Origin of the sequence: Blautia sp. AF17-9LB, from assembly GCF_003479185.1 — a bacterium.
Taxonomy (GTDB): Bacteria; Bacillota; Clostridia; order Lachnospirales; family Lachnospiraceae; genus Fusicatenibacter; species Fusicatenibacter saccharivorans.
Map to the genome: position 1 here is coordinate 1 of NZ_QUGU01000019.1, position 57,671 is coordinate 57,671.

Below are 57,671 nucleotides of genomic sequence, written 5' to 3' on the forward strand. Positions count from 1 at the left end.
ACAAGAGGAATTTGAAAAATTTGCTAAGCAAGTCGACAAATCAAAAGTTGCAGAATAAGATACAAAATTTTTATAGGCAAATACAGTCTAACATATTAAAATGATTACAGGGAATTTTGCAATGAAGAATTTGCAGGAGAATTTTATGAAAATATAAAATTAAAAGATACAGTAAACAAGAAGGTACTACCCGGGCAGCCCGTTTCTTGTTTATGTATCTTTAAACTATTTTGATCATAAACGATGAAACCTAATTTGTCAAGCGGGAGGGAATTGTCTTGGATAATAAAATAATCTATCATGGAAGTAATATGAAAGTTGAGATACCCAAAATCATGATAAATGGCTACTACAAAGATTTTGGTTACGGTTTTTACTGCACAAATCTGAAAAAACAAGCCATACGATGGGCTATGACGAAAAAAGGTGATTCCGTTATCAATACGTATTCCTATCAGAGAAATGAGAATCTCCAGATTAAAACATTTGAAGAAATGACAGAAGAGTGGCTGCAATTTGTAGTAGACTGCAGAAGAGGAATAGAACACAATTATGATATCGTAGAAGGTCCAATGGCAGATGATCAGATTTGGAACTATGTGGAGGATTATGTAAGCGGAGAAATATCAAAAGAAGCCTTCTGGGCATTGGTGAAATTTCGGTATCCGACACACCAGATTGTATTCTGTACGGAAACAGCATTGAAAACAATTCATTATGAAGGAAGTGAGAAGGTATGACAAACAAATTTTTCCCGGATGAATTTATTGAGAAGAATGATCTCTATTTCATGTGCTACATGATCGAGCGTGTTGCAAGAAAGCTTCATCAGCACAACAATTATGTTGTAAATGCAATCGGAAAGGACGAGCTTTATCGTCTGATCAGTCTTGCTAATGTACTTCACTGTGAAAATCCAGAGGCATTAGAAGACCGATGGATCGAAGAGTATCAGCTCCAAAATGGTGAATTTGACATCACCAATGTAAATAAAGATTTAGTAGATCATATTCCAAGCGCAACTCAGATCGGAAAAGTATATCAGCGTCTGATTCTTGATACTGCTGATAAAGACGAAGACTATGTAGACGGACTCATCCGAGTTTATAATAATGAGATCTGCAGCATTATCGATAATTACGAATGCAGTGCATATTACGAACCATCTTATGTAATAGCAAGAGCCTATTTTAACGGAGGATTTTAAGAAATCAAAGGGAGGTGCGCATGGTTACGAATTTTGATTATTTGAAAAAAGAACCTAAATTTTCCGCCTTTGCCGACGTTGCCGTGTCCGCAGAAAAGATTATTTTACTCGACCCGGAGGCCAGTATTTTGAACAGCCGACGGGCGATGGAGTTTGCGGTGAAATGGATGTATTCTGTGGATAATGCGCTCGAGATGCCGTACCAGGACAACCTGCAGAGTCTGATGAACAGTGAGGATTATCGCCAGACAATCGGCCCGGATTTGTGGAAGCGGATGGACTATATTCGGCGGAGCGGAAATAATGCGGCACACAGCAGCAGAAAACTGGGACGGGATGAAGCGATGCTTTGCCTGGAAAATCTTTTTATTTATCTCGATTATATTGCATACTGCTATTCCGATCAGTATCAGCGGAGAGTCTTCGACAAAACATTGATCACAGCGCGGATAGAGAAAGCGAAAAAGTCGAAAGAAGATGCGAAAGCAGCAAAAGAAGCTCTGGAGAAAGAACTGGAGAAAGCGGCGCAGCAGGAGCTTGACCTGAAAAAACTAAGTGCAGAAAATGCTTCTCTGCGGGAAGAATTGTCCGCGCGCCGTCAGGAACAGCAGCAGACGTATGTTCCCAAACCGCTGGAACTGTCCGAGTATCAGACGCGAAAACTTTATATCGATTCCATGCTGACAGAAGCAGGCTGGGTGGAAGGCAGAGACTGGATCAATGAGGTGGAAATTCCGGGAATGCCGAATAAATCAGAGGTTGGCTTTGCTGATTATGTCCTTTATGATGATATGCACCGACCGCTCGCGGTAATTGAAGCAAAGCGCACCTGTGTAGATGTTTCCAAGGGAAGACAGCAGGCAAAATTGTATGCGGATCTGCTGGAAAAAACATACAAAAGACGTCCCGTTGTCTTTCTTACAAATGGATTTGACACGCGTATTATTGATGGCCAGTATCCGGAGCGAAAATGTTCTGTGATTTATTCGAAGAGAGATCTGGAAAAGTGGTTTAATTTGCGGTCTATGCGCACAAGTCTGAAGCATATTACCGTGGACAAAAATATTGCGGGACGCTATTACCAGGAAGCTGCCATAAAAGCAGTGTGCCGCAGCTTTGATGAAAAGAACCGCAGGAAAGCACTGCTTGTCATGGCGACCGGTTCTGGCAAGACGCGAACGGTGATTGCACTGTGCGATGTATTATTAAAGGCAGGCTGGGTAAAAAATGTTCTTTTCCTGGCAGACCGAAATTCACTTGTTATGCAGGCAAAACGAAGTTTTGTGAACCTGCTGCCGAATCTGTCCTGTACCAATTTGGTTGAAGAAAAGGATAACTACAATGCGCACTGTGTTTTCTCTACGTACCAGACAATGATCAATTGTATTGATACAGTTCATGACAGCGAGGGAAAACTGTTTACCTGCGGCCATTTTGATCTGGTGATCTGTGATGAGGCGCATCGATCAATTTACAATAAGTATCGGGATATTTTTAATTATTTCGATGCGCCGCTGGTAGGACTCACTGCAACGCCCAAAGATGAAATTGATAAAAATACGTATGAAGTCTTTGAACTGGAAAACGGCGTTCCGACGTATGGATATGATCTGGCGCAGGCGGTAAAAGACGGTTATCTTGTAGATTATGTTTCGGTGGAATCGCGATTGAAATTCATCGAACAGGGAATTGTGTATGATGAATTGTCGGAGGAAGACAAAGAAACGTATGAGGCAACATTCGAAGACGAGAACGGAAATCTGCCGGAATCAATCAGTTCATCCGCGTTAAATACCTGGATTTTTAATGAAGATACCATAAAACAGGTATTGCATATTCTGATGACGAATGGCATCAAGATTGATTATGGGCAGAAGCTTGGAAAAACAATTATTTTCGCGAAAAAGCACAAGCATGCAGAAGAAATACTCAGAGTTTTTCGAAAGGAATATCCGCAGTATCCAGATGACTATGCAAAAGTGATCGATAATAAAATTGAGTATGCGCAAAGTGCAATTGATGAATTTTCAGATGCGAAAAAAATGCCTCAAATTGCAATCTCTGTGGATATGCTGGATACCGGTATTGATGTGCCGGAGGTGCTGAACCTGGTGTTTTTCAAAAAGGTGATGAGTAAGGCGAAATTCTGGCAGATGATTGGACGTGGAACACGACTCTGCCCGGGCTTGCTGGATGGCGAGGATAAGCAGAAGTTTTATATTTTTGACTTTTGTGGAAACTTTGAGTTTTTCCGAATGAATAAAGGGAAAGCAACTGCAAATATGATTGCTTTGCAGGGAGCAATATTTAATTTGAAATTTGATATTGCCTACAAACTGCAGGATATTTCCTATCAGGTGGACAGACTGATTGCGTACCGTGATGCGCTGGTAAAACAGATGACAGAAAAGGTGCGGGAGCTGCCGAGAGATAATTTTGCGGTAAGGCAGCATCTGAAATATGTAGATTTGTACTCGGATGAAAAAAACTATAATGCTCTTACCTATGAAGATACGTTGCTTGTGCGTGAAGAAGTGGCACCGTTAATTCTTCCGGATAAAGATGAGGCAAGTGCAGTTCGTTTTGATGCATTGATGTATGGAATTGAACTGGCATATTTGATTGGAAAAAAATATACACGGGCCCGCAGTGATCTTATGAAAAGAGTAGCTGGTATTGCAAACGTTGCGAATGTTCCGGAAATTCAGGCACAGTCAGATCTGATTGGGCAAATTCTGCATACAGATTATATTGCGAATGCGGGAATCAATGAATTCGAAGAAATCCGGGAAAGATTACGGGATTTGATGAAATATATTCTAAAAACGAAATTGCTTTATAATACCAATTTTGATGATGACTTATTATCCATCGACTGGCGCGAGTCTGAACTGGAAAATGATGAGCTGAAAAATTATAAAGCAAAAGCGGAGTATTATATCCGGCAGCATCAGGACACGATTGCAATTGCGAAACTGAGAACAAATCAGCCGCTGACAGAAATGGATGTTGCCAGCCTGGAAAAAATTCTCTGGAATGAGATTGGTACGAAGCAGGATTACGAGCAGGAATTTGGAACGAAACCTTTGGGAGAATTTGTCCGGGAAATTGTCGGACTCGATATGAATGCAGCCAAAGAAGCGTTTTCAGAGTATCTGACGAATGCCGATCTTGACAGCAGACAAATTTATTTTGTGAATCAGATTATCGAATATATTGTTCATAATGGAATGATGAAAGACCTTTCCGTGCTTCAGGAAGCTCCGTTTACAGATCGGGGAAGTGTTGCGGAAGTCTTTACAGATCTGGCAGTCTGGATGGGCATTCGGAAAGTAATCAATCAGATTAACGAAAATGCGGTAGCGTAAATTCTAAAAAAAACATAAACACCGGCAAATTTCTTGACATGGAAATTTGTCGGTGTTATTATTTAACGCGCGTAAATAAATAACGCTGTTAAGCATTTGCAGCAAAAGGAGGGGGAAACATGAAGGATGCATTTGAAAAACTGTTTCGTGCGGTGCACCAGTTTAAAAAACTGAACGTATCAGACCTGATTCCGGGACTCAGCAGTTCCGAATTTTCCGTTATGGGTGCGATTTTGCAAATGGGAGAAAACGGAAAAATTACAAGCTCAGAGCTGGCGGCGAAGACCAAAACACTTCCGCCGGCTGTGTCGCGCACACTGCGCGGGCTGGAGGAAAAAGGATATGTAGAGCGGAGCGTTGACAAAAAAGACCGCAGAAATACGTATATCAGTCTGACAGAGAAGGGCTGGAAAAAGGGGGAAGAGGTACGGGACAGAATGCAGGACTTTGGCTGCTCTGTGATGTCACAGTTGAAGGAAGAGGATATAGATCAGCTGGTTGCTTATCTGGATCGTATCTATGAGATCGCAGAAAAAGAAATTGACACCCGAAAACGACAGAATTAGTGTGCCGGCAAGCTGGTACACAAAAAAAGACAGAAAGGGGAAAAAATGAGTAAGATTTTCAAGAACATGATCCCGTACTGGAAATCGATTCTCGTGATTCTTATGCTTTTGTTTGTCCAGGCGTGGTGCGACCTGTCGCTCCCGTCGTATACATCCGACATCATCGATGTGGGCATTCAGAACAGCGGCGTCGAGCACGTTACGCCGAAACGGATCACCGAGGAAGAATTTCAGACGGCCGAGTTTATCATGACGGATGATGAGGTGGATTTATGGGAAAGCCTCTATACGAAAAAGGACGGCTATTATGAACGGAACAAAGCTTCTGAAAAAGAACTTGATGAAACAGACGATACACTGACCGTTGCACTGCTGATGAATTACCAGATGGGTGCGATGGAGGAGGATACCTTTAAACAACTCATGGCACAGCAGACCGGTCAGGATGCGTCGGTGTTTGAAAACATGACGATTGAGCAGATCGGCGAGATGATGCATGTGGAGCTGAAGAGCTTCCAGCAGGAAAAAGAGGATGACGATGGAAACAAAGTCGAAGTCACCTGTGTGGATGTCCGTCCAATCTTTGCAGCGATGCTCGAGAGCGGACAGATGGATAAAGACACCGTGCTCTCGATGCGCGACAGCATGGAAAAAACGCTTGATACGATGGGAAGCTCCCTGGTAAAATCGATGGGCATTGCGTATGCAGTTTCCGCAGACAAAGCGGTGGGCCTCGATGTAGACCAGATTCAGAAAACGTACCTTCTGACCGCAGGCCTCAAGATGGTCGGCATGGCACTCCTGATGGGTGTGGTAACTGTTCTCGTCGGACTGTTTGCCTCCCGCGTCGGCGCCGGAATCGGCCGCGATCTGCGCGAAAAAGTATTCAAACGGGTTGTCGGATTCTCCAATGCGGAGATGGATCAGTTCTCCACCGCATCGCTGATTACCCGAAGCACGAACGATATCCAGCAGATCCAGATGGTCTCCGTCATGGTGCTGCGAATGGTTGCCTACGCTCCGATCCTTGGCATCGGCGGTGTGCTGAAAGTCATGAAAACGGGAGCCGGTATGGAATGGATCATTGTTCTTGCGATCATCGTCATTCTCGGATACGTGATGCTGCTTGTCTCCCTTGCGATGCCGAAATTCAAGCTGATGCAGAAACTGGTCGACAACATCAACCTCGTATCGCGTGAAATCCTGACCGGACTCTCTGTCATCCGTGCGTTCGGAAGAGAGGACAAAGAGGAAGAGCGCTTCGACGGTGCGAATAAGGAACTGACCAAAACAACCCTGTTCACCAACCGCGTCATGACCTTTATGATGCCTGGTATGATGATGATTATGAACGTGCTGACCGTCGGAATCGTATGGTTCGGTGCACATAAAATCGATGCCGGCACGATGCAGGTCGGTGCAATGACTGCATTTATTACCTACGCCATGATGATCGTCATGTCTTTCCTGATGCTGACAATGATGTCAATCATGCTGCCGCGTGCCGCTGTTGCCGCCGGCCGTATCGATGAAGTCATTCAGACAGAATCCTCCATTCAGGATGTCAAAAATCCGGAGCAGCTGGAGGTTCATAACGGAGTTGTCCGCTTCGATCACGTCAACTTCCGTTATCCGGGCGCCGAGGAGGATGTGCTGCATGACATCGACTTTGTTGCCGAGCCTGGCAAGACGACGGCGATCATCGGAAGCACCGGCTGCGGTAAATCGACGCTGGTCAACCTGATCCCACGTCTCTATGATGTGACGGGCGGAAAGATTACGCTCGACGGAAAAGATATTCGAAACATTACGATGAAGGATCTGCGCGATGAGATCGGTTTCGTGCCGCAGAAAGGTGTGCTGTTCTCGGGAACGATCGCATCCAACCTGCGCTTCGGAAAAGACGATGCGACGGATGCGGAGATCGAAAAGGCAGCCGCAATTGCGCAGGCAACCGAGTTTATCGAGGCAAAAGATGACAAATACGAAACCGCGATTGCACAGGGCGGAACGAACGTATCCGGCGGACAGAAACAGCGTCTGGCGATTGCGCGTGCGATTGCAAAAGACCCGAAAATCTTTATTTTCGACGACAGTTTTTCTGCACTTGACCTGAAAACGGATGCGGCGCTTCGAAAAGCACTGGCGGAGAATGTCAAAGACAGCACCGTGATCATCGTGGCACAGCGGATCAGCACGATTCTCCATGCGGAGCAGATTCTGGTGCTCGATGACGGAAAGGTAGTCGGAAAAGGTACGCATGAGGAACTGCTGAGAAGCTGCGAGGTTTACCAGGAGATTGCGAAATCCCAGCTGTCAGAGAAAGAGCTTGGACTGAAGGAAAGTGAGGTGGCTGACCATGAGTAATAAAATGAACCAGCAGCCGCGCAAAAGAGGACCGATGGGACGGATGGGCCGCGGCATGCAGCCGGGCGAGAAGCCGAAAGATCTGAAAAAATCGATCAAACAGCTCGCTCAGTACATCGGAAAATATAAAATTGCGATTTTTATTGTTATGATCTGTGCCGCATGCTCAACGGTGTTCAATGTTGCCGGACCAAAGATTCTCGGAAAAGCTACGACCGCACTGTCCGAGGGACTGATGGAAAAGATCCGGGGCACAGGAAGCATTGATTTTGCAAGAATCGGAACGATTCTGCTGTTTGTACTTGGCCTGTATCTGATGAGCGCCCTGTTCAGCTTCATCCAGGGATGGATCATGACGGGCGTGACGCAGAAGGTGTGCTATCAGCTTCGAAAAGAGATTTCGGAGAAGATCAACCGTATGCCGATGAAATATTTTGAGAGCCGCACGTACGGTGAAGTGCTCTCACGCATCACAAATGATGTCGATACGCTTGGCCAGGGACTGAACCAGAGTATCACGACGATCATCACCTCGTTGGCAACGCTCATCGGTGTTCTGATCATGATGCTGAGTATCTCCCCATTGATGACGCTGATCGCGCTTGTGATCCTGCCGATTTCAATGGGACTCATCGGACTCGTGACAAAGAAATCACAGAAATTCTTCCGTGCCCAGCAGGAATATTTAGGCCACATCAACGGTCAGGTTGAGGAGGTTTACGGCGGCCATCTCGTCATCAAGGCATTTAACCGCGAGAAGGATACGATCGAAGAGTTTGAAAAAACCAACAATATTCTTTACGATTCCGCATGGAAATCCCAGTTTTTATCCGGTATGATGCAGCCGATTATGATGTTTGTCGGAAATTTAGGCTACGCCTGCGTGGCATTGACCGGCGGACTTCTGGCGATCAAAAACGTGATCACGATCGGTGATATCCAGGCATTTATCCAGTATGTGAAAAACTTTACCCAGCCGATTCAGCAGATTGCGCAGGTTATCAACATGGTACAGTCGATGTCGGCGGCATCCGAGCGTGTCTTTGAATTCCTGAACGAGGAAGAGGAAGACCAGATTGTCGAGAATCCGGCAGCAATCGAGACTGTGACAGGAGAAGTCACCTTCGACCACGTACATTTCGGCTACAACCCGGAGCAGATCATCATCAACGATTTCAGCGCCAAAGTAAAACCGGGCCAGAAAACCGCGATCGTCGGCCCGACCGGAGCCGGAAAGACGACGATGGTCAAACTGCTGATGCGCTTCTACGATGTCAACAGCGGAGCCATTCTGCTGAACGACCACAACATCAAAGACTTCAACCGCAGAGAGCTGCGCGATGCCTTCGGTATGGTCCTGCAGGATACGTGGCTGTTCAAGGGAACCATCATGGAAAACATCCGCTACGGCCGGCTCGATGCGACAGATGAAGAAGTCATCGCAGCAGCAAAAGCCGCAAGGGCCCACCACTTCATCCAGACCCTGCCGGGCGGCTATCAGATGGAACTGAATGAAGATGCCAGCAATGTGTCGCAGGGACAGAAACAGCTGCTGACGATTGCACGCGCAATCCTTGCTGACAACAAGATTCTGATCCTCGACGAGGCAACCTCATCCGTCGACACCAGAACCGAAATCGAGATCCAGAAGGCCATGGATAACCTGATGAAGGGCAGAACAAGCTTCGTCATCGCCCACCGGCTGTCCACGATTCGTGATGCGGATCTGATTCTCGTCATGAAAGACGGAGATATCATCGAGCAGGGAAATCACGAAGAACTGCTCGCGGCAAACGGGTTCTATGCAAATCTTTACAATTCGCAGTTTGAGGATGTGGTGGCGTAACAGCCTTTGCGGGCGATATAAATTTATTGTAACAACACCTGAGTTGGCAAAACGGTTCAGGTGTTGTTTTTTTTCTCGAGGGAAAATCTCGTTACATTTTCCCGTCAGGCAAAAAAGCTCTCAGAGCAGAATGATCTGATGTTTGTCCCAGATCATGCATGTTATCACAGGTTACTTGAGAGAAAAGAAAAAATTTGGTATGCTGTTGAGAAGTAGAATCTTCGATAAGAAGCACGGGGGAAAATAATGAATTTAATTTTATGCGATGATGATAAAGTGTTTTTAAATAAACTGGAAATCAGAATTCGAGGTTTATGTCAGAAATATAAGATTGCAGTGGAAATGGAGTGCTACGTATCTGCGAAGGAGATGCTGGAAGGAATCAAAAATCTTGATGAGATTTCTGTTTTTTTTATTGATATTGATATGCCGGAAGTGAATGGATTTGAGGCTGCATCGTATCTGAAAAAGTGGAACAGGGAATGTTGCATTGTGTTTGTATCGAATAAGGATGATCTGGTGTTTCAGTCATTGGTGTATCATCCATTCTTTTTTATCCGCAAGGCACATCTGGATGAGGAACTGGAGCCGCAGTTGCTGGAACTGCAGAAAAAGGCAGGAAAGAAAGTTCCCCAAATAGAACTGCAGACAGGGCGTCAGAGTGTAAAACTTGCATTGCGTGATATCTGGTTTGTGGAGAGCGAGAAGAACTATCTGCTTTTTTATCGGGAAAAAGATACGAGGGATGAGGCGATTCGCGTAAGGATGAAAATGTCAGAAGCGGAGAAAAAACTAGAAGCGCATAAATTTGTAAGGACCCATAAAGGATATTTGGTTAACATGAACTATGTATATCGGTTGCGCGAAAAAGAACTTCTGCTATTGAACGGGAAAAGCATTCCTGTCAGCAGAAATTATCTGAATCAGGTTCGAATGAAAATTATGGGAGTGGTGATGGAATGAGTGCAGCATTTTGGAAGGTCTTTGAACTTGCAATTTCTGTTTGGGAAAACATACTTTTGTTGGAATTCTGCATGGATTTTATGCAGCAGAAACCCAGAGGGAAAAAAGGTAAAGTTTTGTGGGGAATTGCAGTGCTATTTGGGCTAATCTTTCCTGCGTTGGAAAAGTATCCTGCGTTATATGACAGGTGGGAAATGTGGATCACATTGATTTGGCTTTTTGTCTATTTGATGGTGGGTACACGGGGAAGTGTTCTGAGAAAGGTTACTGCAGCGGTAGTTGCGAGAGCAGTATTGATGATGGTAAACACAGCGATCCTTTTCGGCGGCAGTTTTATCCTTCAAGAAAGTGTTGCATCGTTTATTCAAGATCAGGATACAGTAAGAATTGCGCTCGTGCTATTATCAAAAATTTCTTATTTTTTTGTTGGTAAATTACTAAATAGTCTTTTGTTTGAACGAGAGAATCTGATAAGCTGGCAATGGATTGTCATGGGATGCAACCTTGTTTTCTCAATTATTGCGGGAGATACTATGATTTTGGTAGTAAGAGATCTGCCAAGTGTGCAGATGCAGGAACAGAAATGGATTTTGCTGTGCGTATGCTGTATCTGGCTGATGTGCCTGATTATGTACTTTATAGTACAGCAAATGAGCAAGGATAATCAAACAAAGCTAGAATATGAACTGATGAAAGAAAAAGAGAAATATTCAAAGGAAAGTATGGAAATTATTAAGAGAAGTAATGAAGAATTACGAGAATTTAAACATGATTTGAAAAATTATCTTTTACCTCTGCAAGAGGCAATGGAGACCATGCCGCAGTCGGAAATGGTAAAGGTATGGGAAAAAATTAATCAGAAAATTGAAGATGTGCAGACACTAATTCAGACAGGAAACAGTTATGTGGATTCTATGATTAATACAAAAATTACTCTTGCGAGAAGTGAAAAAGTAGATGTGAAGTGTACGATTCTGAGCAAAATGGAAGGAATTGATGATTTGGAATTTTGCTCTGTGTTTGGAAATCTCATGGATAATGCGATTGAAGCAGAGCGGAAAGTTACAGAGAAGAAAGAAATTATAATTTTTGTAGAGGAAAAAATGGGATATCTTCGGTTGGAGATTCAAAACAAAATAGAAAAATCTGTTTTAAATGAAAATTCAAGTTTGAATACGACGAAGAAAGATACAAGCAGCCACGGGATTGGGCACAAAAGTGTAAAACGGACGATGCAAAAGGTAGGTGGCGCGTTAAAGTATTATGAGACAGGAGATTTGTTTTGCGCAGAGGCAGTATTTCCGATAAAATAAGATAAAACGTAATAAAAAAGACTTTATTTGTATGAAGGAAGCAAAAAGAATGCGGATTTCAAAGAACAAAGTTTTATTTTTTGCTATCTGTACTGATTATCCCAGATAGAGCATGATATCCCAGATCCGTTGACGATGGAGAAAAATTTCGCTATGCTTCGAGTAACAGAAGAGAAAGAACGAAATTTTGAAAAGAGGGGATATATGGGAAAGAAAGTATTGGGAATTATGGTAATATTACTGTTCTTTACAGGTTGTCAGAATATGGGAAATGAGTCAGAAAATTTGCAGCAGGTAGAAAAACAGGAAAATGGAGAAGAATGGAATAGTTCTATCAGCAATGATGAAACGGAAACAAATGTGACACCTGAAAATGATCAGGAATTAAGCAATGGTGAGCACATCCGTTTTCAGCTTGGCAGTCAGGCCAAAATTGATGCGATTGTTGACATGCCTGACAAAAAATGGAATGAGTTTGAAAAATGTGTGATAGAAGTGGATGGATTTCAAGGAGAAAGTGTGTTCAATAAAATACTTGGGAAAATTCCGGAAAGTGGATTGGAAACAAGAAAAGGAGACACAGGAGAGCCGGACGTTTGTTATTCGTATGAGGGAATACTTGGCGAACAATTAAAAAATCAAAATGGAACGGTGTCTGTCAGCAATATATTAGGAGTGGAAACGGAAGAAGGAAAAAAAGTTTATTATAATTTGCCTGTTGAATATATTACATCAGCCTATGGTGAAGGGATTTTGGTCAGAGACAATGAGCAGGAAATTTCATTGGAAGACGAAGAAAAGCTGATAGAGGAAGGAAAAGAGTTTGTTAGATGGATTGGAGACTGGGAAAAAGTTGAATTGACCAGTAAATACAGTTTTTCGTATGAACAGATGGAAAAACAGCAGGAATTAATGGAACAGGCAATCGAGAATGGAGAATTGCTAAAGCCTCAGAAGATTCAGAAATATGAGTGGTCAAAAGCAGATGATTGTTTCCTGTTGTTTTTTCAGGGTTATCTGAATGGGGTTCCTGTATTATGCAATGAAATTAACCGGCAGGATGATCTTTATATTCCGTCATCTAAAATACAGGCTGTTATAACGGAGGGCGGAATTCAATATCTTCAAGCAGTTAATCACTATGCTATTCGGGAAAAGGAACCGGTATCTCTTGCGGAAAAAGATATTATTTTGGAAACGCTGAGAAATAAGTATGATTTGGCAATTGCAGAGCCGATTACGCTGAATCAGATGAAACTGATTTATTACCCGATGACAACGGGAAGAAATGAAACAGGGCATTGGATGTGTGATATGATTCCTGCGTGGCAGTTTCGATTTATAGAAGATGAGATCGAACAGTATGTTTACATCAATGCACTGGATGGACGGGAAATTGCAGGGTGAGTTTGTCTGAGATTTACGAGTTACTCAAAGAATAAATTGTTTTGCGGAAGATGTGACTCCGGGCTAAGCGGGTCACATCTTTTTAAAAGACGAAGAGGATAAGAGATTGTTGCGGAAGGACAAGAAGGTGATCTTTCATGAATTTTTTTCGAATGATAAAAATGGATTTTAAAAGAATGTTTTTATCAGGAAAATTTTATTTTGCCATCGCAGGTGCGATGCTGGTTACCGTGTTAAACATCAGTCAGGAAGCAATGCAGAGCCGGTGGAATGCATCGGTATATTACCTGGTTGTCAGCAGTCATGGTGTGGGGGCATTTTTTGAAGTGTTTTCTGTGCTGGCTGTGCTGCCGTTTGCGCTGAGCTATTGGGAAGACAGCAGAAATGGCTATCTTAGATGCATTGAGACACGCATAGGGAGAACAGCATATTGCTGGTCGCATCTGGTGGTTGCCTTTTTCGGTTCTGTGATCAGTATTTTTCTGGGAATGGCAGTTGTTTATGGCGTTTTGGCATTAAAAATACCGTGGATAAAAAAAGAAGAGCTTGAAACATTAACAGGCAGTTTAAGCTATGGAAATGGACTCGTTCTGCCGTTTTACCTTGCCGCAAGATTTGGAGTTGAGGCTGTCAAGTATGCATTTATGGCAGTTTTTGCGCTTATGATATCGGGAAAAATAAAAAATCTGTTTGTGCTGGTCAGCACACCGGCTCTTTTTTATTATGCAAGCCAGCTTGTAGCAGAAGCGCTGCAGCTGCCGGGCCAGATGAGATGGTACCAGCTCCATGGGGGAAGTATCCGGAATTTTAAGGATTTTTTTGTGATAGCTGGTTATTTCCTTATTCTGACAGGAATGGAAGGTGTAATTTTCGTGCGAGTGGTAAAGAGGAGGGCGCAGAATGGATAGAATACGGATGAGCCTTCGGGTATGTCAGATACGTTTGCGGAAAACATTCACAACACCACGGTTTTATGTTGCGCTGTTGTGGATTGCGATCCTTTTTCATGTAATGACGGTGGGTATTCGAGGCTTCTGCGAGCAGACCGGAGTTGATGTGACTTTTTGGATGCTGCCGTTTATGACCAGATATAATGGAGACCAGATTATCATTGTTCTTGGGGCTCTGCTGCTTTTCTGTGATGCTCCGTTTCTGGAACCGAACAGCGGGTGGCAGATTTTGCGGGCCGGGCGGAAAAGCTGGTTTTGGGGAAACATGCTGTACATTGTGGTTGTTTCCTTTTTTTACACCATATGCTTAAGTATGATTCCGGTACTGCTTGTGTTTCCGAATGTAGGGTGGGAAACCGGATGGGGGAAGGTGATCAGTACGCTGGCTCAGACGAATGCGGCATATACCTTTGACCAGGAACCGTTGGATTATCTGATCCTTTCGAGATTTTCGCCGCAGGAGGCAATGGGACTCACAATGCTTGCGATCTGGTGCCTGTCGGTTATGACAGGCGTTGTGAGTTATGCCGGAAATTTTCTGGTACACAGGGGATTTGGAATCGTCATCAACTGCGGCATCTCACTCACTGCGCTTCTGCTCAGCAAATTTTCCAGCATCACAATCGGCTATTACTGCGCGCCGCCGCTTTGGATGAATATTGCGAGCTACAAGTGGCAGGGATATGGAAACGGGCCGTCGATGGCATATGTTTACAGTGTCTTTGCGATTGTCATCGGCGCATGCACGATCCTTTCGTATCTCGGGATCCGGAAAAAGGATCTGAACTTTGTGGAGGAAATCTGAAAGAATGGAAGAAAAGATAAGAATAGAAAACGTGACAAAAAAGTTTGGCAGCTACGCGGCGTTGGACGGGATCAGCCTGAGCTTCGAAAAAGGAAAAATTCACGGAATGATCGGAAGAAACGGAAGTGGGAAGACGGTACTGTTCAAATGCATCTGCGGATTTCTCCGGGTGGACGATGGCGCGGTTTTTGTGGATGGAAAACAGATTGGGAAAGAGATCGAAGCGCCGGAGAGTATTGGCGCCATCATCGAGACACCGGGCTTTCTTCCGGGCTACAGTGCCAGACAGAATCTGCAGTTTCTCGCCGGCATCCGCAGGAAGATCGGAAAAAAGGAGATCGATGCGGCCATCCGAAAAGTCGGACTGGATCCGGAAGCGAAAAAGCATGTCGGCAAGTATTCGCTCGGCATGCGCCAGCGTCTCGGTATTGCACAGGCGATTATGGAGGAACCTTCCCTTCTGATTCTGGATGAACCGATGAACGGTCTCGACAACCAGGGCGTGCAGGAGATGCGGCAGCTGTTTTTGAAACTGAAAGACGAAGGAAAAACCATTCTTCTGGCCAGCCACAACCGGGAAGACATCGCAGCACTGTGCGATACGACGGTGGAGATTGACAGAGGAAAGATTGTAGGCTGACGGAAAAAAGTTGCTCGTTTTTGGTGAATCTCATTGTCTTCCGGTGAAGCAGAGAATATAATAAAAACACAGAGAAGATCGAATCTTACGCTATTTGGTGTAGGATGGAGACAGGGAAAACAAAAAAAGATTACGAAAACGAGGACATGAACAATGGCAGACAGACACACAACAGAAAAATTGCTGGAGGGCGAACGCCTTTCCGGAAAGGTGACACTCTTTGCAAAAGTAACGATTTTACCGGGTGATGAGCTTCCGTATCATGAGCATCATGGGGAGACAGAAGCGTATCACATCCTGTCCGGTGCGGGTATGTATCAGGATAACGACAAAACCTACCCGGTGCAGGCGGGCATGACGACGTTCTGCGAGGACGGCAGCGGCCATGCGGTTTCCTGCGCAGGGGAAGAACCGCTCGTGTTTCTGGCGATGATTCAGAAAAAAGTAGAATAAGCAGGTACGGATATGAGCAGAAAGAAAAAGCCCAGAATGGAATACCGCTATTACGAAGTGCCGGAAAAATGCCCGGTGCTGGTGCTGCAGGGAGAAAAATGGTTGCAGAATTATGGGTACCAGATTGATTATCTGCATTTTCATAACCTGATGGAGATCGGTTTCTGCTATTACGGTGAGGGAACGATTGTTTTGGAAGATGAGGAACTGCCGTATCATGGCGGTATGTTTACGGTGGTGCCGAAAAACTTTCCGCATACAACAAACTCAAAAGAAAACAGTGTATGTTCCTGGGCATGGGTGTTTGTGGATGTGGAAGGATTTATTACAGAGCTGTATAAGGGCAATATGCGCATGGCACAAAAGCTGATTGCGCGTATTAACCAGAAGGCCCATTTTGTGAAAAATGAGGAAAGGCCGGAGGTCGCGGAGATGATCAAACTGATCATTAAATGCATGGGTGAAAAACGGGAATTTTATCTCGAGGAAGTGAAAGGACTGACCAGAGCGCTTCTGATGCAGATTGCCAGATGGAATGAAAGGGACGAGGAGCAGGAAAAGAATTCTATTGTAGATGATGCCAGTATCGCTCTGATTCTGCCTGCGCTGGATTATATTGGAGAAAATTATAAAGAGATTCTTCGAATTGAGGAGCTGGCAGAGGTATGTCATATCAGCGAAACACATCTGCGCCGTATTTTTCAGGAATCCATGCGGATGACGCCGGTTGAGTACATTAACTGGGTCTGGATCCGGGCGGCATGTAAGGAACTGCGGAAAACAAATATTTCTGTAAATGAGATTGCAATGCGAAGCGGATTCACAACAATTTCTACATTTAACCGTAATTTCCGCCGGATTCTTGGTGTATCTCCACAGCAGTGGCGAAGTGCACCGGAACATTATGAACGAAAATTGTTGAATTTTGATATAAAAACACAGGAAGGATGGTGATGTCCGTCAAAATGCCTATAAATGGTTGAAAATGCATAACATAGAGTTAAAAATGCGCACAAACGACGGGAAAATATGTTATACTTTGTACATGTTGAGGGAATAAAAACATAAAAAATGTACAAAACAACCAAAAAATTTCTGTGCTGTAAAAAGTGCGGAGGTTCCGGTTGTAAAATAACATCTTAAGGAGGATGTGCAATATGAAAAGAAAAATTGTATCAATCGTAATGGCATCAGCAATGGTATTTGGACTGGCTGCATGTGGTTCCAGCGGAGGAACTACAACAAGTTCCAGCAACGGCGGAAACGATGCATCAGCAGCAAGTGAAACCACTGCAAAATCAGAGAGCAGCGACGTAGTAGAGGGCGGCTCTGATGATGACAACACCTTAACCGTATGGACCTGGGACCCGAACTTCAACGTTTACGCGATCAAGAAAGCAGCTGAAATTTATGCACAGGATCACGAAGGATTCAAAGTAGAAGTCAGCGAAGTACAGTCCGACGACATTGAAACCCGTCTGACCACAGCAGTTTCCGCAGGAGACTTAAGCACTCTGCCGGATATCTTCCTGATGCAGGATAACTCCTTCCAGAAATATGCAACCAACTATCCGGACATCTTCACCGATCTGACCGATTCCGGAATTGATTTCAGCGAATTCTCATCCGCAAAAGTTGCTTACTCTACTCTGGATGGGAAGAACTACGGAATTCCGTTCGACAATGGTGCCGTTATCGAGTGCCTGCGTACTGATATGCTGGAGCAGGCAGGCTTCACCGTAGATGATTTCACAGATATCACCTGGAATGACTTTATGGAGAAAGCAAAAGTTGTCAAAGAGAAAACAGGCCAGCCGATCCTGACATCTCAGGCCGGATCTCCGGACCTTGTTATGGAAATGCTGCAGTCTTGCGGTGAGTCCCTTTTCAACGAAGATGGATCTGTCAACATCGTAGACAACAAAGCACTGAAACCAATCCTTGAGATTTACAGCCAGATGGTAAAAGATGGCACTCTTGTAGAGGTTACTGACTGGGATCAGTACATTGCATCCATCAACAACGGAACCACAGCAGGCGTTATCAACGGATGCTGGATTATGGCTTCCATCACAGCAAACGAAGATCAGTCCGGTAAATGGGCGCTCACCAATATGCCAAAACTGGACGGCATCGACGGAGCAACCAACTACTCCAACAACGGTGGTTCTTCCTGGGCAATTTCTTCCAACTGCAAGAAAACCGATCTTGCCATTGACTTTATGAAATCTACCTTCGCAGGCAGCACAGCTCTTTACGATGACATCATCGCAAAAGGCGCTCTGGCAACCTGGGCACCGGCAGGAGATTCCGAAGCATATGCACAGCCAGTTGCATTCTTCAGTGATGACCCGGTTTATGCAAAAATCGTTGATTTCGCAACCAAGACTCCATCCAACATCACTGGAGCATTCTACTACGATGCACGTGATGCTGTCGGAACCGCACTTTCCAATATCATCCAGACAGGAGCAGATATGGACAGCGAACTTCAGACCGCACAGGAAACTGTAGAGTTCAACATGGGTGGCTGATATCCTGCAATACATAAAAAAGTAGGACGATAAGAAACGGGTCTGCTTCCTGGACAGACAGAAGCAGGCCCGTTCTGTATCTATGCGGTGTGTGTTTGAAAAATGATTTCTGCAGGAGAACATGAAATGTTGTCTGCAAAAAGATTTTTTCAAACACACGCCAGGTAAAAAAAGAAAGGAAGATTCCATGAGCAGTCAGAAGAAAAAAGGAATGAACTTGGAAAGAAAACAGAATCTTACCGGCTGGGCTTTCCTGATGCCGGCAACGATCCTGATCGCATGGATGAGCTTTTATCCGATGATTCAGGCATTCATCCTGTCTTTACAGACAGGTATGGGCATCAACCTGAAATTCAACGGATTTGCAAACTATGCCCGTATTTTAAAAGACCCGACCTTTAAACAGACCTTAAGCAACACCTTCTTTTATCTGATTATTCAGGTGCCGATCATGCTGATCCTCGGCCTGATGTTTGCTTCCATGCTGAACAACAAAGATCTGCGTTTTAAGGGACTGTTCCGTACCTGCATTTTCCTGCCGTGCGCAACATCTCTCGTATCTTACGCGATGATCTTCCGTTCCCTGTTTGCAAATGACGGTTTTATCAACACCGTTCTCCGCGGCCTCGGCATGAACCCGATCATGTGGTTCTCCAATGCGTGGACAGCCCGTGCGGTTATCATCATCGCCCTGATCTGGAGATGGACCGGATACAACATGGTCTTCTATCTCTCCGGTATGCAGAACATTGAATATTCGATCTACGAAGCAGCCAAAATCGACGGCGCAAGCCCGCTGCAGACTTTCTTCAAGATCACCGTTCCACTGTTAAAACCGATGATTTTGCTGACCACAATTACTTCTACCAACGGTACTCTGCAGCTGTTCGATGAGTCCCTGAACCTGACAAACGGAGGTCCTGGAAAATCAACCATGACCATGTCTCATTATATTTACAATATGTCCTTTGTACAGAGCCCGAACTTTGGCTATGCGGCAGCAATGTCCATCCTGATCCTGATCATGGTAGCCATTCTGGCACTGCTTCAGATGAAAGTAGGTGACGAGCGATAATGGGAAAAACAAAGAAATTCTTCATGTATCTGGTTTTAACGGTAGCATCCCTCCTTTCTGTATTTCCGCTGTACTATATGTTCTGCGCGTCTACGAACAGAAGTATTGATGTTATTGCCGGAAAACTGATTCCGGGTACTTATCTGATGGAAAACTTCAAGTCACTGATTGCGCAGCAGAACCTGCGTCTTGCACTGTGGAACTCGTTCCGGAATGCAACGGTACTGACGGTCCTTTGTCTTCTGGTCTGCTCAATCGCAGGTTATGGATTTGAAATTTATCATGACAAAGCGAAAGATGCGGTATTTACCGTGCTTCTGACTGCGATGATGATCCCGTTTGCAGCAATCATGATCCCGATGTTCCGCATGTTTTCACAGTTAAAAATGGTCAACACGATGGTAGCATTTATGCTTCCTTCGATTTCCACTCCGTTTATGATTATGATGTTCCGTCAGGCTTCCCGTTCTTTCCCGCACGATATCATCGAAGCGGCAAGACTGGATGGTTTAAGCGAGACAGGAATTTTCTTCCGCATGTATATGCCGACCATGAAATCGACCTATGCGGCAGCAACGATTATCACCTTCATGAATGCATGGAACAACTATCTGTGGCCAAAGGTTATCTTGCAGAACAATGATTCCATTACCATGCCGATGCTGGTAGCGAACCTGCTCGGCGGCTACACTGTAGATTATGGCGTGCTGATGCTCGGCGTATTCATCTGTACGATCCCGACAGCAATCATTTTCTTCTGCTTCCAGAAGAGCTTCACAGAAGGTATCACAGGTGCTGTAAAATAAGAAAAAGAATCGAACAGAAAAGGTGGATATTTGGATGAATATCCACCTTTTTTCAAAAGATCAAAGAAAATAAAATTCCAGAAGGAGGAAAATAAAAATGGGTGTATTTCAGTATGAAAAAGTGAAGGACCCGACGTATTATGGAGAGAACCGGGTACCGGCGCATTCCGATCACAGGTATTATGGATCGGTGGAAGAAATGGAGCAGCATGTGGAAAACTTCCGTCACAGTCTGAATGGACTGTGGAAATTCCACTATGCAAAGAACTACGAGAGCACGATTCCGGGATTTGAGACACCGGAGTATGACTGCACAAAATGGGATGATATCCGCGTGCCGGCGCATATCCAGATGGAGGGATACGACGCACCGCAGTATGCCAATGTGCAGTATCCGTGGGAAGGAAGAGAAGAAATCCAGCCGGGCGAGATTCCGGAGCGGTTCAATCCGACGGCTTCCTATGTGAAATATTTTGAAGTGCCGGATCAGATGAAAGGAAAACGGCTTTTTGTTTCCTTCCAGGGAGCAGAGAGCGGTATTGCCGTATGGCTGAACGGAACGTTCCTTGGCTACAGCGAGGATACGTTTACTCCGTCCGAGTTTGAACTGACCCCGTATCTGAAAGAGGGCGAAAATAAACTGGCTGCGCAGGTTTTCAAATGGACGAGCGGAAGCTGGTGCGAGGATCAGGATTTCTTCCGTTTCTCCGGTATTTACCGTGATGTGTATCTGTACACGATTCCGGAGGTTCACGTTTCGGATCTGAAAGTACAGACGCTGCTGGATGATACGTTTACGAAGGCAGATCTGGTCATTGATACGAAAACGATCGGAAAAGGAAAAGTAAAAATTACCCTGTCAAAAGACGGAACGGCACTGCAGAGCACCGAAGGTGTGCTGGATGGGGAAACACAGTTTGTTCTGAAAGTCGATCACCCGGAACTGTGGTCCGCAGAGACACCGGTGCTGTATGATCTTCTGCTGGAAGTCACCGCAGAGGATGGAACAGTGCAGGAACTGATTCCGCAGAGAGTCGGATTCCGCCGCTTTGAGATGAAAGACCACATCATGATGCTGAATGGAAAACGCATTGTCTTTAAAGGCGTCAACCGCCACGAGTTCAGCTCCGTATCCGGCCGTGTCGTTTCGAGAGAAGAGCTGATCAAAGACCTGACAACGATGAAACAGAACAACATCAATGCAATCCGTACCTGCCATTACCCGGATGCGGTCGGCATTTATGATCTGTGCGATGAATACGGTCTTTACATGATCGCGGAGTGCAACATGGAGTCCCATGGAACGAGAGATACGGATGCGGTACGGAACGGGGATTTCTCCGGTGTCGTACCGTGCGACCGTCCGGAGTGGATGGACTGCATGCTGGACCGTGTCAACTCGATGTATCAGAGAGACAAAAACCATCCGGCGATTCTGATCTGGTCCTGCGGAAATGAATCGTTCGGCGGAAAGGTTATTTTTGAAATGTCTCAGTTATACCGGAAGATGGATCCGACCCGCCTTGTCCATTATGAGGGAGTGAACGATGACCGCAGATACAACGACACCAGCGATATGGAAAGCCGGATGTACACCACGGTCAACGAGATCCGGGAATTTTTAGCGAAAGACCGCAGAAAACCGTACGTCTGCTGTGAGTATGCCCATGCCATGGGAAATTCCTGCGGCGCGATGAAGAAATATATGGATCTGACCGAGGAAGAGCCAATGTTCCAGGGCGGCTTTATCTGGGACTATATCGATCAGTCGATTTATAAAAAAGACCGCTACGGAAAAGAGTTCCAGGCGTATGGCGGTGATTTTGACGACCATCCGTGTGATTATAACTTCAGTGGAAATGGTATCGTATACGGCGGCGAGCGCGACGCGTCTCCGAAGATGCAGGAAGTAAAATTCTGCTATCAGAATATTTCCATTGACGTGCAGAAAGACAAGGCGGTTGTAAAAAATAAAAACCTGTTTGTGAATACCGATACATTTGCATGCGTAGTACTTCTCGAAAAAGAAGGAAAGAAACTGAAAGAAGTGCCGATGGAAGTTTCGGTGGAGCCGCTTTCGGAAAAAACGGTGGAGCTGCCGATCGCGGTACAGACACTTCCGGGAGAGTATGCGGTGACCGTTTCCTTCCGCCTGAAAGAAGATACCGTATGGGGCAAGCGCGGCCATGAAGTTGCATTTGGACAGGGCGTTTATGAAGTGGAAGCACCGGCGAAAGCAGAAAAACCGGCGAAATTTGAAGTGATCCGTTCCAACCATGATTTTGGTGTGCGCGGCGAGAATTTCGATGTGATGTTCTCCGATCTGAACGGCGGACTCGTATCGTACCGTTACGGCGGCGTTGAGATGATCAAAATGATTCCGAAACCGAACTTCTGGCGTGCGCCGATCGACAATGACTGCGGAAGCCTGATGCCGATGCGTTACAGCCAGTGGAAGATTGCTTCGATGTATCTGTCCCACAAATATCCGAACGGCAGCCATTATCCGGGACTGTATGCGCCGGAAATCGAAGTACACGAGGACTGCGCAGAAGTCAGCTACCGCTATGTAATGCCGACCACACCGGCGAGTGAGTGCCGTCTGACCTACCGTGTCTTCGGCGATGGAAGTATTCAGACGACGCTGACGTATGATCCGGTGAAAGAGCTCGGCGATATGCCGGAATTCGGCGTGATGTTCAAGCTGGATGCCGATTACGACCACGTTACCTGGTACGGCATGGGACCGGAGGAGACGTATGTGGACCGCTGCGCCGGAGCAAAGCTTGGCGTTTATAAGAATAAAGTCGAAGACAATATGGCGAAATATCTCGTTCCGCAGGAGTGCGGCAACAAGGTTGGTGTACGCTGGGCAACCGTGACGAACCGCAAAGGCCGCGGTATGATGTTCAGCGGCGACAAGATGGAATTTTCCGCACTGCCGTATACGCCGCACGAGCTGGAAAATGCGATGCATCCATATGAACTGCCGCAGGTACATTATACGGTTGTGCGCGTGGCAAAACAGCAGATGGGTGTCGGAGGAGACGACAGCTGGGGTGCACAGACCCATCCGGAATACCTGATTCCGGTTGACCAGAAACTGGAATTTACCTTTACATTCCGAGGCATTTGAGAATAAAAGGAGATTTTCATGAGACAGAATATAAATTTTGGAAAACTTCTGCATGGCGGAGATTACAATCCGGAACAATGGCTGGAATATCCGGAAATTCTGGAACAAGATCTTGCGTATTTCAAAAAAGCGAAAATAAATGAAGTTTCCCTCGGCATCTTTTCCTGGGCATTCCTGGAGCCGGAAGAAGGTGTGTTTGATCTGGAATGGCTCAAAAAAATGGTAGACCGTCTGTATGAAAATGGAATTTCCGTCATGATGGCTACACCGACAGCGGCAAGACCGCGCTGGATGGCACAGAAATATCCGGAAGTACTCCGCATGGATGCGATGCGGCAGAGAAATCTGTACGGAGAGCGTCATAACCATTGCTATACCTCGCCGGTGTACCGGGAAAAAACGAGAAAGATCAATACAAAACTGGCAGAAGCGTTCAGGGATCATCCAGGCGTCATTGCATGGCATATTTCGAATGAACTAGGCGGAGAGTGCCATTGTCCGCTCTGCCAGGAGGCATTTCGGAACTGGGTAAAACAAAAATATGGCAGTTTACAGGCCTTAAACCATGCATGGAACACGGCGTTCTGGAGTCATACATACCAGAGTTTTGATCAGGTGGAGAGTCCGTCGCCAAAAGGAGACGCATCGCTGCACGGACTGAATCTGGACTGGAAACGATTTGTAACAGATCAGACAGCCGATTTTGTGAAATGGGAGATCAGCGCGCTGCGGGATGCCGGTGCCAAACAGCCTACGACCATCAATATGATGTATGATTTCAAGGGACTGGATTATCACAAGTTTGCCGACATTGTTGATTTTGTTTCCTGGGACAATTATCCGACCTGGCACAAAGAAGCGGAAGCAGTTACGGCAGCAGATACGGCGATGCAGCATGATATCATGCGCAGTATCCAGAAAAAGCCGTTTTATCTGATGGAGAGCTGTCCGTCCGCAACAAACTGGCAGCCGGTCAGCAAACTGAAAAAGCCGGGCATGCTGCATGCCGCATCCATGCAGGCCGTGGCGCACGGATCAGACAGCGTCCTGTATTTCCAGATGCGCCAGAGTCGTGGAGCTTCCGAAAAGTTTCATGGAGCGGTGATAGACCATTATGGAGGAGATGACACCCGTGTATTCCGGGAAGTGACAAAGGTAGGAGAAACCCTGGCGCAGATGCAGGAACTTTCCGGTGCCATCTGCAGTCCGAAAGTGGCTGTGATTTATGACACCGAAAACCGGTGGGCACTGGAAGATGCGGCAGGGCCACGGAATCAGGGCCTGTTTTACAAAGAAACCGTGGAAAAATCATACCGCGCCTTCCGCAGACTCGGCTTGGATGTTGATGTCATCGATGAAACGCAGGGCCTTTCGGACTATCAGATCGTGGCAGCGCCTGTGGTTTATCTGCAGCGGGAAGGATGGGTGGAAAAAGTACGGCAGTTTGTGGCCGGAGGCGGCACTTTCCTGGCAACGTACTGGTCCGGAATTGTAGATGAGACGGATCTTTGTTTCCTTGGCGGAACGCCGCACGGACTGCTGGATGTAATGGGACTTCGGAGCATGGAGATTGACGGCCTGTACGATGGGGAATGGAACGAAGGAGTTCCGGTCCCGCAAAACCGTCTGCATCTGACCCGGACGTACCGGTGCAGCAATCTCTGTGAACTGGTGAAACCATCGACAGCAGAAGTGCTGATGACTTATGGAAAAGATTTTTATGCAGGAATGCCTGCACTGACAGAAAACCAGTATGGCGCAGGAAAAGCATATCAGATCTGTGCCGGTTTTGAACAGGGTCTGTACGATGAGCTCTGCGGAAAACTGGCAGAAGAAGCAGGTGTCACATCGGTGGTGAAAGAGATTCCGGATGGCGTGGAGGTTACAACGCGCGAAAAGAATGGAATCCGGTATGTGTTCGTACAGAACTTTAATCGGAATGCCGTGGAAATCAAACTTCCGGTCGAACAGTATCCGGTGTGGAACGGACAGTATGATGGAACAATCGGAAGCTGGGAAACAGTGGTGCTGAAAGAAAACAGTCCGAATTTCCGGGAAAAATAAAAAATAAAAATGTCTCAAAACAAAAGACTGGTTTTGAGACATTTTTTTTGCAAAAAACAAATGAATATCAGGCGGTTTCGGATTCTTCGGCGGAGAGTTTTTTCTTATAATTTTCTCCCCAGCTCCACATGGCATCCATGATTGGCTGTAGGCTGTAGCCCAGGTCGGTGAGGGGATATTCTACCCGCGGTGGAACTTCTGCATAAACTTTACGGCTGACGAGCCCGCTCTGTTCCATCTGACGGAGCTGGCTCGTCAGAACCTTCTGGGAAACGTGACCGATGGATTTTTTTAATTCGCCAAAACGTTTGGTGCCTGGCATCAGATCACGGAGAATCAGGACTTTCCATTTATCACTGATTAAGGTTAAGGTAGTCTCTACCGGGCAGGCCGGGAGATCGGCTAAAGATATTGCGTTTTTTTCAGAAGCTGACATAAAAAACCTCCATTTCATAAAGATTTTCTCGTAAAAGTAAGCACGGAAAACCTTGTATTTACACAATAGTTTCCTTTTGGTAACTACAGCACAATATTGTGCTTACTTTACGTTAAGACGCTTTGGGCTTATTATAAAGCCATCGAAAGAAAAAAGCAATCCTTTCGAGAAAAAAGGTCTGGAGCGCATTCGAAAAAGGCCGAAACCAAATCATAAGAAACAAGCTCAAAAACAAAATCAAAAAACGAAAATGGAGGACATCATCATGAGTAAAGTAGTAGAATTCTTAAAAGAAAACCCGGTACAGTATTTAGCAACTGTAGGGCGCGATGGAAAAGCAAAATGCCGTCCGTTTATGTTTATTGGCGAAATGGAAGGAAAACTGTGGTTTTGTACCAACAACACAAAAGATGTTTATAAAGATATGCTGGCAAATCCGGAAATTGAAATTTCCACTTCCAGCCCATCCTATGCATGGATCCGTCTGAACGGAAAAGCTGTATTTGAAAACAACATGGCTGCAAAAGAAATGTGCATGGGAAATCCGATTGTAAAAGGCCAGTACCAAACCGCTGACAACCCGATTTTCGAGGTATTCTATCTGAACAATGCACACGGTGTAATCGCAGACTTTTCCGGAAACCCGCCGTACGAGTTTTAATCTGTCGCTATGAATTTGAAGTAAAAAGAGAAAGGAATCTGCCGCTATGGAGAGAAATGATTATCTGAAGATGTTAGTAGAGGAGATGCACTCAACCACGATGGCGACGATCGGTGCAGACGGTCATCCACAGACCCGTGTGATCGATATGATGCTGTGGGACAAGAAAGGAGTGTATTTTCTGACGGCAAAAGGAAAAGCCTTTTATGCACAGCTCATGGAGCAGGGCTATGTGGCAATTTCTGCGACGAAAGATAAAAAAGCAGTCTCTCTCCGCGGCAGAATCCAGAACATCCACAGTGAAAAGCTGGATGAAATTTTCGGAAAAAATCCATACATGCAGAAAATTTATCCCGGCGATACACGCGCGGCACTTGAGGTGTTCCGCGTGTACGAGGCCGAGGGAGAATACTTCGACATCAGCGATCCGTCGCATATCGTGCGGGACACGATCCTGATCGGCGGCGCAGAGCAGTCGATGGCTGGGTACGAGGTGGGAAACGAATGCATTGGCTGCAAGCTCTGTTTTTCAGTCTGTCCGCAGAAATGCATCGACATCACCCGCATCCCGGCCGTCATCGACCAGCACCAGTGCCTGCACTGCGGCCGATGCGCGGAGACGTGTCCGAGAGGAACGATTCGCAAAAGAGGGCAGTAGTCCCCTTATTTTAGCTACAGATTTTATGGGAATAGTGATAAGATAAAGTCTATAGAAACGATGGAAATGAGGGAATAACATGAACCAGAGTGAACGAAGAAATTTTCTGATCCAGTCATTGCTGGAAGAGAGCCGGGAGTACCGCGGAATGCAGATTCCGTCTGACAGCACCGGGCAGAGACAGCTTCTGCGGGGGCTGATGAATGTGCGCATGGTGAAAAAGAGCAGTGCAGAATTTCTGAACATTCAGGATGCGTATCTGCAGGAGGAGACGGCAAAAAAGGGCGTGACGAATGTCGACGACCTTACGCCGGTGCAGCAGGGGCTGTATCTCTGGCAGGGCGATATCACCGCGCTCCGGTGCGATGCGATTGTGAATGCGGCGAACAGCGGGATGACTGGCTGTTACGTGCCGAATCACCGGTGCATTGACAACTGCATCCATACGTTTGCGGGTGTGCAGCTTCGGCTGTACTGCGAGGAGATGATGGAAGCGCAGGACCATGCGGAGCCGACGGGGCAGGCGAAAATCACGCCGGCGTATAATCTGCCGTGCCGCTATGTGCTCCACACGGTTGGACCGATTGTGGGCGGCCATCTGACGGAAACACACTGCCGGCAGCTGGCGGACTGCTATCGGTCGTGCCTGTCACTTGCGGCGGAGAACGGACTGAAAAGCGTGGCGTTCTGCTGCATTTCCACTGGAGAATTTCATTTTCCGAACGAGAAAGCAGCGGAGATTGCCGTTGCGACGGTGAAAGAGTTTCTGGCGCAGAAAGAGACGAGCGTGGAGAAGGTCATTTTCAACGTGTTCAAGGACCGCGACCGGGAGATTTATGAGGAGCTGCTGGGAGAAAAGTAATCGCTGAAGAATGGGGAACAAAAGCAGAAAGAAAAGAAGAGGTGAATTTGTGATGTTTGAAAGTTGGAAAGAAAGAGAATTTGAAAAAAAGATGGAGCGTTTTCGCACCGCACTGCAGGAAAAAAACACGATTTTAATAGGAGCCGGGGCTGGGCTTTCGACATCGGCCGGATTTACCTACAGCGGTGAGCGGTTCCGGAAATATTTTGCAGATTTTGAACAGAAATACGGTTTCCACGATATGTATTCTGGCGGCTTCTACCCTTACGATACGCTGGAAGAATACTGGGCGTACTGGAGCAGATACATTTACATCAACCGTTATCAGGACGCGCCAAAACCGGTTTACCAGAAACTGCTCAGCCTGATGAAAAATAAGAGCTATTTTGTCATCACCACAAATGTAGACCACTGCTTCCAGAAAGCCGGATTTGATAAAAACCGTTTGTTTTACACGCAGGGAGATTACGGCCTGTTTCAGTGCTCTGAGCCGTGCTGCAAGGAAAAGTATGACAATGAAGAAATCATTCGAAAGATGCTGCTTGCCCAGGGGTATCAGATCCTGGAAGACGGAAGCCTTGTTCCGCCGGAGAACGGAAACCTGAGCATGCGGATCCCATCCGAACTGGTGCCGTACTGCCCACACTGCGGAAAACCGATGAGCATGAATCTGCGCGCGGATGACACGTTTGTGGAAGATAAAGGCTGGCATGAGGCATCCAGCCGACGCATCGATTTCCTGCTTCGTCACAACAGAGGCCATATCCTGTATCTGGAACTCGGCGTGGGATACAACACGCCGGGAATCATCAAATATCCATTTTTCAGCATGACAGCAGAAGATAAAGATAATCTTTATGTCTGCATCAACACCGGCGATATGCGTGTCCCGGATCTGATCCGTGACAGAGCGGTGTGCATTAAAGGGGATATTGGGGAAGTGCTGGATCGGATCTGAGACGGAAAAACATATAATATTCGAGAAAATTAATCACGTCACTTACGTGACGAGATGATGACATGATTGACGAGATAAATTCAACAGAGTTGCATACCTGCCTGCTGGAAATCACATTGCTGCCGCTGGCACATTACTGGCATTTCTGGTACGGCCCGCTGGATGCAGCCATCTACGGATCCTTTATCCTGGGAGCAAAAATCCTGTGGCACATCGTCGATTTCGGACGGAGTATGCGGACCGCAGCCGAAGTAAATGAACAGCTCCGCAGACGACGCATGGAGACGGTGGAGGAAAGAAGAGAAAAAATGAGAAAACGGCACTGATCTGTAAAAAGATCGGCGCCGTTTTTTGCATAGGATAGGAAGGACTACTGTGCCTTCTGTGCAATCTCTTCATCCGAAATCAGATTGCTGTGATATTCGATTTTTCCCGACAGGACATCATCGTAAAAATTCTGTTTCCAGTCGATATAATCGATGGCTTTCTGCAGTTTTTCCATCGATGCGAGCAGCGCTTCTTTTTTTACCGCGAGAATTTCTTTACGCTCCGGAATGGAGGATGGACCTTCGAGGCAGTAGGCGAGATATTCTTTCATTTCCGCCAGCGTCATGCCGCAGCGCTTCAGGCAGCCGAGGCTCTGGATCCATTTGATGTCGCGGTCGTCGAAAACGCGGTAGTTGTGGCTGTCGCGTTTTACGTTCGGGACGAGGCCTTCTTTGCAGTAAAATTTCAGGGTTTCATATGACATGCCTGTCTGGATGCAGGCTTCTTTCATGGAATACATCATGCATACCTCCCAACAAAGTTGATAACAGAATTGAATCGGTAGTAACTACCGGGCAAGATAACCATAGTATAGAATTCGGACTTTGTCAAGCGATCAGCTCTTCAAATTTTTTCTGTTCCATCGGTTTATAATAATAGAATCCCTGCAGCTCGTCGCATCCTTCGGCGATCAGAAAATCTACCATCTCTTTCGTCTCTACACCCTCGCAGACAATCCATTTGTCTGTGCGTTTTAAAAGATGGAACATCTCTTCCAGCACAATTTTTCCTTTTTCGGAGAGGCCCGCCGAGAGGAAATGTTTGTCAATTTTAACTTCATCAAACAGAATATCCTTCAGCGAATTTAAGGACGAATATCCAGACCCAAAATCGTCCATGGAAATGCGGATATCCCGGTCGTGGAAAAAGCGGATCATCTGGTTGACGGCATCAATGTTATGAATGTACGTTGTTTCTGTGATCTCAAAAACCAGGTACTTCGAAGGAATCTGATAATGATCGAGCAGCTGTGTGATCCGCTGTGTGAACGTATCGATCTTGCGGAAATGAATCGGCGACACATTCAGCGAGAGCGGCAGCAGCGGAAGTCCGTTTTCCCGGCGGTCAGCGAGCCACTGGAAAGCAGCATTATACACATAATAGTCGAGCGACTCAATCTCTCCGGTCTCCTCCAGAATCGGCAGAAAGCTGTCCGGGAACCAGAGCGTGCCGTCCTCGCGCAGCCAGCGTACCAGCACCTCGGCGCTTGCAATTTCCTGCGTTTTTCCGCTGATTTTCGGCTGGAAATAAATCTGAAATTCTTTTTTCGCAAGGGCATTCTGGAAGGAATGAATGGTCTCCGCGCGCTTCTGTTCCGTGCTGGAAAGCTCGGCGTTGCATTCGAAGACGCAGGTGGAAGTTTCCTTCGCACGCCGCCGCGCAATGTTGGCATGAGAGATGACTTCCTCCGTTGGTGTGTCCGTGTCATTCAGATAATAGACGCCAGTGTTCAGCGTCATGTAATTCAGCGGGTACGATTCCAGCACTTCGCGGATCGCCTGCTTGTGATAGGCGGAAATCTTTTCCCGCACCACGGCCGGATCCTGCCCGGTGATATCGATAATGCCGACAAAGATATCGGAGTGATAGCGGTTCACAAAGAGTGTCTGCGGAAAGAGTTCCAGCTTTTTCAGGATGAAATTCAGAATGTTCGTACCCATCTCATAACCCCAGTAATCGTTGATCAGATGAAAATTGTCGACATCCGTCATCAGAAAGGCGTACTGCTTTTCTTCGCTTCTGTTATTGAGAAGCGTAAAAATTTTTTCTTTTAAAGAATCCGTGGAAATGCTCTCAGCAAGCATACTGCGGCGGGCGGCGAGAGGTCCGTTTTTCTGGAGCTGTTTTTTATACCGCTTGTCCTGGTACATTTTTTCGTCCGCCATTTGCAGCAGATCCATGATCAGATAATAATGATTTTTGCAGCTCAGCTCATATCCGACGGCATAGCTCAGCGGGTGATCCGCCGTCTGGTTGTAGGTGTCGATCATCGTCTGCAGCTGAAGATTCATCTGCTCCAGCTGGTTCCAGGTTGCATGATTCTGCACAATGACAAATTCATCACCGCCGAACCGCGAAGAAAGCTGTCCTCGGTCAGAATGCGGGTCAGATAGGAGGCGAAGGTCTGGATAAAGACGTCGCCTTCTTCGTGGCCGTACGTGTCGTTGATCATCTTTAAATTGTTCATATCAAACATCATCACGCCGACATCGAGTGTATCGTCCGCGTTCTGAAGCTGGAGGAGCTTTTCTTCCAGCGACTTTTTATCGTGCACGCCGGCGACATCAAAGCCGGAGCGGCGGATCAGGCTTTTCAGATAATCGGTAAGCGTCAGTGCAGAGGCGCAGCCGAGCAGCGTAAGGATAATCAGAAGCGCAAAGGCGCGATGATCCAGCCCACGCTTGAAATGCAGAAGCAGCGATGTCAGAAAGACGACATAGAATGCGATCTGCAGATAGCACAGTTTGATGATTTTTTTGTTCTTTTCCATAATACTCCATACTTTCTAAATGCGTATGCAAAAAGTGAACCCTGCCATCGGTTCAGCTGGCATACACAATAATTTTCTTGGCCAGACTCTTATCCAGCCCGATTTTACTGCCCTTCACCATGACGAGATAATAACCGTGAAGCTCCGACAGAATCGAAATCCTGGCCCCGGGAACAAACCCAAGCGACTCCAGATAATGACGCTGCTTTTCCTGGCCGCAGATTTTATTGATGACGTAAAACTGATTGAAATCGGTTAAATTTAAAGGCATGCAGTTCCTCCTTTATTACGAGAGTACATCGAGTTAGAATTGCCTAACAGACAGTATAGCATAACATATTTGGAACAAAATGGAAAACTTTTTCTTTGAGAAATTTTTTCAAAAAAGCTTTTATGGGGATGGACGTATTTTAACGTTTCTTATTTTGAGGGAATCATGTATAATGGAAATGAAACATCAGTGACAAACTATGACATGGGAAAAGGAAGAGAAAACAATGAAACCTAGAATAAAAATCCTGCTGCTTGCAGTTCTGATCGCAGCACTCTGCAACTGTATGCTGATGATCGGAATGACAAAAAAGAAAGAGAACAATACAATTCCAAAAGACGCCAGCCTGATCTGCGAAGAAACCGTATCGCCGAATAAGGACTATATTACGGATGAAAAAGACCTGGTGAATTACACCGTGCGCGTCTATCAGGAAAAAAACAACGACATCATCGTCTATGCGGAATCCAATTCGCCGCTGTTCGATGAAGCACAGTACATAGTAACCTGCGACCACACGATCACCGCCGATGACATCCAGATCAAATGGACCACCCTCATGGGCAGCACCGAAGCGAGCGAGAAAGATGAGATCGGACTGGCACACGTTTCGATCTCAAAAGACGGGGAAGTGTTCAATGAAAAGACGATCAGCTTTGTGGCGAAAGCGGTGAATGCGGTTACGGATGTGATAGGGTAAAGAAAATAGGATAACAAAAAAAGAAACGAGCAACTCCCTCGGCTCCTGATGAGCTTACCGGACAAAAAACCCGTTTCTTTTTTTGTTAAATATAGTGCATTATTTGTCAAGAACCGCAGAGCAGTTTACATTGCCAAAATCGTAGCTACCAGCTTTTTACACTGTGTCAGCAGCGACGACGGAATCGCATACTCATCAAGTGAATGTGCGCCTGCGCCCTGGATACCGAGGCTGCAGAGGGCGGGGATTCCGATGCGGGTGACGAAGGAGGTGTCGGAGCAGCCGCTCTGCTGGATGCCCTGCGGGATTGGTTCGCCGAGGAGTTTACAGCTTTCCTGATAGAGGGAGAGGAGGCGGTCGGCACCGTCGACCATTTCCATGGCGGGGTAGTAGCCGTTCTGTTCCATCGTGCAGTTTGTGCCCGGAACGGTGACGTGTTCGCAGAGATTTTTTAAGAAAGCGATGGCTTCCTCATACTGAGCATTTGCCGCATAGCGGATGCCGATGGAAAACTCACAGGAATCCGGGATAACGTTAGCGCCGGTTCCGCCCGAAATGCGGCCGCAATTGAAGGAAAGATAGCCGAAAACGGAGCGGCTTTCAATCTCTGTAATCATGCGTGCCGCCTGCAGAACCGCACTCGCGCCTTTCTGCGGTTCCTTTCCGGCATGAGCAGCTTTTCCTTTTACTTTCACGCGGATGATCGCGCCGCCGCTTCTTCTCGTAGTCACTTCACCGTTGGTATAACTCGATTCCAGATTAAACGCCGCCTCACAGCCGCTGGCATATTGCTCGACAAGCTTTCCGGCCTCGCCGTGGGAAAATGCATGGGCGACTTCCTCATCACCGGTGAGCACCAGTTTGATCTGTCTGTCCTCATACCCGACCGCATTCAGTGCGCGGAGCACAAACAGCGCGATCACATCGCCGCCCTTCATGTCATAAACGCCTGGACCGTACACGCGGTCATCCTTCACAAGAAACGGTTCCAGGCCGAACTTTCCAACCGCATGAACTGTATCCATATGCCCAAGCAGAAGAATCGGCTTCTTTTCCTGCGGCCGGGTCCACGCGGCAAACGTCGGGCCAGCCTTCTCAAAGTGATGAATCTGATGCTCCATGCCGAGCGCATCACAGTACGTATCGAGATGCGCCGCAATCCGCTCATTCGCCTCGCGATCAGCCGAAGGCGTTTCAATGGAGACAAGATTTTTCAGCAGCTCCATCATACTGTGTTCGTTTTTCTCGAGATAGGCAAATGCCTGTTCCGTTCTTTTATCCATAAACATTCTCCATTTCTTATGTTTTATAAAGTGATTTTCATAATCCGTGCCGGCCGTCCCCTGCCGCCGCTGATTTTGCCGATCGTGGTCACACAGTTTTCCTGTTCCAGCCGCAGAATCAGCCGGTTGGCGCTCCGCTCCGTGATCCCCATATCTGCAGCGAGCTGTGCGGAAGTGATTACCTGATCATGTGACTGCAGAATCTCTTTCAGTTTTTCATACGTACTGCTGCTGATGTGAAGCCGGTGCAGAAGATACGCCGTGTGATCGGTCGGGTCATTGATCTTAATTTCGGTAAACTGATGCTCATCCTCCGCAATATAGTTCGCGCCGGAGCGGTCCGCGATCGAGTGGTTGAGCGCCATCGCCGCGCGGGATTTCGCCTCCATGGGAGTATCACCGTAGCCGATGCCGATCCACAGCCGGTTGTGCGGCGTCTGCTGTCCGTGAAACAGAATCTTCTGATATTCCCCGTTCTGAATAAATTCCCGCATCAGAACCGGACGGGATGACATGATATAAAAAATAGAAGCGCCCTCGGAGAACGCAGCAGCCCCCATGCGGTGGGCGGCAGAGTAGATCAGCTCGCGCATCTCATTCTGATAATGAATCTTCTCCCATTCCCGGAGCGAAAGATCCGTTTCCTGATCAAAGGAATAATCAAAATAGATCTGCACGGAAGCACTCTGCCCGCGGTTCTTCTGCGCCGTATTTTCCAGAAACTGAAGATGATAAACCTGTTCCAGAATTACATCCTCGGAAACCGAGATGCGGATGCAGGGAATGCCTTCTGCCGACAGTGCCTCATACGTTTTTTCCATGTTGGTAAAGCAGATTTTTGCCCCGTTGTGAAAATAGTTGTAACGGTGAAAATCCGTGAGGGCATCCTGAAAATCGCCCTGATCGGGAGAAGAGCCGTGTGCCACAAGGACGCGGCCATTGGAAATGCCGATCTCTTCCAGCGTTTCCTGCACAAGCTGTTCCTCATACATATCGATACTGATGACATCCGGCACGCAGGAATAACGGACAGCAGATTCCGCCAGCGCTTTTAAGATGGAAGCCTGATTGTGCGGAAGAAAGGTCCAGGGAACGTTTGGCTCCAGCCGCTTTAAAGCATAGTGATAGTTGGTCGGCCCAGTAAAAATAATGCCGGATACTTTCCCTTTCTGAAACTGGGCAGCCGCTTCCAGACCGTACCGGTAATCGTTGGAACGCCGGTAGACCACTTCAAGGTCCGGCATGCGCTTCTCCAGCGTTTTCTGAATCCTGTCGCAGATATGGTCAGAACCTGTTACGCCGATTTTCATATATAAAATTCCTTTCCGAGAATTAAAGACATAAAAATGAATTATAGCATAATTTTACACCTATTAAGGACGAAAGGCAAATGGTAAGATGTAGAAGAATTGTTTTTGAAAATTTTTTTCAAGAATGGAGAGTGGAAAAGAAATGAAAAATCAACGTATGTTAGATGAACTGACCGAATTGATGCGGATTGATGTGTCGAGCGGTCAGGAGACGGAGATTGCAGAGCATCTGGTGAAAAAACTGGAGCAGATGGGATTTGCGATTACGCGGGATGAGGCCGGGGCTACGTTTGGCGGCGTGTGCGGCAATATTCTGGCGGTTCGGGAAGGAGAGCGGGACGGTGTTGTCTGTTTCTGTTCCCATATGGACCGTGTGCCGGGCGGCATTGGAATCAAACCGGTGGAGGAGGATGGAATCCTTCGTTCTTCGGGCGACACGATTCTGGCGGCGGATGATCTGTCCGGTGTGGCAGCCATTTTAGAGGGCGTGCGTCAGGCGATTGAATCCGGGAAGGCGCTTCCGAAACTGGAGATCCTCTTTACGGTCGGCGAGGAGGCCGGTCTGTACGGTGCGAAAGCATTCGATGTAAGCCTGCTGACATCAAAAACGATGTATGTGCTCGACTCCCCGGGACGCATCGGCCGAATTGTAAATGGTGCGCCGGGCCGTGCCCTTCTGGAAGCACAGGTTTTCGGCAAGGCAGCCCATGCGGGAAATGAGCCGGAGAAAGGCATTGATGCGGCAAAAATTATGGCGGAAATGCTCGCAACGATGGAGACGGGAAGACTGGATGAAAATACAACGTCGAACTTTTCTCACCTCTGGTCCAAAACATGCGAGGCAATGAACGTTGTCTGCGACCACGCAATCCTGCGCGGAGAGATGCGGAGCCGGTCGGGAGAAAAACTCGACCGCTATGAAGCGTATTTCCAGTCGCACTGCCGTGAAATCGCAGAAAAGCGCGGTGCGCGTGTGGAATTTAAAAGAGAAAACACCTTCCTGCCGTTCTTCATCCCGGAGGATTCCGAGATGATTCAGATCGTCACGGAATCCCTGAAAGAGATGGGAATCGAACCGCAGATCAACGGCGGAGGCGGCGGTATGGACGGCAATATTTTCAATCAGAAGGGAATCACCTGTGTCGGTATCGCAACAGGATATTTCAAGAATCATTCGACCGAAGAATATCTGCATCTCGATGACTTCTATCATGCCGGAGAGCTTGTGGCGCGGATAATTGGAAGGATTGCATAAATATGCAAAATATAAAATAAAAACTGGATAAAACTTGCAAAATAAAAGAAAATTATGTATAATTTCAAATTAAAAAGAGCAAGGGAGAAAAAGAAATGGCTGAGATTTTAACAAACAACGCAATGTTCTCCAGCTTCATGATTGTTCTGATCGTGTTTGCACTTGGCGACATTGTCGGTAAAATTACAAAAGGAAAGCTGTCCGGAATGATGGTCGTCATGCTCCTGTTCCTGGTAGGCTTTCTGACGAAACTGATCCCGGCGGACATCATCGATCAGGGAGGCCTTACGGCGTTATCAAAACTGGCAATTGCGATGATACTGTTCAACATGGGTACTACCCTGAACGTGAAACAGCTGATCGAGGAGTGGAGAACTGTATTAATGGCGGCACTCTGTATGCTGGCGTCCTGCCTTGTGATGCTTCTGGTATCCCCGATCATCGGATTTGACACTATGCTCGTCGTCATGCCGGTTATCAACGGTGCGGCAATGGCAACTTCGCTGATGGCAAGCGCCGCAGCAGAAAAAGGACTGGCAACGGCGGCAGCGCTCTGTGCAGTCATCTATTCCGTACAGAAATTCGTCGGTGCGCCGATCGCATCTGCCATGGGTATCCGTTACGGAAAAAAACTGCTGAAAGCATACCGCGAGAATCCGGCGCAGTTTAAAAAGCAGGAGACCGAAAACGGTACTTCTGCAAAAGTTTCCTTTGCAGATAAACACAAAGAATGGTATTCCGCCAACGTCATGATGGCGCTCGTTGCAGCCGGTTCCTGGGTTGCCCACATCCTTGGCGATCTGACTCCGATCAACTACAGCATCTGGGCGCTGCTTCTCGGTGTTGTCTGTGCCGCTTCCGGACTCGTTCCGACAAAACCGCTGCAGAAATCGAATTCCTACGGCCTTATGATGGTTGCTGTCTTTGGCTCCATCATCCCGTCTCTGGCGAAGGTTTCCTTAAGTGATCTCGGTACCATGGCATTCCAGACCATCGTTCTGTTTGCCGCGGCTCTGATCGGTGTTGCACTGGTTGGATGGGTTCTCCCGACCTGGAAACTTGTCGGCGACAAGGATCTGGCTGTCGGCATCGGTGTCGAGCAGTTCCTCGGATTCCCGAGCAACGTGGTCATCTGCCGCGAGGTCGGCGATGCGGTCGGAGATACACCGGAGGAGAAAGCGTTTATCGAAGATACCTTAAACGTGCCGTATGTTGTGGGAGGAATTACGGTTATTACGGTTCTGTCCACGATGCTGGCTGGATTTGTTATCAATATGCTGTAAAATTTTAAAATCATAGGAAAAGAAACATGACCTTGATGCAGAGGAAGAGTCCCCTGATCAAGGTCATGTTTTATGTTGGCATGCGGAGCAGTTCCCTCTGCATGAGACGATTAACTTTACGAGAAAAGAAAAAAATATCCCCCCACCCGGCTTGTGAGAGCCTGAAATATCAAATATAATGAACGAACAGTACATGGATCAGGCGCGCAGATCATGGGAGTACAAAGCAAAAAAGCGGTCAGTCCGGGTAAAAACGGTCTGAAAATGGGAGGAAAAGGATGAAAAAGAAAATATTATCTTTGATGCTGATGGTGTCTCTTGCAGCATCCCTTGCGGCATGCGGTCAGGACAGCGGGAAAAACAGCAACAATACAGATTTGTCGAAAACAGAGACGGAAGCTTCTTCCGGCCAGACAGGGGAGGAAGAGACGACCCTGGTTTACGGTTCTGCTGATTATACCAGGATTAATCCGGCGATGGATGAGCACGGTGAAATTAATCTGCTGCTGTTCAACGGACTGACCGCACACGATGCGGATGACAACATTGTTCCGGGTCTGGCAGAAAAATGGGAGTACGATGCAGAAACCTGCACCTACACCTTTCATATCCGGGACGGCATCCAATGGCATGATGGAGAAAAATTTACGGCGGATGATGTGAAATTCACCATCGAAGCGATCATGGATCCGGAAAACGGATCTGAAAATGCACCAAATTATGAGGATGTAGAAGAGATTACAGTTATAGATGACAGCACCGTTTCCTTCCGCCTTTCCGAGCCGAACGTGGCTTTCCTGGAATACATGACGATGGCCATCCTGCCGAAGCACCTGCTGGAAGGTGAAAACATGCAGGAATCGGATTTCTTCCGTGCACCGGTTGGAACCGGCCCGTATAAACTGGAGAGCTGGGACGAAGGCCAGTCGATTGTTCTGGTAAAAAATGAAGATTATTACCTTGGGGCACCAAAGATTGACAAGGTCATTTTCAAAATTGTACCAGATGATAATGCACAGGCGATGCAGCTGGAATCCGGCGAACTGGATCTGGCGCTGCTTGACCCGAAAAATGCGCAGAATTTCAAAGAAAAAGACGGTTTTACCTGCTATGACATGACAACGGCAGATTACCGCGGAATCTTATTTAACTTTGCGAATGATTACTGGACGAAAAACAGGGACATCATTCCGGCCGTCTGTTATTCGATTGACCGCCAGGCCATTATCGATTCTGTGCTTCTTGGCGAGGGAATGGCGGCATACAGTCCGCTGCAGCGGAACATTTACAATAACGAAAACGTAGAACATTATGATTACAATCCGGAAAAAGCACAGGAAATTCTGGAAGCGGCCGGATGCACCAGAAACAGCGATGGTTTCTATGAGCGGGACGGCGAAGAAATCGGTTTTGTCATCAGCGTGATGTCCGGTGAGCAGGACCGCATTGATATTGCCCAGGCAGCAGCACAGCAGCTCCGGGAAACTGGTATCAACTGTACCGTAGAAATTCCGGCACAGATGGACTGGGGCGGACAGATGGCCTGCCTGATCGGCTGGGGAAGCCCGTTCGATGCGGACGATCATACATATAAGGTTTTCGGCACGGACAAAGGGGCGAACTATTCGAGCTATTCCAATGAAAAAGTAGATGAGTATCTGTCTCTTGCCCGTCAGAGTGACGATCCGGAAGTGCGGAAAGAATATTACGGAAAATTCCAGGAAGAACTGGCAGAAGATCCGGCCTATGCATTCATCTGTTATATTGATGCAAATTATGTGGCAGATTCCGGTATTCAGGGCATTTCCAAAGACACGGTGCTGGGCCACCACGGCGTTGGTATTTTCTGGAATATTCAGGACTGGACAATCGAAGAATAAAAACAAAAAAGCAGACGAAGGAGGTATGGTTACCTCCTTTTTGTCTGTACAGGAGAAAAACGGAATGAAGGAACGATTAAAAGTGGAACATCTTTCCGTCAGCTTTTTTACAGATGAGGGGGAAGTACAGGCGGTCCGCGATGTCAGCTTTTCCCTGAATGCAGGTGAGGTGCTCGCTGTTGTAGGCGAGTCAGGCTGCGGAAAAAGTGTGCTCTGCAAAAGCATTATGAAGCTGCTGCCGGAGAATGCAAAGATCAAAAACGGAAAAATTCTGGTCAATGGAGAAGAAATTGCAGGATACGGGGAGCGAAGAATGCGGGAACTGCGGGGAAAACTGTTCTCGATGGTTTTCCAGAATCCGATGACTTCCTTAAATCCGACGATGACAGTCGGAGCGCAGATTGCAGAGGCAGTGCGGGCGCATCAGAAAGACATGGGAAAAGAAGAAGTGGAACAGAGAGTGACAGAACTGATGCAGCTGGTGGGAATCGAGCAGGCAGAAGAGCGGAAAAAGGCATATCCGTATCACTTTTCCGGCGGAATGCGGCAGCGGATCGTACTGGCGATTGCGCTGGCGGGCGATCCGGAAATTCTGTTTGCTGATGAGCCGACGACAGCGCTGGATGTGACGATTCAGGCACAGATTCTGGACCTGCTTCGGGAAATTCAGAAAAAACTGGGAACGGCGACGGTCTTTGTCACACATGACCTTGGCGTTGTAGCGCGGATCGCAGACCGGGTAGCGGTCATGTATGCGGGAAAAATAGTAGAGATTGGAACCGTGGATGAGATTTTCTATGATCCCCGTCATCCGTATACGTGGGGACTGCTGCGTTCCATACCGGCGTTTTCGAGGGGAAAAGAAAGCCTGCCGTCTATCCCGGGAATGCCGCCGTCTCTTCTCCATCCGCCGAAGGGCGATGCCTTTGCCAGCCGCAATGCTTATGCGCTGGAAATTGATTTTGAGGAGGAGCCGCCGATGTTCCGGGTCACAGACAGCCATTATGCGGCAACATGGCTGCTGGATGAGAGAGCACCGAAGGTTGTGCCGCCGATAGGAGGAAATACAGATGGAACATGAGATTTTGCTGGATGTGCGTCATCTTACCCATATTTTTCCACTGTCCCGGAAAACAGCAGTCAAGGCAGTCGATGATGTATCGTTTCAGATTCGAAGAGGAGAAATTTTTGGACTGGTAGGAGAATCCGGTTCCGGAAAATCTACCGCTGCACGCTGTGTGATGAATATTTATCAGCCATATGCCGGCCAGATTTATTATAAAGGGATTGATACCTGCGACAGAGGCCAGTTCCGGAAAAATAAAAAAATGCTGCAGACGACACGCCAGATGATTTTTCAGGATTCCGGTTCCAGTCTGAATCAGAGGATGAAGGTCCGTGACATTATTGAGGAGCCGATGCGCGTGCAGAAAATCCGGCCGCTGCGGGGAAGCTATGAGGAGGAAGCCAGATTCCAGATGAAATACGTGGGGCTGGATCCGGAATATCTGAAAAAATATCCGGGAGAATTGTCCGGCGGACAGCGGCAGCGCGTTGCGATTGCACGGGCACTGACGATGGAGCCGGAGCTTCTGGTGGCGGATGAACCGATTGCATCGCTGGACGCGTCGATACAGGCACAGATTGTGAATCTGTTCCGTCATCTGCAGAAGGAGCACGGTTTTTCGTTCCTGTTTATTGCGCATGATCTGGATATGGTCGAATTTCTGTGTGACAGAGTAGGTGTGATGTACCATGGAAAACTGGTGGAGACCGGCCCGGCGCGAGCCGTGTTTGAAAATCCGCTGCATCCATATACGAAAGCACTGATCGCGGCCATTCCGATTCCGGATCCGCGAAGGGAAAGAGCGAGAGCTGTACCGGATTTTTCCAATACAGAATTTCCCAGGACGGGAACACTGCGGGAAGTGGAAAAAGATCATTTTGTGCTGATGGAGGGAGGCGATGCAGGATGAAAAGCCGGAACAGAGTGCTTTACTATGGAAAAAAAGCAGCGGCATTTCTGGCAAGTGTTCTGCTGCTGTCTGTGCTCGTATTTTATATTTCAAGGCTTGCGCCGGGAGATCCGCTGGTATCATATTACGGAGACCGCGTGGAAAAAATGACGCCCGAAGAAAGAGCGTGGGCCGAAGAAAAATTGGGATTGAATGATCCCATTTCCGTACAGTATATCCGCTGGGCAGGCAATGCGCTGCATGGGGATTTCGGAATTTCGTACAAATATAAAATGGATGTAACGCGCGTGATCGAGGGAAGAATTGGAAATACGCTGGTGCTTGGCGGCATTGGATTTCTGCTGATTTTCACCCTCGCGCTGCTTCTTGGAATTCTCTGTGCATGGAAGGAAGATATATGGCTGGACCGCATCATCTGTAAGGTGGGAACCATCACGGGATGTATTCCGGAATTCTGGCTGTCGCTGCTTCTGATTCTTGTTTTTTCCATGCAGCTCAAATGGCTGCCGAGTTCCGGTGCCTACTCTGTTGGAAAACAGGCAGATTTTTCTGACCGTGTCTGTCATCTGATCCTGCCGATGACGGTCGTAGTGCTGAGTCATTTGTGGTATTACGCATACATGATCCGCAATAAAATTCTGGATGAAGTGCGGGAAGAGTATGTGCTTCTGGCAAGAGCCAAGGGGCTGAAACGAAAGACGGTTCTGTTCCGGCATTGCCTGCGGAATACGATTCCGTCGTATCTTGGCATCATGGCCATTTCTGTTCCGCATGTGCTGGGGGGAACCTATATTGTAGAAACGGTTTTCTCGTATCCCGGTATCGGAACGCTGGCGTATGAGAGCGCACGGTACAAAGATTACAATCTTCTGATGCTGCTTTGCCTGATGTCCGGAATCGTTGTGATTCTGTGCAATATGGCGGCACAGATCATCAACGAGAGAATTGATCCGCGGATGCGGGAGAAAGAAGCGGCAGAAACATCGGAGGTAATGATGCTGTGACAGAAAAAACACAATTATTTCAATTTGCAGGAGAGAGGCCTGCAGAAAAAACAGAAGCAGAAAAAAAGAAAAAATGGTATCAGGACCGGCCGGTGGCAGCAGAGCTTTTTCTGGGTCTTCTTGTGCTGGGCTGCCTTTTCTGTCGGCAGATCATGACGAAGGATCCTTCGTATATGGATCTGAAAAACTGTTCCGTCATGCCGTGCCGGGAATTTCTGTTTGGAACCGATACGATGGGAAGAGATATTTTCTCGATGATCTGGTACGGCGGCAGAATATCGCTGGCGATCGGTCTGCTTTCTACGCTGATTTCCACTGTGATTGCCGTTCTCTTCGGCGCAGTCAGCGGATGTGCACCGGCGTGGCTGGACGCGCTTCTGATGCGGCTGACCGAGATCTTTTTGTCGGTGCCGAATCTTCTTCTTGTCATTTTTCTTCTGGCCGCTGCGGGAAAATCCAATGTGATTACGATTTCTGCCGTGATCGGAATGACAAGCTGGACAAGCATTGCAAAGGTTGTGCGGACCGAAGTACGGCAGATCCGGAACAGTGAATACGTGATTGCGTCGCGCTGTATGGGAGGCAGTTTTTTCTATATTTTATGGCACCATCTGGCACCGAACTTTTTTTCGTCTATTATGTTTATGGTGGTTATGAACATCCGAAGTGCGATTGTAGCAGAATCCACACTGAGTTTTATGGGAATCGGTCTTCCGCTGGAGGTGATTTCCTGGGGTAGCATGCTGTCACTTTCGGAAAAAGCGCTGATGACAAAGGCATGGTGGATCATTCTGATCCCGGGTGTTTTTCTGATTGTGACGCTGCTTAGTTTTACAAGCATTGGAAATTATCTGCGGAAGCAGGCAAACAGAAAACAGAGAAATCTGTGAGCTGTTCAGAGAGGCTGCGGTCTGTGGGGAATCCCTGCAGACTGCAGCTTTTTTGTCTTGCAATCAAATACAGGGATTGCTATAGTGAAAAGCAGAAAGAGTATTTTTAATACCTAAAAAACAGCGGGAGGAGAAGGAAATGCTGAAGAGTCAGGAAATGCGGAAACTTGCACCGGAGATGGATCCGCTCCGGATTGGAACAGGATGGAAAAAAGAGGATCTTGAAAAACCGCAGATTATGGTGGAGAGTACGTACGGGGACAGCCACCCGGGAAGCGGCCACTTAAATCTGCTGGTCGAGGAAGTGCGGAAAGGCGTTGCGGAAGCGGGGGGCTTCGGGGCGCGGTATTTCTGCACCGACATCTGTGACGGCGAGAGCCAGGGAACGGACGGCATCAACTACAGTCTTGCGAGCCGCGAGATGATCGCCAATATGATCGAGATCCACGCGAATGCGACACCGTTTGACGGCGGCGTCTATCTGTCGAGCTGCGACAAGGGTATGCCGGGCAATCTGATCGGCCTTGCGCGTGTCGATATTCCGGCGGTTGTTGTGCCGGGCGGAACGATGAATGCGGGACCGGAGATGCTGACACTGGAGCAGCTTGGCATGTACAGCGCAAAATTTGAGCGCGGTGAGATCGACGAGGAGAAGCTCGACTGGGCGAAATGCAATGCCTGCCCGAGCTGCGGTGCCTGTTCGTTTATCGGAACGGCATCCACGATGCAGATCATGGCGGAGGCACTCGGCCTCGCCCTGCCTGGAAGCGCTCTGATGCCGGCGACAAGCCCGGATCTTCTGGCATATGCACGGGAGGCAGGCCGCCAGGCGGTAAAACTGGCACAGATGGAGCATATGCGGCCAAGCGATCTTGTGACGAAAGAGAGTTTTGAGAATGCGATTCTTGTCCACGCGGCAATTTCGGGAAGCACAAACTGCCTGCTGCACATCCCGGCCATTGCGCATGAGTTCGGCATCGAGATCACCGGCGACACATTCGATCGTCTGCACCGCAATGCGCGGTATCTGCTCGATGTCCGCCCGGCAGGAAGATGGCCGGCAGAGTGCTTCTATTATGCGGGCGGCGTTCCGGCGATTATGGAAGAAATCAAAGATCATCTGCATCTCAATGTGATGACGGTGACTGGAAAGACGCTCGGAGAAAATCTGGCGGAGCTTCGTGAAAATGGATTTTATGAGAAGTGCAGCGGATGGCTCGCAAAATTCAATGAGCGGTATGGAACTTCGATTATAAAAGAAGATATTATCCGCCCGTATGACAAGGCGATCGGAACGGACGGCAGCATCGCTGTTCTGCGCGGAAACCTTGCGCCGGAGGGAGCCGTCATCAAGCACACGGCCTGCCCGAAAGAAATGTTCCACGCCGTCCTCCGTGCCCGACCGTTCGACAGCGAGGAGGAGTGCCTCGATGCCGTGCTGAAACATAAGGTTCAGAAAGGCGACGCCGTCTTCATCCGCTACGAAGGCCCGAAAGGCAGCGGTATGCCGGAGATGTTCTATACTTCCGAGGCAATCAGCAGCGACAAAGAGCTTGGAAAGAGCATCGCGCTTATCACCGACGGCCGTTTTTCCGGCGCCTCCACCGGCCCGGTCATCGGCCACTGCAGTCCCGAAGCTGTAGACGGCGGCCCGATCGCACTCGTCGAGGAAGGGGATTTGATTGAGATTGATGTGAAGGAACGAAAACTTAACATCATCGGAATCGCCGGTGAGCGCAAGTCCATGGAAGAAATCGATGCGATCTTAAAAGAACGCCGCCAAAACTGGAAACCGCGCGAGCCGAAATACAAAAAAGGCGTACTCCGTCTTTTCAGCCTCCACGCAGCAAGCCCGATGAAAGGGGCGTATCTGGAGTACTAAAAATACTTGCGTTTTTCTGGGATGGTCTTTAGAAGTTAAGGCAGAGCAAAAAATGGAGGAAGGAGCAACAGAAAAACAAGTGAAAGAAAATACCTAAAAAACAAACTGTTCCTGTATAATGTTGCATCTCTTCAGAGAATGGTCGGAAGTCCAGATTCTGTACAGAAGAATGTGGTGCTGGAGAACAAGTCGCTGTCGGCGGAGCAGATTACCGGTGTGGAAAACCGAAAGAGCAAGGCAGGCGAAGCCGTTCTTCCGGTACTGCGCAGTGTTTCGCTGTTTCTTCTCGGGCTGCTTGGCGTGCTTCTGATTCTGCTGACGCTGCTTGTGATTGCGGCGGAGGCGGCGCGGATCATCTGTCTTGGACCGGCGGCAAAGAAACAGCAGAAGGAGCGGCCGGGCAGGCGGATCCGAAGAACGGAAGCAAGAATTTACCAGTATCTTTGTCTGTGGGGCATAGATGCCGGTCTTGGCTGGGGAACAGCAGCAACCGATGCAGAACTCGCCCGCAGATTTCCGGCGGTCGAGCCAGGCGAATATACGCGTGTCTGCCATCTGATCGAGAAACATATCTACGGTGAGATTCTGCTGTCTCCTTATGAGGAACGTACGCTGAACCATTTTCTGGAAAAGCTGATGGAGCCGGTACCGGGCTGCAGCTGGAAAATGCGGCTGAAGCTGCGCTATGCGTGTCTGCGCCGTGTGAATACGAAGAAAAAGAAGAGAAAGCACAGCGCTTTCCAGCAAAAATAAGGGTTAGGAAAACAAATAAAAGGAGGGTTTTACCATGAAATTTGTAACATTTAATATTCGCTGTGATTTTGGCCAGGATGGAGCCAATAATTTTATCTACCGCAGACCGCTGATTCTGGAAAAAATCAGACAGGAAAAGCCGGATATCATCGGTTTTCAGGAGGTACTGCCGCATGTGGCTGCCTGGCTGAAGGAAAATCTGACAGAATATTACATTGCCGGATGTGGAAGAGAAAAGGATCTGACCGGTGAGGCAATGATCATTGCCTATCGGAAAGAACGTTTTCAGAGTGTGAGCCTGGAAACCTTCTGGCTGTCACCGACACCGTACGTGCCGGGATCCCGCTATCCGGTACAGAGTATGTGCCCGCGTACTGCGACGGATGTGGTATTTGAGGATATGGAGACCGGAAAAGTGTTCCGCGTCATCAACACCCATCTGGATCACGAGTGCGCCGGGGCGAGAAAGCTTGGCCTGGAGCAGATTCTCGCACATCTGAGAGCAGAGAAAGCATTTGCCGATGTGCTGGTGATTCTTAGCGGCGACTTCAATGCCGAGCCGGACAGCGAAGAGATGAAACCGCTGAGGGAAACTGCCGGTCTTGTGAATGCGACGGAAGGAATCGGCATTACCTTCCACAACTATCATCGCGATGATCCGAACGATCCGCAGTGCTCGATTGACTACATCATTCTCAAAGGGGACTGGGAACTGAAAAAGGTGGAAAAATGGACGGAGCAGAAGGACGGTGTGTGCCTTTCTGATCATGATCCGATCTGTGCGGAACTTATTTAAAATATGGATGCAAGAGGCGGCCGCCGGGAGAAAAATCTTCTGGCGGCGTTTTTTTACGATAGTTATAGGAAAAACTTATAACAAGTCAAAGAAAAAAGGGAATATACAAACGCCGCATTTTCTGTTATGATAGGTTACGTTACAAAACCTATCAGATTAGTATAGAAAGAAAAATTACGAAATAACAGGAGATTATTCATATGGCAAGAGGAATTGACACAAAATGTATCCATTTAGAAGAGGACGAGGGACAGTGTAGCCACTACGGCGCACTCAGCTACCCGATTTATCAGACCGCAACGTATGCGCATCCGGGCGTAGGACAGAGCACCGGATTTGATTACAGCAGACTGCAGAACCCGACCAGAGAGCATCTGGAGAAGATGGTGGCTGTGCTGGAAAACGGAATTGATGCGTTTGCATTAAGCTCCGGCATGGCAGCGATCTCACTTCTGATGGAGCTGTTCCGCCCGGGAGACCACATCATTGCGGATTCCGATTTGTACGGCGGAAGCATTCGTCTGTTCCACCATGTGAACGAGAAAAACGGCGTCGAATTTTCCGGCATCGACTGCTGCCGTGATGACGTGGAAAGCTATGTGAAAGAAAATACAAAAGCCATCTACATCGAGACCCCGACGAACCCGATGATGAACGTAACCGACATCCGAAAGATGGCGGATATTGCAAAACGCCACAACCTGATTCTGATCGTGGACAACACCTTCATGTCTCCGTACTTCCAGAACCCGCTCGATCTCGGCGCGGATGTTGTCATCCACAGCGGCACGAAATACTTAAGCGGCCACAATGATACGCTGGCAGGCTTTATCGTGACAAACCGTGAAGACATTCAGGAAAAACTGCGTTTCCTGATTAAGACAACAGGTGCAGGTCTTGCTCCGTTTGACTGCTGGCTGGTGCTGCGCGGCATGAAAACTTTAGGCATCCGCATGGAGCGTTCCCAGGAGAATGCAGAGCAGATCGCTGCATGGCTGCAGAAGCAGAAAGCAGTCACAAGAGTGATCTATCCGGGACTGCCGGATCACCCGGGCCATGAGATTATGAAAAAACAGGCAAGAGGCTTCGGTGCTATGCTGACAATCCAGCTCGAGAGCAAAGAGTTTGCCCTTGCCATTCTGGAGAAGGTAAGAATGATCCGTTTCGCAGAGAGCCTCGGCGGCGTGGAGACACTCGTTACGTATCCGACGACGCAGACACATGCCGATGTGCCGAAGGAAATCCGTGAGCGGAACGGAATTACGGAGAGCACCCTTCGCTTCTCCGTCGGAATTGAAAATATCGAGGACCTGATCGGCGAGCTTGAGAAGGTTTTTGCAGAAATTGAGGAAGAGAAAAATGACGGAAAGAAATCTTGATTTTGACAGAATCATCAACCGAAAAAATACAGACTGTTTAAAATATGACTTCGCAGTAAAACGCGGTATGCCAGCTGACGTGCTGCCGCTGTGGGTGGCGGACATGGACTTTGAGACATCCTCCTACATCGAGGATGCGCTGGTGGAGCGTGTAAAAATGGGCATTTACGGCTACAGCGATGCGCAGACTCCATATTTTGAGGCAGTTGCGGGGTGGATGAAACGCCATCACAACTGGGAGCCGAAAGAAGAATGGCTGATCAAAACGCCAGGCGTTGTGTTTGCACTTGCGATGGCAGTCAAAGCTTACACCGCGCCTGGGGATGCCGTGCTGATCCAGTCACCGGTTTACTATCCATTTTCGGAAGTCATTGCGGATAACGGCAGAAGAGTTGTCAGCAGCACGCTGGTGCTCGGCGATGATAACCGCTATCACATGGATGTGGCGGATTTCGAGGAGAAGCTGAAAGCTGAAAACGTGAAGCTCTTTTTCCTCTGCAATCCGCACAACCCGGTCGGAAGAGTCTGGACGAAAGAGGAGCTGACGGCAATCGGAGATCTCTGCATAAAGTATGGCGTGACGGTTGTAAGTGATGAGATCCACGGAGATTTCATCTTCAAAGGCGAGCATCAGGTGTTTGCCGCAATCAAAAAAGAATACGAGGATATCACGATCACCTGCACGGCACCGAGCAAGACGTTCAATCTGGCAAGTATGATGATGTCGAATATCTTTATCGCCAACCCGGAACTCCGTGCAAAATTCCGGAAACAGCTTGACGCAGCCGGAACGAGCCAGCTTGGCGTGATGGGGCTGGTGGCATGCGAGACGGCATATAACAAGGGCGAGGAGTGGTATGAGGCAATGCTTTCCTATGTGAAGGCAAATGCAGAATTTACAAAGCAGTATGTGGAGGAGCAGCTTCCGGGCGTGAAGATGATCGACCTGGAGGGAACATATCTCGTATGGCTCGATTTTCGCGAGACGGGGCTATCCGTTGATGAACTGGAAGACCTGATGATCAACAAGGCGAAGCTGTGGCTTGACAGTGGCAAAATCTTCGGAGACTGCGGACGCGGTTTCCAGCGGATCAACATTGCCTGCCCGCGCGCAACCCTGACCGAGGCACTGGAGCGGATTCGGGATGCAATGAAAAGCAGATAAAGCCACACCGATGAGATGCGTAGCATTTTGGAAGTTGGCTCTGAACAGTGACGAAAACATGTTGAAAAGGCGCAGCTTACGGAACATCTTTTTGGGAGATATGATTTTTTTTGTGTCTCCGGTAGAGAAAGAAGAAAGCTGCGCCTCCGCATATCAAAACGAGTACTTTCACCGGAATCTGATATACCGGATACACAGAGGTATAAATGCAATGATATTCTGGCGAAGAAACTTCGCTTTCCTCAGCAGGGCTCGGGCTCCAGGAAAAAGATGCCAGAATTCGAAAATATTTTTTATCAGAAGAAAACTGGCTATAAGGAAGATAAAAATCTGGGTTTCCAGGCGTTGTGATTTTCCGTTCCAGCGTCCAGGGTTCTTCCGTGCTGTTCCGAGTCCACAATTCTGCTTTTTCTAATTCAAAAAGATACATCAGTGGATCTGTCTCCAGACGGATAAAGTCTTCTTTCGCAGTTCTTACCTGGGTTATATTTTGAAAATCGAAAACTGTCTGATATAACAAAGAACGATCTGATTTTTCCTGATAGGTGAGTACATTTGCGGCATACAGATCTTGGAAACTTTTTGTCTTTTCAGATCGTTTAAAAAAATAGAAATCGATAGGTTTGGAAGAAGTTTTTCGATACTCGTTTTCTAAACTGGATTCTATTGGCGAAGCATTTTCTGGTACGTTTTCTTTTAAAAAAGAGCACAATACCGTATCGTCATTTTCGAATGCAGTGTCTGCTTTGACTGGAACAGAAAAACAGAATAACAGGGTGAAAAATAAAAATTTGATTTTTTTCATAATGAGTTACCTCTTATTTATGGCTTTATTCAGTTGATGCCGGATTTAAAAGTTTTTTTGAATGGTTGTTCTGTACTTTTTGTTCCTGCAATTCCTAAAACATTCATAATCTGCCCGTTTTTCTACGAGTAATGGCGACTTGCTCATGATTTTACTTAAATTACTTGAAAATACCTTAAACACAATTTGCCTATCAGAGAAATTTGTGCTTCTGGATAGGCAAATTGTTACTTTGAAAGAGTAATTAGAAATTAAATGTACTTGTATGTGGTGAATGAAAGTTTAATAACTTAGGTTCATTGTTTTATATGCAGTATAGGCTGTTCCTGATGGAGAGTAGCTAATTCCACCACCGTTGTAGGAAAAAGAGATACTGTAGCCGGTTTTCTGGGGATTATATAAGTATCCCATTACAATTCTTTTATCACTGCTATTACCTGCAGTAGCGTGACAGTATGTAACACCTTTAAGCTTCATGGCATAGTCGGGTGTTCCTAGTTGACTCCCTGAAAATTCAGCACCAGATAATTGCTGATTATTTGCAGTAAGAGTTCCACCGACTTTCCAATCGTTCATAGTATTATCTTTGTACCATAATTTTCCACCATATTCATACGGTCTCATAGCAGCGCCTAATTGAAAAGAAAAACTGTCTTTTCCGCGAGGTTGTTTATTAGAAGTAAACTCGTATGTTGGATAGATATAAATGGTTGATGCATTTTTAAAAGCTGATGCAGTAAAGGAAATACCGGTTAAAGTTTCGCTACTGAGTATCGATATTTGATTTTCGATATTTGAATTAATATATTCAAAATGTTTACCTCCACTTTTTAAGTCATCCACAATGAACTGCATGACGTCATCATCCAGCTTTTCTATTTCCTTTTGTGGCATTCCGGTTTTTAATAGATATGCTTTGTTAGATAGAACAACATTATTATCTGCCTTTACATTGCAAATTACCATATTTAAGGACAGAATACAACAAATAAAAAATGCAAGACATGTTTTTAATTTTTTCATGATGAGTGGTCTCCTTTCATAAGTATTGTTGGATGGTTTTAGTTTTTTATTTATCCTTAGATTAGTGCACTATCTGAAAAGTAAATTCGTTCGTTAATATGGATGATAAAATAGAAAATTAATAAAAATGCTTGTAATTATTATATAAATATATAAAAAATAAATCAATAGTCAAAAAACATATAAATAAATATATGAATTTGTAAAAAACAACGATTTTGTAAAAAGAATGTAATTTTAGAGAGATATATACGTATAAAAAAATAAAACGTGATTTTAATTTGCAGTGATATGGATTCTATGATATAGTGTGGTAAAGTGATGCTGTGAAAAAAAACAAAACCCCGTCGGCAAACAAGGCGGGCAGCGCAGGAAAGGGGATCATAACAATGTATATTACATGTCTGGATGTAGAAGGAGTACTGGTACCGGAAATCTGGATCGCGTTTGCGGAGGCAAGCGGAATCCCGGAACTTAAAAAAACGACACGCGACGAGCCGGATTACGATAAACTGATGAGATGGAGACTTGGAATCTTAAAAGAGCATGGCCTTGGACTGAAAGAAATTCAGGCTACGATTGAAAAAATTGATCCGCTGCCGGGCGCAAGAGAGTTCCTCGACGAGCTGCGCACCTTCTCCCAGGTGATTCTGATCAGCGACACCTTCACGGAGTTTGCCGCACCGCTGATGAAAAAACTTGGCTATCCGACCCTGTTCTGCAACTCCCTGGAAGTCGCAGACGACGGAGAGATCACAGGTTTTAAGATGAGAGTCGAGCAGTCGAAGCTCACCACCGTAAAAGCACTGCAGTCCATCGGATTTGAGACGATCGCAAGCGGCGATTCCTACAATGACCTTGGCATGATTCAGGCAAGTAAGGCAGGTTTTCTGTTCCGCTCGACCGATAAAATCAAAGCCGACTATCCGCAGATCCCGGCGTATGAGACGTATGAGGAGCTGCTTGGCGCGATCAAAAAAGCAATGGATGAGAAGTAAACAAAAAAGGTGATTTCCGGCCAGAGGCTGCGACAAACGGTCAGGAAAACAGAAATATGGGGGTTTTATTACATGAGAAGAAGAATTCAGGTAGAAGCAGAAAAACCACAATTCTGCGTCACAACAGGAATTACATTTGCACAGGCGGATGCCTGGTTTGGAAACACGGTGCAGGATTTGAAGCTGGATTTGATTTACCCGCGGGATAACACCAGAAAATACCCGTGTGTGGTATGGATTTGCGGAGGGGCCTGGATCCAGATGGACCGCTCGGCACATCTTGCCTATCTGTCCGTACTGGCACAGCAGGGATTCGTTGTTGCATCGGTAGAATACCGCACGAGTAATGAGGCAAAATTTCCGGCATCGCTGCAGGATGTGAAAGCAGGAATCCGTTATCTGCGTGCACATGCCGATCGCTTCAACATTGATCCGGACCGCATCGGTGTGATGGGAGAGTCTGCGGGCGGTTATCTGACCTGCATGGCAGCGCTTGCGACAGATCCCGTTTATGATGTGGGAGAAAATCTGGAATATTCCAGTGCCGTACAGGCCGCCTGCCCGTGGTACCCGCCGACCGATTTCCGCGGATTCCCGTACAGTGATCCGGAGCAGTGTGCGGCATCTCCGGAATCCCTTCTGATGGGCAAAAACGTGATGCGCCATCCGGAAGAAGCACTCGCATGCTGTCCGGTCAGCTTCGTGACAAAAGCCGCACCGCCGTTTCTGATCATCCACGGAGAGAATGACCATACTGTTCCGTTCGGACAGGGAGAGGAACTGCACGACGAACTGGAAAAAGCGGGATGTGACGTCACACTGCTTTCGATCGAGGATGCCGACCACGCAGATCTTCGTTTCTTCCAGAAGGAAGTGTGGGACGAAATCTGTGCGTTCTTCCGCGCAAAACTGTAAAAGAAGCAAAAGCAGAGTGAAAGTCCAGGAGATTTTCGCTCTGTTTTTTGATTGTTTGGGAGAATCTGTGGTGCAGCATTTTTTGCAGGATAAAGTCTACCCATCGGAGTTCTTTCCGTGTATAATGAATACAGGAAAGATCACAATGTGAACAGGAAGGAGGCCGCCATGGGAAGATTTTTAAATCCGGGAAATGAAGCATTTTCGGAAGTCATTCATTCAGAAATCTATGTAGATAAAACACCGCTTCTGGAATATACCAACAGAGTGATCAGTACTACATCAAAATTTATCTGCAGCAGCCGTCCGAGGCGTTTCGGAAAGTCAATCACAGCGGAGATGCTGTCGGCATATTACAGCAAAGGCAGTGATTCCAGAGAACTGTTTGCGGACTATGCGATTCATAAGGCGGAGTCCTTTGAAAAACATCTGAACCAGTATGATGTGATTCATTTTGATGTCCAGTGGTGCATGATGGATGCCGGAAATGCGGATTGCGTTGTGGAATATATCAATAACGGAATTCTGCAGGAACTGAAGGAAAAATACGGAGAACTGATTCCGGATACTGTGAAGACGGTTTATGGGGCGATGTCCTATATTAAGGCTGCTGCGGGAAACAAATTTGTTGTCATCATCGATGAATGGGATGTACTGATCCGAGATGAAGCGCAGAACCATAAAGTGCAGGAAGAATATATTGATTTTTTAAGAGGCATGTTCAAAGGATCGGAACCGTCAAAATATATTGCACTGGCGTATCTGACAGGAATTCTGCCGATCAAGAAATTAAAGACACAGTCCGCCCTCAACAATTTTGAAGAATTTACCATGCTGGATGCAGGAAGAATGGCACCGTATGTTGGCTTTACAGAAGAGGAAGTGCATGATTTATGCGACAGGTACGGACAGATCTATGAGCAGGTGAAATTATGGTATGATGGATATTCTCTGGAAGGGTATCAGGTATATAATCCAAAAGCCGTTGTCAGCCTGATGCTGAATGGAAAATATAAAAGCTACTGGTCCAATACCGGCAGCTATGAAGCAATCGTGCCACTGATTAACATGAATTTCGACGGACTGCGGGCGGCAATTATAGAAATGATGTCGGGGGCCGCCGTGGATGTGGATGTGACATCTTTCCAGAATGATACCGTAAGCTTCGCCAACCGGGATGATGTACTGACGTATCTGATCCACTTGGGATATCTGGCTTACGATCAGGACAGGGAGCAGGTTTTTATTCCAAATGAGGAAATCAGACATGAATTAAACAATGCGGTGAAACGCAATAAATGGAATGAAATGATTACTTTTCAGAAGGAATCCGCAGATTTGCTGGATGCAACCCTGGATATGGATGAAAAAGCGGTAGCAGATGGGATAGAGCGAATTCATCAGGAGTACAGTTCGGTGATCCAATATAATGATGAAAATTCCCTGAGCAGCGTGCTTACGATAGCATATTTAAGCTCTATGCAGTATTATTTCCAACCCGTAAGAGAGCTGCCGACCGGACGCGGTTTTGCAGATTTTGTTTATCTTCCGAAACCGGAATACAGAACAAGTTATCCGGCGCTGCTGGTAGAACTTAAGTGGAACAAAAGCACAGATACCGCCATAGAGCAGATCTGGGATAAAAAATATCCGGATTCTATTCTGGAATATACAGGAAATATTCTTCTGGTGGGAATTAACTACAATAAAAAGACGAAAGAACATGAGTGCAGGATTGAAAAGATAAAAAGATAGAAAACCGAATGCTGAGAGGAAAAACGTCATATCATGGACAACGGAATTCATGATATGACGTTTTTGTAAATATTTCAGTCGATACGAAATAGGAATGAACGATTAGATTTTAGAAATTTTTTAAAAAAAGTCCTTGATCGGTAGCAACTCCCGGGTGATAAGCTAAAGCTACAAAGACAGGGAAATAACAAAATATCACACATCAAAATAAAACAGGGAGGTTATGATGATGAACTTTACATTAAGCAATCAGGTACAGATCCCGGCAGTGGGAATCGGAACTTTTATGATGACACCAGACCAGGCAGAGCAGGCGGTTGTGGACGCATTAGCCTGCGGATACCGCATGATCGACACGGCACAGGCTTACATGAATGAGCGCGCGGTCGGACGCGGAATCAAAAGATCCGGTGTGGCAAGAGAGGACATTTTCATCTCCACCAAAATCTGGGCAAGCCAGTATCTGACAGAAGGAACCGTAGAAAAGAGTCTGGAACTGCTTGGAACCGACTACATCGATCTGATGTTTATCCATCAGCCTGCAGGTGATTTCATGGCAGGATACCGTAAACTGGAAACGGTAGCGATCCGTCCGATGGTAAACCAGATTGAAATGCATCCGTACTTCGCACAGGAGTCTGCATTAAAAGTCATGGAAGAGTACCAGATCGTGCCGGAGGCATGGGCACCGCTCGGCGGAGGACGCCACAATCCGTTTGACAACGAGATGGTAAAAGAAATCGCTGCCGCACACGGAAAGACCGTAGGACAGGTTGTTCTGCGCTGGAATGTGCAGCGCGGCGTTGTGGTCATTCCGAAATCGGTTCACAAAGCGAGAATCGAAGAGAATTTCCAGATATGGGATTTTACACTGACTGAAGAGGAGATGCAGAAAATCAGTTCACTGGATCTTGGCTATCAGGGAACTGCGGTCAAGCATTTTGATCCGGAATTTGTTAAAATGTGCAATATCAGAAAGATCCACGAATAAAACAGGGCGGTTTGGTTTCCAACTGCTGTAAGATCATTTTTGCACAGGCAGACGTTGCGTTCCTGGATCCAGAATATTCGATGTCTGTACCATTCCAGTAGGTCATTTCCGGTGCGTTTGATACCTTAAGCTATGCAATGGAAACATATTTCGGCAAACCGGAGGAAAACAATCTGTCCGATGATATCAATGAGGCACTTGCGGCAGAACTGCTGAAAGGAAAAACATATAACTCTTAAAATTTCTTGCAGGATTTCACCCTGTGTGGTACATTATAGTTATGAATTGCGGTGGCCGTCTTCGGACAACACCTTGAAAGAGCCTGATGCGTCAGGCTCTTTTTATTACAGGTTTTAGCTTGCTTATTTAATTGAAGTGGCTAACATGGGGCTGCCCTTGGTGTGCAAGAAGTAGAAAGCAATAAAATAAAAACAATAATGACAATATCTAAGCCAGAGGCCTAGGTGTTATTTTTAGCAAGTATTATTGCAGAATATCAGGTGCTTATTATAACAAATAGAAAGAGGAAATGAGACAGGGGAAAAGAATGAAGAAAAAAACAACAATATTATTACTGGCAGGGAGTCTGATGATAGCTGGAATAGCTGCTCTCCTGTACCAGAGCCAGAACAGCAGAAATCAGATCCGTCATTATACGGCCTTTTTTTCAACAACAGGGGAAGAGATCACTTCGGATAATGATATGAAAAAGAAGATCGCTGAACAGATCGGAGCCGATTGTGAAGAAACATGGCTGAAAGGACAGACAAAGGATAATGCACTGAATGCTTATATTGCAGCCGGCGAGTATCCGGATTTTATTTCCGGCGAAAGTAAATTATATGATGCAGGAGCACTGATTCCCATTGACGAATACTGGGACAATTATCCCAATATAAAAAATTATCTGACAGAGGAACAGTGGGACCTGTTTCGGCAGGCAGACGGACATATCTACTGGATTCCACAATTCGGAGTTTCACAGGGACAGGACACGGAAGTAATCCACAGCGGAGAAGCTTTCTGGATTCAGACAAGAGTTTTGAAATGGGCAGACTATCCGGAAATCACGACGGTGGATGAATATTTTGATCTTCTGGAACGGTATCAGGAAGCAAATCCCTGTCTGGAAAATGGAACACCGAATATTCCGTTTGCTATTTTATGCGATGACTGGAGATACTTTTGTCTGGAGAATGTTCCTCAATTTCTGGATGGATATCCGAATGATGGGAGCTGCATCGTAGATCCAGATACACTGCAGGTCATTGACTATAATACAACACCGACAGCCAAAAGATACTATCAGAAATTAAATGAAGAATACAAAAAAGGAATGATCAGCCCGGAAACATTTCTGGATACTTATGAAGAATATCTGGATAAGCTGTCCACAGGTGCTGTTCTTGGTATGGTGGATCAAAGATGGCAGTTTTATTATGCCATACAGACAGCGTATGATTC

General features: G+C 46.8%; 50 protein-coding genes and 1 pseudogene (1 of these 51 running past the window's edge). 42 read left to right on the forward strand and 9 right to left on the reverse strand.

Annotation, left to right across the window (positions count from 1 at the left end; genetic code table 11):
- Positions 1–278 precede the first annotated feature (278 nt).
- The 19 genes from DWX00_RS16475 (at position 279) to DWX00_RS16565 (ending at position 25,500) form a co-directional block, all read left to right on the forward strand.
- Positions 279–740 (forward strand): DUF3990 domain-containing protein, encoded by a 462-nt coding sequence (locus DWX00_RS16475; protein WP_118595783.1) that lies wholly within the window; start codon positions 279–281, stop codon positions 738–740.
- Positions 737–1,207 carry a hypothetical protein gene (locus tag DWX00_RS16480; RefSeq protein WP_118595784.1) on the forward strand — a complete coding sequence of 157 codons (471 nt, stop codon included), beginning with the start codon at positions 737–739 and terminating at the stop codon, positions 1,205–1,207. Before DWX00_RS16475 ends, DWX00_RS16480 begins: the two co-directional genes overlap by 4 nt.
- 20 nt (positions 1,208–1,227) lie before the next feature.
- Positions 1,228–4,575 carry a DEAD/DEAH box helicase family protein gene (locus DWX00_RS16485; protein WP_118595785.1) on the forward strand — a complete coding sequence of 1,116 codons (3,348 nt, stop codon included), beginning with the start codon at positions 1,228–1,230 and terminating at the stop codon, positions 4,573–4,575.
- A 119-nt stretch (positions 4,576–4,694) separates the two neighbouring features.
- The gene (locus DWX00_RS16490) at positions 4,695–5,141 is read left to right on the forward strand and encodes a MarR family winged helix-turn-helix transcriptional regulator (protein ID WP_022461451.1); all 447 of its coding nucleotides are present in this window, start codon (positions 4,695–4,697) and stop codon (positions 5,139–5,141) included.
- Positions 5,142–5,186: 45 nt separating this feature from the next.
- On the forward strand, positions 5,187–7,508 hold the full coding sequence (locus DWX00_RS16495) for an ABC transporter ATP-binding protein (protein WP_118595786.1): 2,322 nt from the start codon (positions 5,187–5,189) through the stop codon (positions 7,506–7,508).
- Positions 7,501–9,354 (forward strand): ABC transporter ATP-binding protein, encoded by a 1,854-nt coding sequence (locus DWX00_RS16500; RefSeq protein ID WP_118595787.1) that lies wholly within the window; start codon positions 7,501–7,503, stop codon positions 9,352–9,354. The genes DWX00_RS16495 and DWX00_RS16500 overlap by 8 nt, the downstream gene beginning before the upstream one ends.
- A gap of 246 nt (positions 9,355–9,600) precedes the next feature.
- Entirely contained in the window at positions 9,601–10,317 is a 717-nt protein-coding gene (locus DWX00_RS16505; RefSeq protein WP_118595788.1) for a LytR/AlgR family response regulator transcription factor, read from the forward strand.
- Complete coding sequence (locus DWX00_RS16510; RefSeq protein ID WP_118595789.1) at positions 10,314–11,630, forward strand: ATP-binding protein; 1,317 nt, start codon at positions 10,314–10,316, stop codon at positions 11,628–11,630. Before DWX00_RS16505 ends, DWX00_RS16510 begins: the two co-directional genes overlap by 4 nt.
- A 204-nt stretch (positions 11,631–11,834) precedes the next feature.
- The gene (locus DWX00_RS16515; RefSeq protein WP_147398276.1) at positions 11,835–13,037 is read left to right on the forward strand and encodes a hypothetical protein; all 1,203 of its coding nucleotides are present in this window, start codon (positions 11,835–11,837) and stop codon (positions 13,035–13,037) included.
- A gap of 137 nt (positions 13,038–13,174) precedes the next feature.
- The gene (locus DWX00_RS16520; RefSeq protein ID WP_022461299.1) at positions 13,175–13,945 is read left to right on the forward strand and encodes a hypothetical protein; all 771 of its coding nucleotides are present in this window, start codon (positions 13,175–13,177) and stop codon (positions 13,943–13,945) included.
- Positions 13,938–14,792, forward strand: coding sequence for a hypothetical protein (locus DWX00_RS16525; protein ID WP_118595791.1), 855 nt, complete (start codon positions 13,938–13,940; stop codon positions 14,790–14,792). The genes DWX00_RS16520 and DWX00_RS16525 overlap by 8 nt, the downstream gene beginning before the upstream one ends.
- A 4-nt stretch (positions 14,793–14,796) precedes the next feature.
- Positions 14,797–15,432, forward strand: coding sequence for an ABC transporter ATP-binding protein (locus tag DWX00_RS16530; protein ID WP_022461297.1), 636 nt, complete (start codon positions 14,797–14,799; stop codon positions 15,430–15,432).
- A gap of 153 nt (positions 15,433–15,585) precedes the next feature.
- Entirely contained in the window at positions 15,586–15,885 is a 300-nt protein-coding gene (locus DWX00_RS16535) for a cupin domain-containing protein (protein WP_022461296.1), read from the forward strand.
- Positions 15,886–15,897: 12 nt separating this feature from the next.
- Complete coding sequence (locus tag DWX00_RS16540; RefSeq protein ID WP_118595792.1) at positions 15,898–16,839, forward strand: AraC family transcriptional regulator; 942 nt, start codon at positions 15,898–15,900, stop codon at positions 16,837–16,839.
- Between the two features lie 203 nt (positions 16,840–17,042).
- Complete coding sequence (locus tag DWX00_RS16545) at positions 17,043–18,419, forward strand: ABC transporter substrate-binding protein (protein ID WP_117801878.1); 1,377 nt, start codon at positions 17,043–17,045, stop codon at positions 18,417–18,419.
- A gap of 187 nt (positions 18,420–18,606) precedes the next feature.
- A complete protein-coding gene (locus DWX00_RS16550) occupies positions 18,607–19,494 on the forward strand; it encodes a carbohydrate ABC transporter permease (RefSeq protein ID WP_022461293.1) in 888 nt (295 codons plus the stop codon).
- Positions 19,494–20,300 carry a carbohydrate ABC transporter permease gene (locus DWX00_RS16555; protein ID WP_243001871.1) on the forward strand — a complete coding sequence of 269 codons (807 nt, stop codon included), beginning with the start codon at positions 19,494–19,496 and terminating at the stop codon, positions 20,298–20,300. The genes DWX00_RS16550 and DWX00_RS16555 overlap by 1 nt, the downstream gene beginning before the upstream one ends.
- 97 nt (positions 20,301–20,397) lie before the next feature.
- Positions 20,398–23,436, forward strand: a complete 3,039-nt coding sequence (locus DWX00_RS16560) for a glycoside hydrolase family 2 TIM barrel-domain containing protein (protein ID WP_117801879.1) — start codon at positions 20,398–20,400, stop codon at positions 23,434–23,436.
- A gap of 18 nt (positions 23,437–23,454) precedes the next feature.
- A complete protein-coding gene (locus DWX00_RS16565; protein WP_118595793.1) occupies positions 23,455–25,500 on the forward strand; it encodes a beta-galactosidase in 2,046 nt (681 codons plus the stop codon).
- A gap of 67 nt (positions 25,501–25,567) precedes the next feature.
- Here the strand turns inward: DWX00_RS16565 and DWX00_RS16570 are convergent, their stop codons facing one another.
- Complete coding sequence (locus DWX00_RS16570) at positions 25,568–25,936, reverse strand: winged helix-turn-helix transcriptional regulator (protein WP_118595794.1); 369 nt, start codon at positions 25,934–25,936, stop codon at positions 25,568–25,570.
- Positions 25,937–26,201: 265 nt separating this feature from the next.
- Here DWX00_RS16570 and DWX00_RS16575 point away from each other — a divergent pair, with 265 nt between their 5' ends.
- From DWX00_RS16575 to DWX00_RS16595, 5 genes are all read left to right on the forward strand, one after another.
- A complete protein-coding gene (locus DWX00_RS16575; RefSeq protein ID WP_117801882.1) occupies positions 26,202–26,597 on the forward strand; it encodes a pyridoxamine 5'-phosphate oxidase family protein in 396 nt (131 codons plus the stop codon).
- Between the two features lie 46 nt (positions 26,598–26,643).
- Positions 26,644–27,255 carry a pyridoxamine 5'-phosphate oxidase family protein gene (locus tag DWX00_RS16580; protein ID WP_117801883.1) on the forward strand — a complete coding sequence of 204 codons (612 nt, stop codon included), beginning with the start codon at positions 26,644–26,646 and terminating at the stop codon, positions 27,253–27,255.
- Between the two features lie 79 nt (positions 27,256–27,334).
- A complete protein-coding gene (locus tag DWX00_RS16585) occupies positions 27,335–28,117 on the forward strand; it encodes a protein-ADP-ribose hydrolase (protein ID WP_118595795.1) in 783 nt (260 codons plus the stop codon).
- A gap of 52 nt (positions 28,118–28,169) precedes the next feature.
- A complete protein-coding gene (locus tag DWX00_RS16590) occupies positions 28,170–29,075 on the forward strand; it encodes an SIR2 family NAD-dependent protein deacylase (protein ID WP_243038045.1) in 906 nt (301 codons plus the stop codon).
- 62 nt (positions 29,076–29,137) lie between these two features.
- Positions 29,138–29,401: a hypothetical protein gene (locus DWX00_RS16595; protein WP_118595796.1), complete on the forward strand. Its 264-nt coding sequence runs from the start codon at positions 29,138–29,140 to the stop codon at positions 29,399–29,401.
- 44 nt (positions 29,402–29,445) lie between these two features.
- Here the strand turns inward: DWX00_RS16595 and DWX00_RS16600 are convergent, their stop codons facing one another.
- The 4 genes and pseudogenes from DWX00_RS16600 to DWX00_RS16610 form a co-directional block, all read right to left on the reverse strand.
- Positions 29,446–29,865 carry a MerR family transcriptional regulator gene (locus DWX00_RS16600; RefSeq protein ID WP_238046113.1) on the reverse strand — a complete coding sequence of 140 codons (420 nt, stop codon included), beginning with the start codon at positions 29,863–29,865 and terminating at the stop codon, positions 29,446–29,448.
- Between the two features lie 85 nt (positions 29,866–29,950).
- Positions 29,951–31,303 carry an EAL domain-containing protein gene (locus tag DWX00_RS16605; protein ID WP_442857810.1) on the reverse strand — a complete coding sequence of 451 codons (1,353 nt, stop codon included), beginning with the start codon at positions 31,301–31,303 and terminating at the stop codon, positions 29,951–29,953.
- Between the two features lie 3 nt (positions 31,304–31,306).
- A pseudogene (locus DWX00_RS20225) lies at positions 31,307–31,893 on the reverse strand (GGDEF domain-containing protein); the annotation flags it as partial.
- Positions 31,894–31,945: 52 nt separating this feature from the next.
- Positions 31,946–32,164: a FeoA family protein gene (locus DWX00_RS16610; protein WP_022461332.1), complete on the reverse strand. Its 219-nt coding sequence runs from the start codon at positions 32,162–32,164 to the stop codon at positions 31,946–31,948.
- 226 nt (positions 32,165–32,390) lie between these two features.
- Between DWX00_RS16610 and DWX00_RS16615 the strand changes: the two genes are divergently transcribed.
- On the forward strand, positions 32,391–32,864 hold the full coding sequence (locus DWX00_RS16615) for a hypothetical protein (protein ID WP_118595798.1): 474 nt from the start codon (positions 32,391–32,393) through the stop codon (positions 32,862–32,864).
- 125 nt (positions 32,865–32,989) lie between these two features.
- On the opposite strand, the gene DWX00_RS16620 is transcribed toward DWX00_RS16615, so the two are convergent.
- The gene (locus DWX00_RS16620) at positions 32,990–34,147 is read right to left on the reverse strand and encodes a M20/M25/M40 family metallo-hydrolase (protein ID WP_158578892.1); all 1,158 of its coding nucleotides are present in this window, start codon (positions 34,145–34,147) and stop codon (positions 32,990–32,992) included.
- Positions 34,148–34,170: 23 nt separating this feature from the next.
- Positions 34,171–35,457: a hypothetical protein gene (locus DWX00_RS16625; RefSeq protein ID WP_118595800.1), complete on the reverse strand. Its 1,287-nt coding sequence runs from the start codon at positions 35,455–35,457 to the stop codon at positions 34,171–34,173.
- A 142-nt stretch (positions 35,458–35,599) separates the two neighbouring features.
- On the opposite strand from DWX00_RS16625, the gene DWX00_RS16630 reads away from it, so the two are divergent.
- The 12 genes from DWX00_RS16630 to DWX00_RS16685 all read left to right on the forward strand — a co-directional run bounded on the left by DWX00_RS16630 (position 35,600) and on the right by DWX00_RS16685 (position 49,720).
- The gene (locus DWX00_RS16630) at positions 35,600–36,712 is read left to right on the forward strand and encodes a M20/M25/M40 family metallo-hydrolase (RefSeq protein ID WP_055221225.1); all 1,113 of its coding nucleotides are present in this window, start codon (positions 35,600–35,602) and stop codon (positions 36,710–36,712) included.
- 95 nt (positions 36,713–36,807) lie between these two features.
- Complete coding sequence (locus DWX00_RS16635) at positions 36,808–37,995, forward strand: hypothetical protein (RefSeq protein ID WP_118595801.1); 1,188 nt, start codon at positions 36,808–36,810, stop codon at positions 37,993–37,995.
- A 278-nt stretch (positions 37,996–38,273) separates the two neighbouring features.
- Positions 38,274–39,875, forward strand: coding sequence for an ABC transporter substrate-binding protein (locus DWX00_RS16640; protein WP_199669520.1), 1,602 nt, complete (start codon positions 38,274–38,276; stop codon positions 39,873–39,875).
- A gap of 64 nt (positions 39,876–39,939) precedes the next feature.
- Positions 39,940–40,956 (forward strand): ABC transporter ATP-binding protein, encoded by a 1,017-nt coding sequence (locus tag DWX00_RS16645; RefSeq protein ID WP_118595823.1) that lies wholly within the window; start codon positions 39,940–39,942, stop codon positions 40,954–40,956.
- Entirely contained in the window at positions 40,946–41,851 is a 906-nt protein-coding gene (locus DWX00_RS16650) for an ATP-binding cassette domain-containing protein (protein ID WP_117801889.1), read from the forward strand. The genes DWX00_RS16645 and DWX00_RS16650 overlap by 11 nt, the downstream gene beginning before the upstream one ends.
- Positions 41,848–42,855: an ABC transporter permease gene (locus DWX00_RS16655; protein WP_118595802.1), complete on the forward strand. Its 1,008-nt coding sequence runs from the start codon at positions 41,848–41,850 to the stop codon at positions 42,853–42,855. Before DWX00_RS16650 ends, DWX00_RS16655 begins: the two co-directional genes overlap by 4 nt.
- The gene (locus DWX00_RS16660) at positions 42,852–43,745 is read left to right on the forward strand and encodes an ABC transporter permease (protein ID WP_117762215.1); all 894 of its coding nucleotides are present in this window, start codon (positions 42,852–42,854) and stop codon (positions 43,743–43,745) included. The genes DWX00_RS16655 and DWX00_RS16660 overlap by 4 nt, the downstream gene beginning before the upstream one ends.
- A 139-nt stretch (positions 43,746–43,884) precedes the next feature.
- Positions 43,885–45,627 (forward strand): dihydroxy-acid dehydratase, encoded by a 1,743-nt coding sequence (gene ilvD, locus DWX00_RS16665; RefSeq protein ID WP_118595803.1) that lies wholly within the window; start codon positions 43,885–43,887, stop codon positions 45,625–45,627.
- A gap of 138 nt (positions 45,628–45,765) precedes the next feature.
- A complete protein-coding gene (locus DWX00_RS16670; protein WP_118595804.1) occupies positions 45,766–46,380 on the forward strand; it encodes a hypothetical protein in 615 nt (204 codons plus the stop codon).
- Between the two features lie 34 nt (positions 46,381–46,414).
- Entirely contained in the window at positions 46,415–47,176 is a 762-nt protein-coding gene (locus DWX00_RS16675; protein ID WP_118595805.1) for an endonuclease/exonuclease/phosphatase family protein, read from the forward strand.
- A gap of 200 nt (positions 47,177–47,376) precedes the next feature.
- On the forward strand, positions 47,377–48,555 hold the full coding sequence (locus tag DWX00_RS16680) for a trans-sulfuration enzyme family protein (protein ID WP_117510969.1): 1,179 nt from the start codon (positions 47,377–47,379) through the stop codon (positions 48,553–48,555).
- Positions 48,536–49,720, forward strand: a complete 1,185-nt coding sequence (locus DWX00_RS16685; protein ID WP_117801892.1) for a MalY/PatB family protein — start codon at positions 48,536–48,538, stop codon at positions 49,718–49,720. The genes DWX00_RS16680 and DWX00_RS16685 overlap by 20 nt, the downstream gene beginning before the upstream one ends.
- Positions 49,721–49,796: 76 nt before the next feature.
- Here DWX00_RS16685 and DWX00_RS16690 read toward each other — a convergent pair whose 3' ends face one another.
- A complete protein-coding gene (locus tag DWX00_RS16690) occupies positions 49,797–50,525 on the reverse strand; it encodes a hypothetical protein (protein WP_022462534.1) in 729 nt (242 codons plus the stop codon).
- 282 nt (positions 50,526–50,807) lie between these two features.
- Positions 50,808–51,548 carry a hypothetical protein gene (locus DWX00_RS16695; protein ID WP_022462533.1) on the reverse strand — a complete coding sequence of 247 codons (741 nt, stop codon included), beginning with the start codon at positions 51,546–51,548 and terminating at the stop codon, positions 50,808–50,810.
- A gap of 389 nt (positions 51,549–51,937) precedes the next feature.
- Between DWX00_RS16695 and thrH the strand changes: the two genes are divergently transcribed.
- From thrH to DWX00_RS16725, 5 genes are all read left to right on the forward strand, one after another.
- Positions 51,938–52,546, forward strand: coding sequence for a bifunctional phosphoserine phosphatase/homoserine phosphotransferase ThrH (thrH, locus tag DWX00_RS16700; RefSeq protein ID WP_055227856.1), 609 nt, complete (start codon positions 51,938–51,940; stop codon positions 52,544–52,546).
- Positions 52,547–52,618: 72 nt separating this feature from the next.
- Complete coding sequence (locus DWX00_RS16705; protein WP_117801893.1) at positions 52,619–53,461, forward strand: alpha/beta hydrolase; 843 nt, start codon at positions 52,619–52,621, stop codon at positions 53,459–53,461.
- Positions 53,462–53,629: 168 nt separating this feature from the next.
- Positions 53,630–55,216 carry an AAA family ATPase gene (locus DWX00_RS16710; RefSeq protein WP_118595806.1) on the forward strand — a complete coding sequence of 529 codons (1,587 nt, stop codon included), beginning with the start codon at positions 53,630–53,632 and terminating at the stop codon, positions 55,214–55,216.
- A gap of 229 nt (positions 55,217–55,445) precedes the next feature.
- Entirely contained in the window at positions 55,446–56,207 is a 762-nt protein-coding gene (locus DWX00_RS16715) for an aldo/keto reductase (protein WP_226906347.1), read from the forward strand.
- A gap of 547 nt (positions 56,208–56,754) precedes the next feature.
- Positions 56,755–57,671, forward strand: partial view of an extracellular solute-binding protein gene (locus tag DWX00_RS16725; RefSeq protein WP_118595808.1) — the 5' portion only. Its footprint extends 757 nt past the window's final position; the window shows 917 of its 1,674 coding nt (coding positions 1–917); it begins with the start codon at positions 56,755–56,757; its stop codon lies beyond the right edge, outside the window.

Excerpts from the sequence above, each read along its gene's own strand:
- DWX00_RS16640 (WP_199669520.1), top strand. The coding sequence starts at position 38,274 with ATGAAAAAGAAAATATTATCTTTGATGCTGATGGTGTCTCTTGCAGCA.
- DWX00_RS16540 (WP_118595792.1), top strand. The coding sequence starts at position 15,898 with ATGAGCAGAAAGAAAAAGCCCAGAATGGAATACCGCTATTACGAAGTG.
- DWX00_RS16680 (WP_117510969.1), top strand. The coding sequence starts at position 47,377 with ATGGCAAGAGGAATTGACACAAAATGTATCCATTTAGAAGAGGACGAG.
- DWX00_RS16655 (WP_118595802.1), top strand. The coding sequence starts at position 41,848 with ATGAAAAGCCGGAACAGAGTGCTTTACTATGGAAAAAAAGCAGCGGCA.
- DWX00_RS16590 (WP_243038045.1), top strand. The coding sequence starts at position 28,170 with ATGTTTGAAAGTTGGAAAGAAAGAGAATTTGAAAAAAAGATGGAGCGT.
- DWX00_RS16500 (WP_118595787.1), top strand. The coding sequence starts at position 7,501 with ATGAGTAATAAAATGAACCAGCAGCCGCGCAAAAGAGGACCGATGGGA.
- DWX00_RS16615 (WP_118595798.1), top strand. The coding sequence starts at position 32,391 with ATGAAACCTAGAATAAAAATCCTGCTGCTTGCAGTTCTGATCGCAGCA.
- DWX00_RS16550 (WP_022461293.1), top strand. The coding sequence starts at position 18,607 with ATGAGCAGTCAGAAGAAAAAAGGAATGAACTTGGAAAGAAAACAGAAT.
- DWX00_RS16570 (WP_118595794.1), bottom strand. The coding sequence starts at position 25,936 with ATGTCAGCTTCTGAAAAAAACGCAATATCTTTAGCCGATCTCCCGGCC.
- DWX00_RS16650 (WP_117801889.1), top strand. The coding sequence starts at position 40,946 with ATGGAACATGAGATTTTGCTGGATGTGCGTCATCTTACCCATATTTTT.
- DWX00_RS16635 (WP_118595801.1), top strand. The coding sequence starts at position 36,808 with ATGGCTGAGATTTTAACAAACAACGCAATGTTCTCCAGCTTCATGATT.
- DWX00_RS16645 (WP_118595823.1), top strand. The coding sequence starts at position 39,940 with ATGAAGGAACGATTAAAAGTGGAACATCTTTCCGTCAGCTTTTTTACA.
- DWX00_RS16670 (WP_118595804.1), top strand. The coding sequence starts at position 45,766 with ATGGTCGGAAGTCCAGATTCTGTACAGAAGAATGTGGTGCTGGAGAAC.
- DWX00_RS16505 (WP_118595788.1), top strand. The coding sequence starts at position 9,601 with ATGAATTTAATTTTATGCGATGATGATAAAGTGTTTTTAAATAAACTG.
- DWX00_RS16675 (WP_118595805.1), top strand. The coding sequence starts at position 46,415 with ATGAAATTTGTAACATTTAATATTCGCTGTGATTTTGGCCAGGATGGA.
- DWX00_RS16580 (WP_117801883.1), top strand. The coding sequence starts at position 26,644 with ATGGAGAGAAATGATTATCTGAAGATGTTAGTAGAGGAGATGCACTCA.
- DWX00_RS16530 (WP_022461297.1), top strand. The coding sequence starts at position 14,797 with ATGGAAGAAAAGATAAGAATAGAAAACGTGACAAAAAAGTTTGGCAGC.
- DWX00_RS16690 (WP_022462534.1), bottom strand. The coding sequence starts at position 50,525 with ATGAAAAAAATCAAATTTTTATTTTTCACCCTGTTATTCTGTTTTTCT.
- DWX00_RS16685 (WP_117801892.1), top strand. The coding sequence starts at position 48,536 with ATGACGGAAAGAAATCTTGATTTTGACAGAATCATCAACCGAAAAAAT.
- DWX00_RS16495 (WP_118595786.1), top strand. The coding sequence starts at position 5,187 with ATGAGTAAGATTTTCAAGAACATGATCCCGTACTGGAAATCGATTCTC.
- DWX00_RS16620 (WP_158578892.1), bottom strand. The coding sequence starts at position 34,147 with ATGGATAAAAGAACGGAACAGGCATTTGCCTATCTCGAGAAAAACGAA.
- DWX00_RS16520 (WP_022461299.1), top strand. The coding sequence starts at position 13,175 with ATGAATTTTTTTCGAATGATAAAAATGGATTTTAAAAGAATGTTTTTA.
- DWX00_RS16565 (WP_118595793.1), top strand. The coding sequence starts at position 23,455 with ATGAGACAGAATATAAATTTTGGAAAACTTCTGCATGGCGGAGATTAC.
- DWX00_RS16605 (WP_442857810.1), bottom strand. The coding sequence starts at position 31,303 with ATGGATCTGCTGCAAATGGCGGACGAAAAAATGTACCAGGACAAGCGG.
- DWX00_RS16555 (WP_243001871.1), top strand. The coding sequence starts at position 19,494 with ATGGGAAAAACAAAGAAATTCTTCATGTATCTGGTTTTAACGGTAGCA.
- DWX00_RS16585 (WP_118595795.1), top strand. The coding sequence starts at position 27,335 with ATGAACCAGAGTGAACGAAGAAATTTTCTGATCCAGTCATTGCTGGAA.
- DWX00_RS16490 (WP_022461451.1), top strand. The coding sequence starts at position 4,695 with ATGAAGGATGCATTTGAAAAACTGTTTCGTGCGGTGCACCAGTTTAAA.
- DWX00_RS16575 (WP_117801882.1), top strand. The coding sequence starts at position 26,202 with ATGAGTAAAGTAGTAGAATTCTTAAAAGAAAACCCGGTACAGTATTTA.
- DWX00_RS16630 (WP_055221225.1), top strand. The coding sequence starts at position 35,600 with ATGAAAAATCAACGTATGTTAGATGAACTGACCGAATTGATGCGGATT.
- DWX00_RS16560 (WP_117801879.1), top strand. The coding sequence starts at position 20,398 with ATGGGTGTATTTCAGTATGAAAAAGTGAAGGACCCGACGTATTATGGA.
- DWX00_RS16710 (WP_118595806.1), top strand. The coding sequence starts at position 53,630 with ATGGGAAGATTTTTAAATCCGGGAAATGAAGCATTTTCGGAAGTCATT.
- DWX00_RS16625 (WP_118595800.1), bottom strand. The coding sequence starts at position 35,457 with ATGAAAATCGGCGTAACAGGTTCTGACCATATCTGCGACAGGATTCAG.
- DWX00_RS16705 (WP_117801893.1), top strand. The coding sequence starts at position 52,619 with ATGAGAAGAAGAATTCAGGTAGAAGCAGAAAAACCACAATTCTGCGTC.
- DWX00_RS16610 (WP_022461332.1), bottom strand. The coding sequence starts at position 32,164 with ATGCCTTTAAATTTAACCGATTTCAATCAGTTTTACGTCATCAATAAA.
- DWX00_RS16715 (WP_226906347.1), top strand. The coding sequence starts at position 55,446 with ATGAACTTTACATTAAGCAATCAGGTACAGATCCCGGCAGTGGGAATC.
- DWX00_RS16525 (WP_118595791.1), top strand. The coding sequence starts at position 13,938 with ATGGATAGAATACGGATGAGCCTTCGGGTATGTCAGATACGTTTGCGG.
- DWX00_RS16515 (WP_147398276.1), top strand. The coding sequence starts at position 11,835 with ATGGGAAAGAAAGTATTGGGAATTATGGTAATATTACTGTTCTTTACA.
- DWX00_RS16600 (WP_238046113.1), bottom strand. The coding sequence starts at position 29,865 with ATGATGTATTCCATGAAAGAAGCCTGCATCCAGACAGGCATGTCATAT.
- DWX00_RS16545 (WP_117801878.1), top strand. The coding sequence starts at position 17,043 with ATGAAAAGAAAAATTGTATCAATCGTAATGGCATCAGCAATGGTATTT.
- DWX00_RS16485 (WP_118595785.1), top strand. The coding sequence starts at position 1,228 with ATGGTTACGAATTTTGATTATTTGAAAAAAGAACCTAAATTTTCCGCC.
- ilvD (WP_118595803.1), top strand. The coding sequence starts at position 43,885 with ATGCTGAAGAGTCAGGAAATGCGGAAACTTGCACCGGAGATGGATCCG.
- DWX00_RS16695 (WP_022462533.1), bottom strand. The coding sequence starts at position 51,548 with ATGAAAAAATTAAAAACATGTCTTGCATTTTTTATTTGTTGTATTCTG.
- thrH (WP_055227856.1), top strand. The coding sequence starts at position 51,938 with ATGTATATTACATGTCTGGATGTAGAAGGAGTACTGGTACCGGAAATC.
- DWX00_RS16535 (WP_022461296.1), top strand. The coding sequence starts at position 15,586 with ATGGCAGACAGACACACAACAGAAAAATTGCTGGAGGGCGAACGCCTT.
- DWX00_RS16595 (WP_118595796.1), top strand. The coding sequence starts at position 29,138 with ATGATTGACGAGATAAATTCAACAGAGTTGCATACCTGCCTGCTGGAA.
- DWX00_RS16510 (WP_118595789.1), top strand. The coding sequence starts at position 10,314 with ATGAGTGCAGCATTTTGGAAGGTCTTTGAACTTGCAATTTCTGTTTGG.
- DWX00_RS16480 (WP_118595784.1), top strand. The coding sequence starts at position 737 with ATGACAAACAAATTTTTCCCGGATGAATTTATTGAGAAGAATGATCTC.